This is a genomic window from Streptomyces sp. 8N114, assembly GCF_052245835.1.
Classification (GTDB): Bacteria; Actinomycetota; Actinomycetes; order Streptomycetales; family Streptomycetaceae; genus Streptomyces.
Window position 1 is genome coordinate 1 of record NZ_JBQQBT010000031.1, and the last position, 57,671, is coordinate 57,671.

Sequence of the window (57,671 nt, forward strand, 5' to 3'; positions counted from 1 at the left end):
CAACCCCCCGCTATGTGGGCTTCGCCCCCCTAGCACCCCCCTGCCCCCTTGAGAGGGCCGTCCTTCCTTACGAGCACACTCCGCCAGCCCGTTAAGGTCCTTGGACCCGCCGGTGACGACCCTGCGGATCTCGTCTGTGGTGCGACTCCTCCCGCAAGGGCGCCACCGGCAGTGCATCTCGGCCCCCGCCGCATGGGGGACAGGGCTTACGTCAATGGCTCCGGGAATTGCGGAAGGGGGGTTCTAGGGGGGCGAAGCCCACCTGGCGGGGGGGCCGTTGGGGGGCGGAGCCCCCCGACACGACCTGTCGGCGGCAGCCGAAAACGAAAGGAGGCGTGCGTCCACAAGCAGCGGGGCCCACTCGACGCGATGACGGCAGCAAGGCATACCCGAGACCGTGACAGAAATCGATTTCACGGTCAAGAGACGGGACAACAGCTAGGCAACCCGCCCAACTAGTCGCCGACGAGACGAAACTCCTGACACCCCTGAGAGCCCTCTCCACACTTACGTGAAATGGATTTCACAGCTGACACACCGACACCCCGCAAGCAGCACCCCGGCAAACGAAAGCGGTGCCGCACCTGTCATCCCAACCGGTGCGGCACCGCTTTAGCCGTCCGCGGCATACCTACCTAGGCGAAGTCGACCAACCCGCACCCCGCCAACCGTCCGACCCGACCCGCCCCGACCCGACAACCGTCACAGAATCTCGGCGAGGCGCTCAACCTGCGCCGGGTCGACCCCGTAGCAGTAGAGCATCACCTCATCGGCGCCGAGTTCGTCGAACTCGGCAATCGCCCCACGGATCTCGGCCGGCGTGGTGAGCATGCCGGCAACCATCCGGTCGGCCATCCCGGTAAACGCGTAGTACGCGTGCATGTTGGCCCGCGCGTCGTCGATCACGTCCTGCGGGCCGAGCGCGACGTTGACCTGCGCGACAATACGGGGTTCACCGTCGCGGCCGTATTCCTTCCAGAACCCGCGGACGGTGTCGAACAGGCCGCCTGCCCAGGAGGGCGCTGCGGCGGCGAGAAAGCCGTCCCCCCAGCGCGCGACGCGTTCGAGCGCGAGGGGTTTGAAGCCACCGAAGAGCACTTCGGGACCACCGGGCCGGGCGGGCGCGGGGCCGATCGGGCCGACACCGTCGCCGTACGGCTCGCCGGACCACAGACGCCGCATCACCGCCATCTGCTCATCGAGGCGTCGGCCTCGCGCGCGCATGTCCACACCCGCGACCTGGTGGTCGTCGTCCCGGCCACCGATGCCGAGACCGAGGACCAGGCGACCACCGGTCATTCGGTCCAGGGTGGCGGCCTGCTTGGCGAGGAGGGCATCGTCGCGCAGCGGGGCCAGCAGCACCTCGGTCTGGACCCGGATGCGGGAGGTCGCGCCGGCGAGAACGGCAAGCGCGACCATGGGTTCCGGGTTGTGGTAGACGAGCCGGTCGAGCAGGCCGAGCGTGCTGAAGGGCCCGGCGTCTGCGTGTTGGGCCCAGGTGAGCAAGGTGGCCGGGTCGCCGATGGGCAGACCGATACCGACGTTCATGAAGGAGACCTCCGAGAGGAAGGGTCGACAAAGACTGCTGCCGCCCCTCCGGCACCTCGGCGAGGTGGGACGCTCCCGTTCTGCGGCGTACTCCTGGGGAACATCTCTTCGAAGTGATCTCACCCTAGAGCGAGCCGCCGTGGCGGGACAAGTCGATTTCGGGGCCTGCCCCTTGTGGTGGATTGCGCGCTCAGCAAGGGCTGGAGCGCTCAGCGAGGGCTGGACGAGACGAGTGCGGCCAGTGCTCGGCGCATGGTCCGGTCGAACAACTCGCGTGGATCCTGGGCCGGTTCCGTTCCGACGTGCTCCGCCATGGCGGCCGCGACGTGCGGGTGGTCTCCTTGGGCGGCGGCCTGGCCGAGATAGGCGGCCTGCGCCGTCTGCCGGTCGGTGGCCGTCCGCCCGCGCTGGAGTTCCACCCGGGCGAACTGCGCGATCAGCGCGTTCATCAGGGCGACGACTTCCATCTTGGTCCCGCCCGGCAGCCGGGCGGGCGCCAGTGCCCGCAACGCGTACTCCAGGTAGTCCAGCCCCCGGGGGCCCAGTCGCAGAGGTTCGGGCGGGATGTCGGGCAGCCAGGGGTGTTTCAGGTGGACGGCCTTGGTCCGCGCTGCCAGCGCTGCCAGGTCCTCGACCGGGTCACCGCCGAGCGGGACGTCGAGGTCGATCTCCCCGGTCACCATGTCCGTCATCAGGTCGAGCAGATCATCACGACCGGAGATGTAGCGGTAGAGGGACGCCTGACCGGTGCCCAACTCTTTGGCCACCTGACGCATCGATGCCGCTGGCAGCCCCTTGTCGTCCGCGAGCTCGACGGCGACAGCGGTCAGCTCCGCGCGGCTGTGCAGCGCTGCGGGGCCGCGGGCGCCGCGTTCGGGCCGCGTCCAGACGATCAGGGGTTCCGGGGCCATTCGTCCATCCGCCTTCTACGTTCCACGGGGCATCGCCTATCCTAAAACCGCGAACGCTGCTCGCAGTTACCGGGAGGTCCTGTGTCCTCGTCATCACCGCACCTGTGGAGCCCCGTCCGCTGGGCGGAGAACGGCTCCGTACGGCTTGCTTTCGACCAGCTGACCGAACAGCGGGACGGTGAGCCGCTCCTGCTGGCCACGGGCCTGGGCGTCAACCGGCTGTGGGTTCCGGACGGGCTCTGCCGGATGCTGGCCGCGCAGGGTTTCGCGGTGGCCCGGTACGACCAGCGCGACGGCGGGGAGTCGACCCACCTGCCACCCACGACCACCCGCAATCCGATCACCGCGCTGTTCGCCAAGCGCGGCGAGGCGTACACGGCCGAAGACATGGCGGACGACGCCGCCGCGGTCATGGACGCTCTGGAGTGGCACTCGGCGCATCTGCTGGGCATCTCGCTCGGTGGCGCCGTCGCCCAGCGGGTGGCGCTACGGCACCCGGACCGCGTGCGGACCCTCACCTCCATGGCCGCCGTCCCGGGAGACGCAACCGGGCTGCGCACCATGCGGTACATCCGGCTGCGTACCCTGGCGAAGTTCGCCCGGCTGAAGTTTCCCGACACCCCAGAGGGGGCCGTCGCGGCCGGTATCGCCGCCTCCCGTCTCCTGGCCTCGCCCAACCGCCCCCTCGACGAGCAGGCCGTACGAGAAGCAGCCGAACGCAACGTCGACAGCGGCGTTCATGACCAGCAGGCCCAGAGCCGCCAGATCGGCGCCCAATGGCACGGCCCGCCGATCAGCGCCATCGCCCGGCCCACCCTCGTACTTCACGGGGAAGACGATCCCCTCATCAAACCCGGCGCGGGAAAGGCGATCGCTTCTCGCGTCCGCGGCGCCCGGCTGGTCCTCCTGCCCGGAGTCGGACACGAACTCCCCGAACGCGCATGGCACGCCGTCACCACCGAAATACGCGAGCACGCCACCAGCGCTCACCACCCGCCCGCCCCACCCGCCAGATGAAGCACCGCGGACAGGAAACGTGCGAGGGCGGCGCGAAGGAGTCATGGGAGGCCGGGTGGGACCTGTCGTCGGGAGAGGGTCAACCTGCGTTGCTCTTGGTCGATTTCGGTGACGACGACGGTGACCGCGTCGCCGACCTGGACTGCGTCCTCGGGAACCTCGACGGGTGTCCGGGTGAGCTCCCGAAGGCGGACCAGGCCCTCTATTCCGTCGACGACCTGGACGAAGGCACCGAACGGGACCAGCTTGGTGACCTGTCCGTGCAGTGTGCGGCCCACCGCGGTGCGGTCGGCGAACGCCGGGAAGGGGTCCGGCTGTGTGGCTCGCAGGGACAGCCTGGCCTCTCCGTTCCATGTGTCGAACTGCAGGAATTCGCACGAAACGCGCTGACCGATCCGGACGACGTCCGCAACCGCTTCGATGCGCCGCCAGGACAGTTCGGGGATCGTGATGAACCCGACGCCGGGGAAGACGGGGTGCGCGGGGCCGTCGTCCAGCGCGACGAACACACCGAACCGTTCGATCGCCGTGACGGTCCCGGAAAGGAGCTCACCGCAGCGCAGTGCGCTCAGGAACGCCCACAGTTCCGGGTTCTCGGACGGCTCGACCATGCCGGCCAGCCTTTCACCTCAGCGCCGCCGGTGCCGCCCCCGGCCAGGGCACCGACGGCGCGGAAGGCTTCACTGTCAGTCGATGTGGTAGCTGTCGCCGTAGACCTTCCAGTCGAGCGGCGGGTCGAGGTCGAGGTTCCCGTCGCGCAGGAAGACACGATGATGCCCGCGGCGCACCCGCTCCCGTTCCCTCCCTGCCAAGGGCCGGGGGAGGACGCGCCCCGAAGGGCGGGGCAAGATCCGCAGCCCCGCCCGGCCGCCGGTGCCGAATCCACGCGGGGCATAATGTCGCCATGCGGATCTCGGCCAGAGCGGACTACGCGGTGCGCGCAGCACTTCAGCTTGCGGCGGCCGACGCGGACGAACCGCTGAAGGCGGAGGCCATCGCCGAGGCGCAGGAGATCCCGCACAAGTTCCTCGAGAGCATCCTCAACGACATGCGCCGCGGAGGGCTCGTCACCAGTCAGCGGGGCATCAACGGCGGCTACCGCCTGGCGAAGCCGGCGGAGGACATCAGCGTCGCCGACATCATCCGGGTCGTCGACGGCCCGCTGGTCTCGGTGCGCGGCGTGCGTCCCCCGGAGCTGTCGTACAGCGGCCCGGCCGAGTCGCTGCTGCCGCTGTGGATCGCGCTGCGGGTCAACGTCCGGCGAATCCTCGACGACGTTTCGCTCGCGGACGTGGTCTCGGGCCGGCTTCCCGGCGAGGTGTCACTGTTGACCGAGGCCCCGTCGGCCTGGACCAACCCATAACCGTTCCCGCCTGAATCCCCTCCCGCGCGCCCGCTTCGCGTGTCCCCTCTTTCCCGAGTACACGCTTCCCTCGTACGCGCTTCCCCGAGTACACGCTTCCCTCGTACGCGCCGACAGGCCGCTTCCCCACCGACCGCTGGGATGCTCAAGTCCGCATGGTGGACGGGCTCTTGTGGCGCCCCGCTCCCTCCGGCCCAGCATTCCTATGACTCCGGTAGGAAAACTAGGAATCTGTGAGGTGGCTGTGCGCACGCTGATCCTGCTGGCCTTGGCCGGGCTCGGTGCCCAACTCGTGGACGGCAGCCTGGGTATGGCCTACGGCGTCACCTCCACCACCCTTCTGCTGGCCATCGGCACCAATCCGGCCGCGACCTCCGCCACCGTGCACCTGGCCGAGATCGGCACCACACTGGCCTCGGGCGCCGCCCACTGGCGCTTCGGCAACGTCGACTGGCGCGTGGTCGCCAAGATCGGGGTCCCAGGCGCCGTCGGGGCGTTCGCGGGCGCCACGTTTCTGTCCAAGCTGTCCACCGAGATGGCCGAACCCTTGATGTCCCTCCTGCTGCTGGCCCTCGGTCTGTACGTGTTGGTCCGCTTCACCGTCCAGGGGCTGCCCACCGGCCACCTGGGCAAGCCGCTGCGCAAGCGGTTCCTGACCCCGCTGGGCCTGGTGGCCGGATTCCTGGATGCCACCGGCGGGGGCGGCTGGGGGCCGGTCGGTACCCCGGCGATTCTCGCCAGCGGCCGGATGGAGCCGCGTAAGGTCATCGGCTCGATCGACACCAGCGAGTTCCTGGTCGCGGTCGCCGCCAGCCTCGGATTCCTCTACGGACTCGGCTCGGAGGGCGTCAACGCGGGATGGGCGGCGGCGCTGCTCATCGGCGGGCTCGTCGCCGCACCGCTCGCCGCCTGGCTGGTGCGCCACGTACCACCGCGGGTCCTCGGCTCCGCGGTGGGTGGCGTCATCGTCCTCACCAATGTCCGCACACTGCTGCACAGCGACTGGATCTCCGCCGGGGACGCCGCCCGGTGGACCGCCTACGGGATCATCTACGCGGCGTGGGCAGCGGCGCTGGTCCACTCCGTCCGGGAGCACCGCCGCAAGCCGGACCCGCAGGCCGAGCCGGCACCCGAGGCCGCACAGCCGGCGTCCGCCTGAGCCCAACCCGCAGCCCACAGCCCGCAGCCGGGTCGGCGACCGCGATTCCCGTCGGTCGCCGCCCGGCACGCCCGTCAAGGGATCGACCCGCCCGCGCTTGAACATCCCACCAGGTGGAAGGGGCCTGCCGACGGCGGCGTCCCGTGGCGGGTCAGCAGGGAACGGTGAACGACGGGTGCGCGCCGTTGAGGAAGTAGTCCCCGACCTCGTGCAGCCTGCGTGCGGTCGGCTCGCGCAGCAGATGCGTTCGGACGTCGCGCCAGAAGCGGTCGAATCCATGCCGCGAAGAGGCTGCATCAGCACCGATGACGTCCAGCGCGCGCGTGGTGATCTCCTGTGCGGCCTGGGACGCGGCGGCCTCGGCCGCGCTCGCGAGTACGGCGATCTCCGCGCACTCCTCGTCGTCGAGATCCTCGCCGCGTGCGAGTCCTTGCGTCAGGGCCGCAACCGCCCGGTCGGCGAGGGCGGATGCGGCGTGTGCGGCGACCATGAGTTCGCCGTAGACCGTCACCACATACGGATCCTGCGGCGGGCCGCCCGGCCAGGGAAGGGGTGAGGACGGCTGCCGGCGGGCCTTCAGTAGTCTTCCGTGCTCACGGACTTCGGCAAGCAGCCCCTCGGCGACGCCGAGACAGAACTGGGCACAGACCAGACGTGCGGTCGGCGCGGCCAGGCAGGCGGAGGGCGACAGGACCTCCTCGTCCGGCGAGAGGGAGCCCAGCACGTTCTCGGCCGCCACCGGCACCGAGTCGAACTCCACACCGCCGCCGGCCGCCAGCCGCTGCCCGAAGGTGTCTCCGCCGTCGCCGCTCACAAATCCCGCGTAGGCGGGGTCGACGAGGACGATCAGGGACTCGCCGGTGCCACGCCTGACCGCACGGACCACCAACCGGTCGGCGACGCCGGCCCCGGTGCCGTACCTCTGATAGCCGTCCAGCAGATAGCCGTTCGCCTTGGGCGTCAGGATGAGCGGCGATTCTTGTAGGGCGATACCGCCTCCCCAGTACCACTGCCCTGCCGCGAACTCCCGCTCGATGCGGGCGGCGTGTGCCGGATCGGCGAAGAACCTCGCGGTGCGGGACAGGAAATAGTGGCTGCCCAGCAGATAGCCGATGGCACCATCGGCCGCGGCGATGGTACGGACGACCGCGTAGCCGGTGCGCCAGTCCGCGCCCCCTCCGCCGTGTTCGGCCGGTATCAGCAGCGTCAGCAGCCCCGATTCACGTAGCCGGGTGACCTCGTCGAGCGGTGGTTTGCCGGCCTGCTCGCGCTGGACCGCGTCCGTCGCCAGGTCGTCGGCCAACTCACGGGCTATGTGCAGCCAGTCGGCCGGTCCGGCGCCGACGCCGGTGATCTCGTCCACCGATGTCATGCCTGCGCCCGGACGTTGGGAGGGCAAGACCGTGTCCGGCGAACCTTGCCGGGCCCCTCCTTTGTGCCGGTGAGGGGGTGCCGCCTCTGGCCGAAGTGCGCCGCGTGCGGGCACGTCGTGGTCTGTCGGGCAGTCCCCCGCGCCCCTTCGGGGCACAGCGCCCGTGCCGGGTAGGCGAGATCCGCCGGGCAAGGCGCCGGGGCGGTCGGTGCCGGTGGTGCAGTGGTCATGGCGGGGCTCCTTCAGGAACCGGGGGAACACGGCGCCGGGTTGGGCGTGGAGACCGGCGGATGGTCCGTACGCCGGTCACCTCATCTTCACTCGCCTCCGTGACCAGGGTCAATATTTCCCTAGTAATTCGGTAGGAAAAATAGGGAACACCAGGTCTGTCGTCCGATTCCCGCTTCCGGAAGGCGAGTTCTTCACGAGCACGGTCGCCGCACTCATCCGGCCGCCGCCACCAGCGTCGTACGGCCGCCCAGGGCAGCGGAGAACTGATCCGTGACCTGGCCCAGGGCCTCGGCCGAGCCCGGTGCGACGGTCAGCGTGCCGTCGTCGCCCACCGTTATGTCCTTGTCCAGCACGAACCAGCCCGGCGTGATGTGCGCGGGCCCCATCGAGCTGAGCACGGGGCGCAGCGCGTAGTCGATGGCCAGGACATGCGCGGTGGTGCCGCCGGTGGCGAGCGGGAGGACCGTCTTCCCCGTCAGGGCGTACTGCGGAAGCAGGTCGAGCAGCGACTTGAGCAGTCCCGAGTACGCGGCCTTGTAGACGGGGGTGCCGATGACGACTCCGTCGGCCCGGGTGAAGAGTGATATCGCCTCGACGATCGCCGGATGGCTGAAGTCCGCATGTAGCAGAGCGTCGGCCGGGAGGGTACGCGCATCGAGCGGGACCACGTCGTGGCCCTGTGCGGTGAGCCGGGCGTCGAGGTCGCGCAGGAGGCGGGCCGTGCGGGAGGTGGGGGAAGGACTGCCGGATACGGACAGAACGGTGGCCATGCGGAGGGAGACCTTTCAGGAGTAACAGGTGGGGTCGGTAAATTGGCCGACTAGGGCACGAGGGCCGGTCCGTCCGGCTGGAGCTACGGCTGCTCAGGGACAGGCGTGACGACGTAGGTGCGTCGGGACGGTCGTACGGAGAAAGAACTCGGCCCGCAACGGGGTCACCGGGGGAGGGAAGGGCCGGTCAGACAGCCCGCTGCCGAGTCAGCCGCAACACGCGGCGGACCACACTCGACCGAAGTCGATGTGATCCCGCGAGACCAAGCGCTGCTGGGCATTCATACGAGTAATTGAGCAGAGCGTCGCGCAGCTCGTCAAGCAGCGCCCGGATGCCGGACGACCTGGACCGGGTGTTCCGCAGAGCGCCGACCGGTTCTCAGGAGGTGAGCCGCGCGGGCCGTGTGGCTCGTTTTCTCTCCCTTTGGTTCCCGAACGGCTGCTAAGGTCCCAGCGCATATTCGGTAGGCGTTCGAGGATGCGTACGAGAATGAGGGAGACCGGAACGGTGAATAAGGAAAACCGCGTCGCGCTGGTCACTGGCTCCTCCTCCGGCATCGGCGCCGGAACCGTCCGCTTGCTGGCGGAACATGGCATGCGCGTCGTCGTCAATTCGAGCCGCTCGGCCGAGGCGGGAGAGGCGTTGGCGGCGGAGCTTCCCGACGCCGTTTACATCGGAGCGGACGTGGCCGACGAGAATGCCGCGCGCCGCCTGGTGACGGAGACGGAGCAGGCATTCGGCAGGCTGGATGTCCTGGTGAACTGTGCCGGGATCACCGCACATATTCCGATGGACAATCTGCAGGCCGCCGATCCGGAGGTGTGGCGGCGCCTGTTCGACGTCAACGTCCTCGGAGTGTGGAACATGGTGACCGCTGCCGAAAAGCACCTCCGTCAGGCGAGCGGCGGAGGATGCGTCATCAACATCTCCTCGATTTCCGGCATACTCCCGGGCGGGAGTTCCGTCCCGTACGCCGTGAGCAAAGCGGCGGTCAATCACATGACCCGTATTCTCGCCAAGGCGCTGGCCCCCGAGGTACGCGTCAACGCCGTCGCTCCCGGCATGACGGACACACCGTGGTTCGACGGCTTCGAGGACAAGCAGGAGCGGATCGACCGGGCCTCGGAGGTGATTCCGCTGCGGCGCGTCGGGCAGCCGGAGGACGTGGCGAGGGCCTGCCTGGACCTTGTGAACTCCCCCTACATCACCGGGCAGATCCTCTCTGTCGACGGCGGCACGCAGTTGTTGTAGCCGTCGCTGGGTGGGTTCCCCCTCTCCTGTTTCGGCGAGGGGTGCCCCCTGGCAGGCGCTTGCGGGGTGCGGGCACCGGCCGGAGTCCCCCAGCCTCCGGCCGGGAGGTGCCCCCAGGGGAGCAGTTCCCCGCGCCCCTTCGGGGCGCTAGGTGACCACGCGGGGCTGCTCGTCCTCTCCGTCCGACGCCGCGGTGGGAGCGTCGTCCGTCTGTCGCGCCAGGCGGACGCCACGTACCGACGGCAGGCACAGGATGAAGGCGTTGGCCGCCACCTGCCAGCACACGCCGAAGGACAGCACCGCGGAGATGCTGGTCCGCTCGGCCAGCGGTCCGGCCAGCGCCAGCCCGATCGGGCCGATGGAGTAGGCGCCGAACGAGACGTAGGACATGACGCGGGAGAGGGCTTCGTGCGGCACGTGCTGCTGAATGGTGGTCATCCACAGTGCGTTGAACACCGAGTTGGCCACGCCCGCGGCAAGCGCTCCGGCGCAGACCACGACCAGCGGTGCCTGGCCGGCCAGCGCGGCTGACGGCGCCGCCCACAGCACCGTGACCAGCGTGGTGACCAGCAGCGGGCGCGTGGGACGCCTGCCGAGCAGCAGCAGTGCGCCGACGATGGAGCCGAGGCCGTAGATCGACACGATCGTGCCCCACGAACTGGCCCCGTCGTAGGTCTCCTTGGCCGCGGCCGGTCCGAGCACCAGGTACGGCGCCCACACCACGAAGTTGAACATGGTGAACTGGAGCGTGACCGTCCACAGCCACCGGTGCTTGGTGAACATCCCCCAGCCGTCGCGGAGTTCGCGCAGCACTCCCGGGGCGGCAGCGGCCCGCGTTTCCGGTACGCGCAGGCGCAGCAGGAAGATTCCGCACAGCGCGTAGGTGCCCGCGTCGACCAACAGCAGCGCGGCCGGTGAGACGAAGGTCACCAGCAGGCCGGCGAGCGCCGGTCCGGCGACTCCGGCCACCGAGTTGCCGAGCCCGATCATGGTGTTGGCGTCCGGCAGCCGGGCGGGAGAGACGACATGCGGCACCAGCCCGTCGAAGGAGGGCTTGAAGAACGCCTCGCCGATCCCGCCCAACGCGGCCAGTACGAGGAGTTGCCACAGCCGTGCCGAGTCCGTCATCAGCAGAACCGCCAGCGCGCCCTGGGTCAGCGCCCGCAGCCAGTCGGAGCACAGCATGATCAGGCGGCGTGGCAGCCGGTCCCCCAGGACGCCGCCGCCCAGCAGGAAGACGACGAGCGGCACGATGCGCGCCGCCATGACGAAGCTGAGGTCGGAGAGGGAGCCGGTGGCCTCCAGCACGGCGAAGGAGAGCGCGACCGTCGCCATGGCGGTGCCGAGCATCGAGGTGGTGTAGCCGGCGAAGAAGGTGCGGAAGTTGCGTTCCCGCAGTACAGCCAAATTTTGCAGGGCGCCGCGCAAGGGGTGGTTCGGGCGGCTCACCATGTGTGCGGTCGCTCCTTCGGTGGGGGGTGCCGCGCGAGATGTGTCGGAGAAGTGTGCAGACCGAATGTTCTTATATCACGCGACTCGTGGCCTTCGCGAGAGTGCCGTGGCGACACCTCGACAGGGGCCGGCGATGAAACCTGGACAGCGTCCGACGGTGAAACCTCGGCAGCGTCCGTGACGCATGAGTACGGGGCCCGGGACTGTACCCGGCGGGCCTCGAACCGGACGCGGATATTCCTGGTTTGGGGGCCGTAGGGGTTGGGCACGACTTCCGATCGGGCGCCGGGGCTCGCATATGACAGCGGGAACGACCGCTTGACAGAGCCGCCGAGGTCGCGGTTTTCTGATGCAGTTCCGGTCTAGACCGCAACCGAGGATCCGAGCCGGGGGAGTTCGGCTTTCGAACTTCCCGAATTCCACGTCATTTCAGCCGTGTATTCCACTTGCTCTACCGCGGGATAGCGGACAGGCATCTCACAAAGATGAAGTCCTCATTCCCACGGCGTCGTGGAGGTATGACATGAATCCCCCGGAAGACGCGCGGCACGACGATGTCTGGCAGGCGGTCGTGAACACCGCCGCAAAGTATCCGGACCGCGTCGCGCTCTGCGACGGGGTCGAGGAGATCAGCTATGCGCGGCTCGTCGCCGAGGCCGAGTGCAGCGCCTCCGCAATGCGCGCACGCGGGCTGGCAGAAGGAGACGTCGTCGCCTTGTGCTCGGGCCGCTCGGTGCAGCAGGTGCTCGCCGTTGCGGGGATCCTCGCAGCCGGGGCCGCGGTCGCGCCGTTCCCCGCCCAACAGGCCGTCGGCACCACCCGGGAGGCGATAGCGCGGTTGGCACCCCGGCTGGTGCTCGGGGACAAGGACGCCTGCTCCTTCCTTCCCGAAGCGTTACCCCTGGCCCCGCCGGGCACCCCGCCGCTCAACGAGTCGGGACCGGCAGGTCACACTGCCGGGCAGCCCCGCAGCACCGGGACGCCGACCGCCGACCGCCTCGCGTACGTGCTGCACACCTCGGGCTCCTCCGGCCGGCCGAAGGCGGTCCATGTACCGCACTCAGCGGTGCGCAATCGTTTCTCCTGGGGCCAGTCCCTCTACCCCGTCGGGCCCGAGGACACGGTGCTCTACGCCGGGTCGCTCGTGTTCGACTGCCAGATGTGGGTCGTCCTCGCGCCGCTGTGTTACGGCGCGACCCTGCTGGTGGCCCCCGAGGGCGCGGAGTCCGAACCGCAACGCCTGGCCGAGCTGGCCCGGGCGCACGGGGTCACGGTGATGCACTTCGTCCCCTCCCTGCTGCGCGAGTTCCTCGCCGCCGGTGCCGGAGCGGGCTTGGCCGGCCTCACCTATCTGCTCGTCGCGGGTGAGCGACTGCCCGGGGAGCTGGCCGCCCAGATCTTCGCCGCGACCCGGGCCCGCGTCATCAACCAGTACGGACCCACCGAGACCTGCATCGACGTCCTCAACCACGAGCTGACACCCCAGGACGCGGCGGCCGAAGCGGTACCCATCGGGCGGCCCATCGCCGGGGTCCGCGCCGTGGTGCACGACGAGCGGGGCCGCCCGGTTCCGAGCGGCGGGACCGGGGAACTCCTCCTCGGCGGCCGGTGCCTGGCCTGGGGCTACGGCGACCCGGCCCAGACCGCGGAGCGGTTCGTACCGGACGACGCCCCGGCGCGGCCGGGCGAGCGCCTCTACCGCACCGGGGACCTGGTCCGCGATCGCGGTGACGGTGTCTACGAGTTCCTCGGCCGGGTGGACCACCAAGTGAAGATCCGCGGGGTGCGGGTGGAGCCCTCGGAGACCGAGCACGCCCTGCTGCGGCATCCGGCGGTGGCGCAGGCCGCGGTGGTGAGCGTGCCCGGAGAGGGAGGCGAAGCGCGGCTGGTGGCCCATGTCGTGGCTGCCGACACCGCACAGGGCCTGCCCACCGAGGCCGAGTTACGCGGCTTCCTGCTGGACCGGCTGCCGCCGGCGGCCCTGCCGAGCAGCTGGCACCAGCACCGCGTCCTGCCCCGGCTGCAGAGCGGCAAGGTCGACCGGCTCGCCCTAGCCGACCGCCGATACGCCCCCGCGTCCCCGGAGCCGTCCGCACCCGGAGCGCCGGTTACGGACCCGCCGCGGACCGCCACCGAGCGGACCGTCGCCGAGCTGTGGCAGGAACTGCTGGGAACCGGGCCGCTCGACCGGGCCGCCGACTACTTCGAGCTGGGCGGCCAGTCGCTGCTCACCATGCGGATGATCGCGCGCGTCCGGCGCCGGTTCGGGGTGCGTCTCCCGGCCAGAACGGTGTTCTCGGCACCCACGGTCGCGCTGTTCGCCGCGGCGATCGACGAGGCGGTCGACCGGGCCCCGCAGCGGGCCGGAACCACGCCGGAGCCGGTGACCGCGGACAATGTTCCCCGTGCGGGAACCGCCGGGGGCGGTAGCGATGCCGGGCGGTGACCGGGGCGCCACGTCGCGGCTGGTCGTTCCGAGCCGGTACAACGGGCCTGCCCACTCCGCGCAGGGCGGTCTGGTGTGCGGTCTGCTCGCGGGCCTGGCCGAGCCACGGCTGGGGCCGGACATGGTGGTGACGCTCCACGCACCGCCGCCACTTGAGACCGCGTTGGAGCTGCGCCCGGCCGGTCGCCGGTACGCGCTCTACGAGCGGGAGCGGCTGGTCGCCGTTGTGGCCGCGGCCCGGCGGCCACCACCGCCCCCGCCGGCCTGGGTGCCGTACGCCCGGGCCCAGGAAGCGGCGGAGCACTTCGAGGGGGTGCGGGGGCATCCGTTCCCGGACTGCTTCGTGTGCGGTCCCGACCGGCCCGACGGTCTCGGCCTGCGGCCCGGGCACGTTCCGGGAGAGACCGGCACGGTCGCCTCTCCCTGGCATCCCCGGCCCGAACCGGCCGCGGGGCCGGGGCAGCCCGTGCCTGCCGAACTCGTCTGGGCGGCGCTCGACTGCCCTGGTGGCTGGGCCGACGACCCGGTGGGCCGGCCGATGGTGCTGCACCGGATGGCCGCCCGTATCGAGGCACGGCCCAGGGCCGGGGACGCCTGCGTGCTGGTCGGACGCGTCACCCGGCGCCAAGAGCGTACGAGCGAGAACGTCACCGCCCTCTACGACGCCTCCGGCGCCCTCCTGGCCCGGGCCGCCGCCACCTGGGTCGCGGTCGGAACCGGAGCAGGAACCGGGACGGAGACGAGGGCCGGGAGGGAGACGGATACGAGGACCGGGACGGGGAGTACATCCGGCGTCGGAGCCAGGACCGCAACCGCTCGCCATCAATTGGGGAAGCACCAGACCGCTGTGGAAGGGACGCCATCGTGACCGAGCACCAGCACGTGCACCAAGGCGCCGGTGAGGGCACGGAATCGGTGCACAGCCTCTTCGCGCGGCAGGCGGCGGCCACCCCCGCAGCGCCGGCGGTCGGTACCCGTGACGCCTCCCTCACCTACCAGGAGCTGGACCGGGCCTCCGGCCGGCTCGCCCACCAGCTGCGTGACCGCGGCGTACGGCCCGGCGACGCGGTGGCCGTCACGATGCCCCGCGGCACCGCGCTGATCACCGCGCTGCTCGCCGTCCTAAAGTGCGGTGCCCAGTACGTCGCGATCGAGCAGGGCGAGCCCGCCGAGCGGGCCACGGCGATGCTCGGGGCGGCCGGCGCGCGGCTGGTGCTGGCCGGGCCCGAGGAGCAGCGGCACTTCCCCGGCGCTGAGGTCGCAGTGATCGACCCCGCCGGGGAGAGCTACGCCGGGCTGCCGGTCGCCGATCCGCGGCCCGTGCCGGCCCAGGCGCCCGCCTACACCGCGTTCACCTCGGGTTCCACCGGGTCCCCCAAGGGCGTGACCGTGCCGCACGCCGCGGTGGTGCGGATCGCCCGCGCCAACGGCTTCCTCCCGCTGAGCGGTGAGGACACCGTCCTCCAGCTCGCACCCGTCGCCTTCGACGCCTCGACGCTGGAGATCTGGGCGCCGCTGCTCAACGGGGCCCGCCTGGTGCCGTATCCGGATCCGCGTCCCGAGCCGGAGCGCGTCGTCGAGTTCGTCAGGGCGCAGGGCGTGACGGCGATGTGGCTCACTGCCGGTCTCTTCCACCAGGTCGCCGAGCGCCGGCCGGGTGACCTGCGCGGGCTGCGTCACCTCCTGGCGGGCGGGGACGTGCTCTCCCCCACGCATGTCAACGGCGTTCTGGCCGCGCTTCCCGGGCTGCGTCTGGTCAACGGCTACGGTCCGACCGAGAACACCACCTTCACCTGCTGCCATGTGATGACGGCACCCGTCGAGGGCACCCGCGTCCCCATCGGCAGCCCGGTACGGGGCACTCAGGTGCACCTGCTGGACGCCGCGCTCGCGCCCGTGCCGGACGGCCAGCCGGGAGAGGTGTACGCCGGAGGGCTCGGTCTCGCACACGGTTACGCCCAGGACCCCGCGCTCACCGCGGAGCGGTTCGTGCCCGACCCGTTCTCGGACGTCCCCGGCGCGCGCCTGTACCGCACCGGGGACCTGGCCAGGAAACTCCCCGGCGGGGAGCTGGAGTTCCTCGGGCGGTCCGACGCACAAGTCAAGATCCGCGGCTTCCGGGTGGAACCCGGCGAGGTGGAGACGGTGCTGCGCCGCAACGAGGAGGTCGCCGACTGCGCCGTCGTGGTGCAAGGCGACAGCGGCGCCACCAGACGGCTGGCGGCCTTCATGGTCGGCGAGGAACGCATCCGGGTGCCCCGGCTGCGCAGATGGCTCGCCGAACGGCTGCCCGGCTATCTCGTACCGGCCGTCCTCCAGCAGGTGGAGGCCCTGCCGTTGACCGGAACCGGCAAGGTCGACCGGGGCACCCTCGCCAAGCGGCGCAGCCCCCGCAGGCCGGAGTGCGACGCCGACTTCCGCGCGCCGGGCACCGGGCTGGAGCACTGGCTGACCCGGGTGTGGGCCGACACCCTCCAGTACGAGGAGATAGGCGTGGACGACGACTTCTTCGAGCTGGGCGGCCACTCCCTGATGGCCACCCAGATCACGGCGGAGATTGCCGATACCCACGACGTGCTGGTCACGGCGCGTGCCTTCTACGAGCACCCCACCGTCGCCGAACTGGCCGGCTATCTGGAGGACCGCCTCCCCGCCGAGCAACTCGCCGCCGTACAGCACGCCGCCGACGGGCGCGAGGGAGCCGGCCGATGAGGATCACCCGGCCCCAGGCCGCCCCCGACCTCGATCCGGCGGCCGTCGATCTGGCCGACCCCCAGCTGTACGCGACCGGTGATCCGCACGCGGTATGGCTCGCCCTCCGCGAACGGCACCCGGTATGGCGGCAGACGCTTCCGGACGGCCGCTCGTTCTGGTCGGTCACCCGCTACCACGACGTCAACGATGTACTGCGGGACCACACCCGCTTCACCTCCGAACGCGGCACTCTGCTGTCCACCCTGGCCGTCGACGACCCGGCGGGCGGCAAGATGATGGCCGCCAGTGACCCGCCGACCCACACGGCGATGCGGGAGCCGTTGTCCAAAGTGCTGTCGGCGCGCGCCCTGCGCCGCTGGGAGCCGCGTATCCGGCAGATGGTGTGCCGGCTCATCGCCCCACTGGCCGACGGCGATGCGTGGGACATCGCCGAGGCGGCTGCCGACTTCCCCATGGCGTTCACCGGCACGCTGATGGGCCTGCCCGAGCGGGACTGGCCCCGGCTCACCAGGCTGACGACGATGGCGATCGCACCCGAGGACGGCGAGTTCAGCGAGGGGCGCGGCACCCTCGTCGCCGCGCACCACGAACTGTTCGAGTACTTCGCCGACCATCTGCACGCGACCCGGGATGCGGCCGACGACTCCCTCGTCGGTTTTCTGCGCGGTATGACGGTCGACGGCGGACGGCGACTGCGTCAGGACGAGATCGTCTACAACTGCTACAGCCTGCTGCTGGGCGCCAACGTCACAACCCCGCATGCGGTGGCCGGCACCGTGCTGGCGTTCATCGAGGAGCCCGCACAGTACGCGCGGCTCACCCTCGATCCCGGCGTGGTCTCCCGCGCCGTCGAGGAGGGGTTGCGCTGGTCCTCACCGGCCAACCACTTCATGCGGTACACCAGGCGGGAGACGGAGCTGAGCGGGGTGCGCCTCGGCGCCGGGGAGGCCGTGGTCGCCTGGCTGGGATCGGCCAACCGCGACCTGCGGGTCTTCGCCGACCCGTTCACCTTCGACGTAGCCCGCTCGCCGAACCGGCATGTGGCCTTCGGCTTCGGACCGCACTACTGCGTGGGCGCACCTCTCGCCCGTATCGCACTGCGCATCCTCTTCGAGGAAATCGTCCGGCACGTGGACGGGTTCGAGCAGGCCGGACCCGTCGAGCACCTCGCCTCCAACTTCGTCGCCGGCATCAAGCACCTGCCGGTCACGGCACGGCTGCGGCCGGGCGCTGCCGAACGGCTCGCCGCCGCAAAGGCCGCCGAGCCCCACCGGGAGGCCGTGCCGTGACCGTTCTTCGTGATTCTCCACGCCCGACCCACTCGGAGGTGTGCGATGGCTGAGGTGAAAGGCGCCGGCCGCTGGCTGCTGCGCCGGCCCGGCAGCGAGGCCGGGGCGCGGCTGTTCCTGCTGCCCTACTCCGGGGTCGGTGCCTCCATGTACAACCGGTGGCCCCAGCAGATCGGCCCGGCCGAGGTGTGCCGTATCCAGCTCCCCGGCCGGGAGAACCGGATACGCGAGCCGCACTACGGCAGTTACCCGGAACTGGCCGAGCGGCTCGCCGAGGCGCTGCTGCCGTATCTGGACCGGCCGTTCGGTTTCTTCGGGCACTGCGGCGGTGCCCTGCCCGGCTTCGCCACGGCTCTGTTCCTGGCCGAGCACGGACTGCCCACGCCGGCGTGGCTGTTCGTCTCCTCCCAGGTCGCCCCGCATCTGGGACCGTACGGACGGTTTCTGGACCTGCCGCCGGACCGGTTACGCGAGGAGCTGCGGGAGATGGCGGTCGCGATGGGCGGCCGTCCGCAGCCCGACATGATCGAGCTGGGCATGCGGGTGCTGGAAGCCGATCTGGCCGCCAACCGTGCCTACCGGTTGCCCCGGCCGGTACGACTGCCCTGCACCGTGCACGCCCTCTCCTGGGAGGACGACCACGAGATCCGGCCCGGGCAGATGACCGGCTGGGACGCGTACGCGGAACCGGGCCGCTACCGCGAAAGCCTGTTGCCCGGTGGGCACTTCGCGTTCCTGGAAGCGCCGGAGCCGTTGTGCGCGGCGCTCTCCGGGACCATGTCGGCCGCCGACTCGCCGGTGCCCTCGCCGGTGACCGAGATCGAGGAGCACGCATGACCGAGGCCGGCACCAGCGACTACGTATCGGGTGCGCTCAAGGAGGGCGGCGACCCCGATCCGTACGCCAACTACGCCTGGCTGCGGGAGAACGCCCCTGTCAGCGAGGTCTACACCCCGCACCGCAAGGGCCGTACCTGGCTGGTCACCTCCTACGCGCTGGTCAGAGCCGGGCTTGCGGATCCGCGGCTGAGCAACGACGACCGCAACTCCGCCGCGCCTCCCGCGCCGTTCGGCAGCGGCGAGTGGGACCCGGCCCGCGGTCTGCTCGACCTCGACCGGCCTGAGCACACCCGGCTGCGCAGGCTGGTGGCCGGCGCGTTCAGCGCCGGAGCGGTGGACGGCATGCGGCCGATGATGGCGCGGATCACCGACGCGGCCATCGACGCGTTCGCCGACGCGGGCCGCTGCGATCTGGTGGAGTCGTTCTCGCTGCCGGTGCCCGTCGCGATCATCCACGAAGTGCTGGGCATACCCGAGGAACAGCGCGAACCCCCGGCGCGGTGCATGGAGATGTTCTACAAGGCGGGCCTGACCGATCCCCTGGACCTGGATTCCCTGCACGGGCTGCTGGAGTACACCCGGCGACTGGCCGCCTACAAGCGCGCCAACCCGGGCAACGATGTCGCCGCCGCCCTGCTGAAGGGCTTCGAGACGGGCCAGTTGCGCGACGAGAACGAACTGGCCGCCATGATCCTCTCCGTGCTCGGCGCGGGCCATGTGACAACCGTGCAGTTCCTGGGCGCGGCGGTCCACCGGCTGCTGCAGCACCCCGACCAGCTGCGGGCCGTGCTGTCGGGCGAGGTCGGCTGGGCGAACGTCGTCAACGAGATCCTGCGCTACGACTCCCCCGTCCAGGCATCGGTCTACCGGTACGCCACCGAGGATCTGACCCTCGGCGACGTTCACATCAGCAAGGGCGACGCGGTGCTGCTGTGCGTGGCCGCCGCCAACCGGGACCCCGACTACGTGTCCGACCCCGAGGAGTTCCGGGTGGACCGTTCACTGCGCGGCAACCTGGCCTTCGGCCACGGCGCCCATCTGTGCCTGGGCGCCCATCTGGCCCGCCTGGAGGGGGAGATCGCACTGGACGCGCTGTTCACCCGGCTTCAGGACCTCGCCCTCGCCGTCCCCGCCGACCGCGTCGTATGGACCTACGGCCCGATGCTGCGCGGCCCCCGTGCGCTGCCGGTCACCTTCCGGCCGGTCCGGGCACGGTGACCGGTTGTCCCCCGTCGCACTCCCCTGTCCCTCCCCCTCATTCGCCCCGTACGGCCTTCGCGGAGACCACTCATGACACCAGCGCATGACACAGCAGTCGCCCCGTCCCGCCCGGCGGCCTCCCCGCTCGACGGCTTCGCCGAGTGGGTCGCGAGAACCCCCGAAGCCCCCGCGGTCGTCTGCGGACCGCAGAGCCTCAGTTACCGGCGGCTGGATCGCGCGGCCGAGCAGCTCGGCCGCCGGTTGCGGGCAGCCGGTGCCGGGCCGGAAACTCTCGTGGCCGTCGCCCTGCGCCGCTCGGCGGCCCAGTCGGTCGCGGTGCTCGGCGTGCTCAAGGCCGGCGCCGCCTGTCTGCCGGTCGACCCCGACCAGCCGCCGGACCGTACGCGGGCGCAGCTTGCCGACGCCGGGGTCCGGCTGGTGGTGACCGAGAAGTCCGTCGAGGACACCCGCGCCGAGGGCGGCTGGGGGCCGCAGGTCGTCTCCCTGCCCGTCGAGACCGACCTGACGGACGACGGCCCCGGCGACGGCGAGCAGCCGCTGACCGGAAGCGGTCCCGAGAACCTGATGTACGTGCTGTACACCTCGGGTTCCACCGGCAGGCCCAAGGGCATCGCCATGCACGCGGCCCCGCAGATCACCCTGCTGGACTGGTGCCGTCGCCGGTACGCGGAACGGCCCGTGGCGCTCCAGTTCTTCCCCCTCACCTCCGATGTCGGCTTCCTCGAGCTGCTGTCCACCTGGTGGCTGGGCGGCTGCGTCGTCGTGGCGACCGAGCACGAGCGCCACGACATCGCCGCTCTGGCCGACGTCATCGACCGGCACCGGGTCACCAAGGTGCTGCTGCCGGTGCTGGCACTGGACCGGCTCGCGGCCCACGCGGCCGACGACCCGGACCGCTGCGGCTCCCTGCGCGAGCTGATCACCACCGGGGAGCAGCTGGTGATCTCCCCCGCCGTCCGGCAGTTGTGCGACCGCCTGCCGGACGTGCTGCTGGACAACCACTACGGCTCGACGGAACTCAACGTCGTCACGGCGCCTCGGCTGACGGCGCCCGCCGACGCCTGGCCGGAGCGCCCCACGGTGGGCCGGCCCATCGTGGACTCCCGTATCTATGTGCTCGACGCCGATCTGCGGCCGGTCCCGCCCGGTGTGCCCGGCGAGATCTACGTCGGCGGCGGTCCGCCCGCCCGCGGGTACCTCGGCAACCCCGTGCAGACCGCTGTGGCCTTCCTGCCCGACCCCTACAGCAAGAGCCCGGGCAGCCGTATGTACCGCACCGGGGACCGGGGACGCTGGCGGTCCGACGGAGTGCTGGAGTATCTGGGACGCGCCGACTTCCAGATCAAGCTGCACGGCTACCGCATCGAGCCGGGGGAGATCGAGACGCAGCTGCGGGACCATCCGGCCGTCTCCCAAGCCGTGGTGATCAAAACAGGTGAGGGCGAGGACGCCCTGCTCGCGGCGTACACCAGCAGCGAGGGCCCTCCCCCGCACGCCGATGAGCTGCGCGACCATCTGGCCCGTCTGCTGCCCTCGTACATGGTGCCCCAGGCGTACATCTCCTTGCCGGCGCTGCCGCTGACCGGCACGGGGAAGGTGGACCGCAACCGGCTGCCCGCGGTGGACACCGCCCGTCCGTCGTTCGTCGCGCCCCGGGACGAGGACGAGGCAGCCATCGCCCGGATCTTCTCCGACATTCTCGGCAAGGAGCAGGTCAGCGTCGAGGAGAGCTTCTTCCGCCTCGGCGGCCACTCCCTGTTGATCACTCAGCTCGTGCACCGGGTCAGCAAAGCCTGCGGCGTCGAACTGCCGCTGCGCGCCGTCTTCGAGCGGGCCACCCCGGCCCAACTGGCCCGCGACGTACGGCGGCTGCGCTCCGGGGAGGGGGCGGTACAGGCGGCGGAGGAGGGGGCGGGGCCCGGCACCTCGGCCGCCCCGGCGGACTCCGGGCGGGCCAGGCCGTGACCGGGCGGCGACTCGGACAGCCGCTGTCGTTCGGCCAGGAGCGGCTGTGGTTCCTCGACCAGCTGCTGCCCGGCCAGGTCAGTTACCTCACTCCGCTCACCTACCGCATAGCGGGCCGGCTGGATGGGGCGGCGCTGGAGGGCGCGCTGCGCGATGTGGCGGCGCGGCACCCGGTTCTCCGGTGCCGCTTCATCGCCGACGGCGGAGAGCCCCGCGCGGTGGTGGAACCGGTCACCGTGCTGCACATCGAACAGCGCGACCTGTCCGCCGACGCCGCGCCCGTGCACGCGGCGGAGCAGCTCGTACGGCAGCGGCTGTCGAACCCGCTCGACCTGCGGTCGGGTCCGCCGCTGCGGGCCGTGCTGCTGCGCCTCGCGGACGACAACTGGCTCTTCCACGTCCATGTCCATCACATCGCGTTCGACGGTCTCTCCCGCCCCGTCTTCGAGCGCGAGTTGTCCACGGCGTACGCGGCCCGAACGTGCGCGGGGGCCCCGGCCCTTTCCGCCGAGCCGCCGTTCGACTACTTCGCCCACGCGCGTGCACAGCGCCGCGCCCTCGACGGGGCGGAGCGTGAGCGGCTGCTGGGCTACTGGCGGGCGCGGCTGGCCGAGGCCCCCACGGTGCTGGACCTGCCCGCCGACCGGCCGCGGCCGGCGCAGCCGACCGGCCGTGGTGCGCAGCTCGACTTCACCCTGCCCGCGGACAGCACCGAGGCGCTACGCCGTGTGGCCCGGGAGCACCATGCCTCGCTGTTCGCCGTGTCCCTCGCGGCGTACCAGGAGCTGCTGGGGCGGTACGCCGACGCCCGGCAGGTGCTGTGCGGCGTACCGTTCGCGGGGCGCGGCGAGCCGGAAGCCGAGGAAGCCATCGGTTTCTTCACCCATACCGTGGCCCTCTGCGGCGATCTGCGCGGCACGCCCTCGCTCGGCACCCTCACCGAGCGGGTGCGGGACAGCGTCTGGGACGCGATGGACCACCAGGAGCTTCCCTTCGACATGCTCGTCGACGGCCTGGGAGCGGCCCGCGGTCCGGAGCGCAACCCTCTGGTTCAGCACTGGTTCGACGTCACCGACGAGATGCTCGTCCGGCACCTGCTGGAGCTGCCGGGTGCGCGGACCAGAAGGGTGGAGTACCCGGAGACGGTCACCCGGTTCGACACCGAACTGCATCTGAGCCCTGCCGGCTCCGAACTGCGCGGGCGGCTGCTGTACTCCACCGACCTGTTCGACGCGTCCCGGATGCGTGTCTTTGCCGACCACTACCGGGAGTTGCTTCGCGCCGCCGCCGTGCGCCCGGAACTCCCGCTGTCCTGCCTGCCGTTGCTCTCCCCTCGGGAGCAGGCCGCCGTGGTGGCCCGTGGCACCGGCCCCGCACAGGAGGCGGGTCCAGGCGAGGCTGGGCAGACCGTAGCGGCGCAGTTCGCACGCCGGGCGGCGGAGCACCCCGCGGCCGTCGCCGTCGCGGACGGAACCTTCACCTGGGACTACGCGACGCTGTACGCGCGGGCCACAGCGCTGGCGGCTCGGGTGACCGCGCACGGATGCGGTCCCGAGGACGTGGTGGCGGTCTGTCTGCCACGCGGCGCTGCGCTGGTCTGCGCGGCGCTGGGCGCCATGCTGGCCGGCTGCGGGTATCTGCTGGTCGACCCGGACCAGCCGGCGGAGCGCATCGGCTACCTGCTCGGCGACTCGGGTGCCCGTCTGGTGCTGACGGACGCCGCCACCAGCGGACGGCTTCCGGCGGGCGGCGAGCGCACGGCCTGGCCCGCGCGGGCGGCGGATGAGGGTACGAGCCGCACGGCCTTGGGTGCGTGGACGGCGGATGAGGGTGTGAGCCGCCCGGCCGGCGCACCGCGTGTGCTCGATGTGACCGGGATGCCGTCCCCGGCTCCCGGCGGTCGGCCTCGCGCGGACCCGCCCGCCTCTGGACCGGCACCGCACCATCTGGCCTATCTCGTCTACACCTCCGGCTCCACCGGCCGTCCCAAGCCGGTGGCCGTCACGCACGCGGGACTGTCCCACTTGGTGGCCTGGCACCTGGAGCGGTATCCGGTGCGTCCCGGGGTCTCGGTCGTGGCGCAGGTCGCCGGTGTCTCCTTCGACGCCGCCGCCTGGGAGATATGGCCGGCGCTGGCCGGCGGGGCCCGCCTGGAGATCTGTCCGGAGGAGGTGGTGCGCGATCCGGAAGCGCTCGTCCGGCAGCTGTCCGCCACCCGTACCGAGAGCGTCTTCGCGCCCACGCCGCTGGCCGAACAGCTGATCCGGCTTCCGCTCGGTGAGAAGACGGAACTCACCCGGCTGCTGACCGGCGGCGACCTGTTCCGCCCGCGCGAGTGCGACGACCCGGGCCTCCCCGTCCTCAACCACTACGGCCCTACCGAGAACACGGTGGTGGCGACCGCAACCGACGGGCTGCAGGCACCCTGGGCCGACAACTCCATCGGCCGCCCCATCGCGGGGGTCAGGGCCTATGTGCTCGACGAGAACCTGCAGTTGGCGCCGCCGGGCGCGCCGGGCGAGCTGTGCCTGGGCGGTACGGGGCTCGCCCGTGGATATCCGGGCAGGTCCGCGCTCACCGCTGAACGCTTCGTGCCGGACCCGTTCGCGGGCGTACCCGGCGCCCGCATGTACCGCACCGGTGACGTGGTGTGCTGGCGGCCCGACGGGACGCTCGACTTCCTCGGCCGGCGCGACGCTCAGCTGAAGGTGAGCGGCTACCGCATCGAGCCCGGGGAGATCGAGCAGGCGCTGCTGCGGTGTTCCGGGGTCCGCGAGGCCGTGGTCACGGCGACTCCCGGGCCCGCCGGGAACACCCTGCTGGCCGCGTATGTGGTGCCCGAGGCGGAGCCGCCGGACAGCGCCGGACTGCGCGCGCAGTTGCGGGCCTGGCTGCCGCCGTATCTGGTGCCGGAGGTCTGGCTGATGCTCGACGCCCTGCCGCTCACCCCGAGCGGCAAGGTGGACCGGGCACGTCTCCCGGCCCCGCAGGAGGGCACGGCGGAACTCACCGAGCCGCGAAGTCCGCTGGAGGAGGAGGTGCTGCGGCTGTGGCGGGAGGTCTTCCCGCACGCCCGGCTCGGCGTCACCTCGGACTTCTTCCTGGCGGGCGGCACCTCCATGGCGGCCTCCCGGCTCGCTTCCCGGATCCGGGAGTCCTTCGGGCTGGCGTTCCCGGTGCGCTCGGTTTTCGACCACCGGACGGTGGCCGAACAGTGCGCGGTCATCGAGCGGCGCATCGCCGAGGAGATCTCTCAGATGACGGAGGAGGAAATCGAGCGAGAGCTGAACCGGTAGCCGAACGACACCTTTCCCGGAAGCCGAGAGCGGCCCGAAATCGGTAGCCGCGAAATCGCAGCGGTGTGGCGAGCGCATTGAAGAAGGAACTCGCCGGGAATCCCGCCGGAGAACTCCGGCGGGATTCCCGGCATGCTCAATTCCTGTTTCCAGAAAGATCGCGCCGCACGCTCAGCGGTGTTATGTCGGTCCATACGCGCTCGATGTGCGCCAGGCAGGAAGCCTTGTCCCCTTCGACGCCGACACCGCTCCAACCTGCGGGAACGTCGCGCTCCTTGGGCCAGATCGAGTACTGTTCCTCGTCGTTGACCACGACCTGGAAGGACGGTGTTCCCTCGTTTTCCTGCTCTTCCTGAAAAGCCATTCTGTTCACCTCCGAGGTGTGGAGCATAGCCACTCGCGGTTCGGTGGTCGAGCCCCTTGTGATTCCCTCTTGCCCGCGCGTCTGGCAACGTAGTAGCTTTTCACCGAACGTGCCGCACCGAAACATTGACGCGCTCTTTCGGCGCGGTCCCAGGTCCTCTCCCGGAGGTTTTCTGCTGTGGTGGACGGAGCCGGGCAAAACCTGTCCGATGCCGGAAGGGAACTCCTCAGAAAGCGCCTCGCCGCCCGCCCGGCGGCGACCCCGGACTCCTTACCCGAGCCGGCCGACGAGGCGGTTCCGCTGGCCCCGGCCCAGCACCGGCTGTGGTTCATCGACCGGCTCACCAAGGGCAGCCTGGCGTACAACGTCTCGGCCGCCTACCGCCTCCAGGGCCCCCTGGACGTTCCCGCACTGGAGCGGGCCCTGACGTACGTCCTGGACCGGCACGAGGTGCTGCGTACCGAGGTGACCGTCACCGAGGAGGGCGAACCCCGACTGCGGACGGCGTTCCGCGCGGAGGACATCCGGCCGACAGTGCACGAGGTGACGGAGGCCCAGGACCCGGCGGCAGAGGCGCACCGACTCGCCGAGCAGTACTCCGACACGTCGTTCGACCTGGAGCGCGGGCCGCTGCTGCGGCTGTGGCTGGCGAAGCTGGCGGAGGAGGACCATGTGCTGGGCCTCGCCGTCCACCACATCCTCTTCGACCGCGACTCGCTCGACATCCTCAGCCGCGAGGTCTCGGCCGCCTACCGCGCCTTCACGACCGGCGCCGAACCGGGCCTCGCGCCGCCGGCCGCGCAGTACGCGGACTTCGCGCGGGAGCAGGCGCGTACGGCCCGGTCGGCGGACCTGGACCGGCGGGCCGAGGTGTGGCGGGAGCGGCTGCGGGGCGTCCCGCCGGTGCTGGAGCTGCCCGCCGACCACGAACGGCCCGGGCAGCCCAGCTACCGCGCCGGACAGGCGCTGGTGCGGGTGCCCTCCGGCGTCTGCGGAAAACTTCGCGCGCTCAGCAGTGAGCGCGGCACCACGCCCTTCGTCGTCTTCCTCGCCGCGTTCCACGGGCTGCTGGGCCGGCTGGCCGCACAGGAAGCGGTGGTTGTCGGCTGTCCGTTCAACGGCCGCAGCCAGGTCGCACAGGAGGGGCTGATCGGTTTCTTCGTCAACTCCCTGCCCATCCCGGGCGATCTGCGCGACGACCCTCCGTTCACCGATCTCGTCGACCGCGTACGAGAACAGGTCCTGGCCGCCTACGACGACCAGCACGTCCCCTTCGACCGCATCGTCAAGGCCGTCGATCCGCCGCGTGACATGAGCCGCAATCCGCTCGTGCAGGTGTGGTTCGATCTGGCGGACGGCGGCCCCGGTGGCACCGCGCCCCCGCTGGCCCTGCCAGGGGTGACCGTCTCCTACTTCACCGAGGGCCGCGCCCGCACCCGCTTCGACGCCGAACTGCACCTGGGCACGGCACCGGACGGCGCCGTCACCGGGCGGCTGCTGTACGCACGGGACCTTTTCGAGCAGAAGACCGCCGAGTCGTTCTGCGGCTACTACACACACTTCCTTCAAGCCGTCGCGGCGCAGCCCGGCACGCGGGTGTCACAGGTCCCCATCCTGTCGCCGGACCAGTTGAGCGGTCTGCTCGAGAGCTGGGCGGTGGCCGGCGAATGAGGTACACAGAAGAGGAGCGAGCGTGAAACCGACGCACGGCACAGCATCCGCGGTGCACGACCTGGTCGGGGTCGGCTTCGGGCCGGCCAATCTGGCGCTCGCCGTCGCGCTGGAGGAGTACGAGGGGACGAAGCCGACCGCGCTGTTCCTGGAGAAGCGCCCGGGACCGGCCTGGCATCCCGGGATGCTGCTCGAGGACGCCACGATGCAGGTCAGCTTTCTCAAGGACCTGGCGACCATCCGCAACCCCCGCAGCAGCTTCAGCTTCCTGTCGTATCTGCACGACAGGGGGCGGCTGGTCGACTTCGTCAACCACAAGGAGTTCTTCCCCTCCCGGGTCGAGTTCCACGACTACCTGGAGTGGGCAGCCGCCCGGGTGGCCCACCAGGTGCGCTACGGCACCGAGGTGGTGGGGGTCCATCCGGTCACCGAGCACCAGACCGTGACCGCCTTCGACCTCGTCGCCCGCCGCGCCGACGGCACCGAACACACCACGCGCACCCGCAACATCGTCATCGGCACCGGGCTGGTGCCGCGCCTGCCGACGGGTGTGACCTCCTCGGAACGGGTCTGGCACAGCGCGGAGTTGCTGCCCCGGCTGGCGGAGCTCGGGAAGCGGACCGTCGGCACCTTCGCGGTCGTGGGCGCTGGACAGAGCGCCGCCGAGGTCACGGCCCATCTGCACAGCCGCTTCCCGGAAAGCCGCATCCACGCCCTGCTGCCCCGCTACGGGTACAGCCCCTCCGACGATTCGCCCTTCGCCAACCGCGTCTTCGACCCCGTCGCGGTCGACCACTTCTACGACGCCGTGCCCGCCGTGCGAGAGCGTTTCTACGAGCAGCACAGCAACACCAACTACGCCGTCGTCGATCTCGACCTGATCAACGAGCTGTACCGGCGCTCCTACCAGGAGTCGGTACGCGGCGGGCGTCGGCTGCACTTCGAGCCGATGTGCCGCGTGGTGGCCGCCGACTCCGGCCCCGACCAGGTGCGCCTGCACATCGACCGGCTGCTGGAGGACACCAGGGACCAACTGCAGGCCGACATCGCGGTGTTCGCCACCGGCTACCACCCCATGGACCCCGCAGCGGTGCTGGGCCCGGCCGCCGACCTGTGCAAACGCGACAGCGCGGGCCGGCTGCGGGTCAGCCGCGAGTACCGGGTGGAGACCTCGGCCGATGTCACGGCGGGCATCTACCTCCAAGGCGGCGTCGAGCACACCCACGGCATCTCCGCCTCGCTGCTGTCGAACGTCGCCGTCCGTGCCGGCGAGATCCTCACGTCGATCGCCACCGGCCCCCGCGCCGCCCGCTGACCAGGAGCCAGTCACCATGTACGTACCCGCCGACTACCGCCCGACAGACCCCTGCTGGGCCCGCGACGCCGTGCGCAGCCAGGGCCTGGCCCTGCTCGTCACCGACGGCCCGCAGCAGCAGGAGCCGCTGGCAACGCACTGTCCCGTCATTCCCTGGGGGGACACCCTGCGGACCGGCACCGGCGAGACCGGGCTGGTCGGCGCGGTCCTGGCCGGGCATCTCAACCGCCGCAATCCGCACTGGGCGGCGCTGCGCGAAGGACAGCGGGCGCTGCTGGTCTTCTTCGGCCCCAACTCCTACATCAGCCCCACCCACTACGGCGTCAGCCCGGCGGCGCCCACCTGGAACTTCGTCTCCGTCCATGTGCACGGCACCATCCATCCGCTGGAGCGCGGGGAACCGACCCTGGAGGTGATCCGCACCACGGTCCGGACGTACGAGGAACACCTGGGCACCGGCTGGGACATGACCGAATCCCTCCCGTACTTCGAGCAGATCGTGCCCGCAGTCGGCGCCTTCACCTTCCACGTCACCCAGGCGGAGGGCATGTTCAAGCTGAGCCAGGAGAAGCCGGACCCGATCCGGGAGCGGGTCGGCTCGGCACTCGCCGACAGCACGGAGGCGGGCGCCCGGCAGGTGGCGGCCACGATGCGCAGGTACGGCTGAACCCGTGGCCCAGGCTCCCGGATTTCTGCCGTACTGGACCGGCCGGCAGCACAGCGCCGAGTCGACCGTCTTCTGCTTGCCGCATGCCGGTGGGGGTGCCTCCGCCTACCACCACTGGGTGGGCGCCGACCCCGCGCTGGACGTGCAGCCCGTTCAGCTCCCGGGCCGTGAGGACCTGATCGGGACGGCGCCCGTACCCGATGCCGCCCGCCTCGTGTCGCTGCTCGGACCGCAGATCGCCGACGTCTCGTCCGGGCGCACCGTGCTGTTCGGCCACAGCATGGGTGCGGTCCTCGCCGCGGAGCTGACCGCCTGGCTCCATCGCCAGGGCGCGCACGTGCCCGCGCTCCTTGTCGTCTCCTCGCGGCGCGGCGGACCCTGTCACCGGCCGACGGCGGAACAGCTCACCGCGACCAGCAGCGACGAGGAGATCGTCGCCGGCCTGCTGCGGATGGGCGGCACTCTCCGGGAAGTCCTCGACGATCCGCAACTCCGCGCCCTGCTCCTCCCGACGGTGCGCAACGACCTGCTGCTCCTCGACCGCTACCGGCGCGGATACGGCGACCGGGAGCTGCCCGTTCCACTGCTGGTCTGCGCCGGGCGGGAGGACACCGTCACGGCCGACGAACTCGGCGACTGGTCCACGCACACCGCGCGGGAGTGCCAGGTGCGTACGTTCCCGGGCGGCCACTTCTACCTCCGCCACCAGCGGCGTGCCCTCTTCCGGGCCGTCCGTGAGGCGCTCGGAACAACCGGCCTGCCGTCCTCTGCCCCACCCCGAAAGGAGCACCATGCCGCAGACGCCGCAGACGCCGCCCCGTGACGGCGCTTCGCGCGACGCGGAGGAGACCTGCCGCATCCTCCTCACGCTCATGCGGGAGGAGTTGGACGACGAGTCCGTCACGGAGGACGACGATTTCTACGCCGTCGGCGGCGACTCGCTCATCGCCGTACGGATCGTCGCGCGGGCCAACGAACGCGGCGTCGGCATCCGGCTGCTGGACCTGCTCATGCACCCCTCGGCGCGGGAACTGGCCGCCAACGCGGGCGAGTCGGCAGCTGATGAGCCGGCCGGTGCCGCCGAGCCGTCCCCCTCCGGGCTGCCCGGCCACGGCGACTCCCCGGAAGCTCCGGGGACTCCCGCCCGGCGCCCGGCCTCGGCCCTCCAGATCGGACTGGTCTACCAGTGCGAGATGAGCGAGGACCCCGGCCTGTACAACGACCTCATCGGCGTACGCGTACGCGGTCCCTTCGACGAGGCCCGCTTCCGTACGGCGCTGACCGCGCTGCTGGCCCGGCACCCGGCGCTTCGCAGCTCCTTCGACCTGGCGGCCGATCCCGAACCGGTGCAGCTGGTGCATCCGGACCCGGCTCTGCCGCTGGAGGTCGAGTATCCCACTCCCCCACAGACCGGCACCGGCGCGGCGGACGCCGCCTGCGCCGCCGCGGCCGAAGCCTGGCGGGCCCGGCAGCTCGGCACGGCCTTCGACTGGGAGACCCCTCCGCTGTTCCGCTGTCACGTCGCAGCCGCTGCCTCGGCGGCCGAGGGGTTCCGGCTCACCGTCGCCATGCACCACGCCCTGATGGACGGCTGGAGCTTCGCGACCGTCGTCACCGACCTGATCCGGCTCTACGACGCCGCCGTCACCGGCACCGACCCCGCACTGCCGATGCCGCCTCCGGGCGCGCACGAGCTGTTCGTCGCGGCGGAACGGGAAGCTGCCTCCTCGGCCGAAGCGGCGCGCTTTTGGCAGCAGCACGCCGAAGGCCCTCAGGTGCTGCCGGACCGGGCCCGGGACACGCCGCCGGGCGATTCCTCGGCCCGCCTGAGCCTGCCGTTCGACGACGCCCTGAGCGCCGGGCTGCGGAGCGCGGCCGCGCAGGCGGCCACGCCGCTCAAGAGCCTGCTGCTGGCCGTCCACTGCTGGGCACTGGCCCACTGGTCAGGGCACCCGGACGGCATGGTCACCGGTGTGGTGCTCAACGGCCGCCCCGAGCAGCAGGGTGCCGAGCTGTCGGTCGGGCTGTTCCTCAACACGGTGCCGCTCCGGCTGCCGACCGCCGCCGGGACCTGGACGGAACGCGCCCGGGCCGCACGGGACGCGGAGATCGCGGCGACCGGCTACCGCCACTACCCGCTGGCCCGGATCGAGGAGCAGGTGGGCCGCCCGCCCTTCGACGTCGCGTTCAACTTCACCGACTTCCGCGTCTACCAGCAGCTGGAAGGGCTGGGTTCGCTGCAGGTGGACGAGTGGTACCACGCCGACAAGGCGAGCCACCCCGTCTCCTTGGACTACACCCTCGACTTCCCCGGCTTCGGCACCGGCCTGCTCGCCTCCTACGACCAGCAGGCGGTGCCCGAGCACCGGCTCCGCGAACTCGTCGGCCTGGTGGCTGAGGGCCTGCGCTCCGCCGCGGCAGAGCCGTCCGGCCGGCCACCCGCCCGGGAGACGACCCGGGCAGCGACGACGGCGAGCAGCTCCCGGTGAGTGGCTCTGCCGCTCCCCTGGCCGTCGTCTACGACCACGGCTCCGCCTCCGCCGGTGAACTGGCGGTAGGACTCTCCCCGCTGGCCCCACTCGTCTTCCTGGTGCGCCCCTCCCCGCACAGCGCCCGCACCGAAGGCGTCCTCGCCCAGTGCGGACGGACGCTGCGGATGACGGGAGACCCACAGTCCGACGCCCGGGCCCTGGCGGCGGAACGCCCCAGGGCGATCCTCACCTTCGCGGAGAGCGAGCTGCGCACCACCGCTGACCTCGCCGCGCGGCTCGGGCTGCCGTTCCACTCCAGGACGACGGCGGCGGCACTCACCGACAAGGCGGAACAGCGCGCGCTGCTGCGCCGCGCCGGGCTGGGCCAGGCACGCAGCCACCAGGTGTTCGACGAGGCCGCATGGTTCGCGGCGCTGGACGACCTGGGGCTGCCCGCGGTCGTCAAACCGGCCCGGGGCCAGGGCAGTGCGGCGGTGCGCACGGTGACAGACCGCGCGGAGGCGGCGCAGCTGGCGGCGGCGCTGCTCCCCTCCGCTCCGCACGGCTGGGTCGTCGAGGAGTACCTGGCGGGCCGGCCCAGCCTGCCGCACGGCGACTACGTCTCGGTGGAGACCGCCACGACGGCTGCGGGGACGGTGCCGCTGGCCGTGACCGGCAAGCACCCGCTGGTCCACCCGTTCCGCGAGACGGGCCAGTTCTGGCCCGCCGCGCTGTCGGAGGGAGAGCGCAGCGCGGCGTGCGAGCTGGCTGTCGCCGCCGTCACAGCGCTCGGCGTCACCACCGGGATCTGTCACACCGAGATCAAGCTCACCCCGGCCGGGCCGCGGGTGATCGAGGTCAACGGCCGGCTCGGCGGCCACCTCAACGAACTCTCGCGCCGGGCCTGCGGCGTGGATCTCGTCGGCTGGGCGGGCCGGATCGCCCTCGGCCAGGAACTGCCGGGGCCCCTGCCGACAACAGCCGAGGTGCACTTCCAGTACAACTCTCTCGCCCCAGTCGAGCCGTGCACCCTCCGCGCCCTGCACGGTGCCAAGGAGGCCCGCGCAGTGCCCGGCGTCCACGGCCACCGCCCCTACGTACGACCCGGCGGCAGGCTGCCGGGCGGTATCGGTACCACCCATCTCGATCTGCTGTGGGGCGCCGCCGCCGACCACGACGCCATGGTGCGCACTGTCCACGCCGCGCTCTCCTGCCTCTCCCACGAGTTCGGCTTCGACAACGGCAGCGTCCACACCATCCACCCCCGTCTCACCCCTCCCCACCCGGCCCCTCTGCGCGGACCGGCCCGGCCCGGCTGACCGCTACCTCGGAGCTTCCGGCACCGGTACGGCCGCCCCCACACGGTCACGGCCCCACACACGGCCGGGCTCCACACGTTCAGGGCGCATTGTTCTCACACGGTGTTCACCTGAACACGGAGCGCAATACACGACCCCGCTCGGTTTGCGCCACATCCTGTCAGGCGCTTCTGGGCTGAAGGGGGCCTCGCTTGATGGGTGTTGATCGTTTCTGGTTATGCTGCTTCAGCCTCGGCATGACGGAGTCTCACTGAGTTCCCCCGGCAACGTCTTGTCCTGCTGCGGGGTCCCGGACCGGTTGGGGTGAGCCCGCACGGAGGGCCGGAGGAGGACTTGTTGCTCCCCACATCGCCTCTTTGCTCAGTCTGTCGAACGATTTGAGGACGCTGATGATGCGCACGGGATCATCTCCCGGAGGTCAACGGTCCGCCCCGCCGTGGGGGTGGTGGCTCCCCGCACTTGCCATGGCCGTCGTCACGGTTGTCGCGGCCGTCCAGGTCCCCGCGGATGCGCGCGCTGCGGTCATCGGGTGCGGAGTCCTCGGCACGGTCGCCGTAGCTCTCACCGTGGCCGAACTGCTGCGGCGGGGACGCGCGTTGGCGACGTTGCAGGCCGAGTACGCGGAGCACCAGGAGACACTCCAGCGTCACCTGCGCCAGCAGGAGGCCGCCACCGTGCAGTTGGCCAAAGAGCGGCTGCCCGAGGCGGTGGAGCGGCTGCGCCGGGGCGAGTTCGCCGAGGACGTGGTGCGCTCCCTGGCATCCGACGGCCCGGAGCCCGGGCTCGGGACCGAGTTCGAGGCGGCCCACCACGAGCTGCTGCGCTCCGTGGTGGAGGCGGTGCGGGCCGAGGAGTCCCTCCGCGATTCCGCGCAGCGCGGTGTCGTCAACATCGCCCGCCGCGTCCAGGCCGTGGTGCACCGCCAGGCCACCGACCTGCGGGAGATGGAGGAACGGCACGGCGGGAGCGGGGAGTTCTTCGCCGATCTGCTGCGGCTGGACCACAGCAACGCCCTGATCAGCCGACTCGCCGACACCATCGCTGTGCTCGGCGGGGCCCGGCCCGGCCGGCAGTGGAGCCAGCCCGTCCCGCTCTACAGCGTGCTCCGCGGCGCCATGTCACGGATCGCCGACTATCAGCGGGTCTCGCTGCACTCGGTCGCGGAGGTCGCCGTGGTCGGCCGTGCCGTGGAGCCGCTGATCCACGCGCTCGCGGAACTGCTGGACAACGCCACCTCCTACTCGCCGCCGCAGACCCGGGTCCACCTGACCGCGAGCGAAGTGCACGCGGGCATCGCCATCGAGATCGAGGACGGCGGCTTCGGGCTGAGCGAGGAGGCGCGGGCGCGGGCCGAGCACATGCTCAAGACCGCTCGTGAGGGCATCGACCTCAACGACCTCGGCGAAGCGCCGCGCCTCGGCCTGACCGTGGTGGGGCGCCTGTCGCAGGAGTACGACTTCCAGGTGTCGCTGGCGCCTTCCTCGTACGGGGGCGTGCGCGCGGTCCTCGTGGTCCCCCACGAACTGATCAGCACCGCGCCCGCGAGCGGGCGCGCCCACGGAATCGGCGCCGCGTCCGGGCAGCGTCCATCGGACCGGCCCACCCCGTCCGCGCCGTCGGCCAGGAAGCTCGCACCGTCGACCTCCAGCCTCGGGGAGCAGGAGCGGATGGATGAGGAGACTCCGGAGGTCGCCGAGCGTACGGCCAGCGGCCTGCCGCAACGCCGTAGCCGCCGCGGCCGGTCCGGCACCCGCCCGGTGGGCAGCACTCCCGCGCCGGAGCAGGCCGAACGGGAAACGGCGGAACCGGAGAGCCCCGCGCCCGGGATGTGGATGGGTGCGTTTCAGGAAGGTCTGTCCGGCAAGCGCTCGGCAACGGCTGCCGCCCAGGAACACAGCGACACGTCGTCGAATGAAGGTGAGTAAGCGATGGTTCGGCAGCCCGACATGGACTGGATGCTCAAGGACTTGGCGGACAGCGTCCCGCAGACTCGCCATGTCGTTCTTCTGTCGTCGGACGGTCTGTGCATGGCCCAGTGTCCGCCGGACAGGGACACGTCCGACCGGTTGGCGGCGATCGGAGCAGGTCTCCAGAGCCTGGCGGGGGCGGCGGCCAAGGAGTTCCCCCACAGCAGCGGACGTATGCGGATGGTCGTCATCGAACTCGACGGCGGCTTCCTGCACTTGATGGCCGCGGGGGAGGGAGCTCACCTGATCGTGCTGGTCGACGAGGGGGTCGACATGGGCCTGGTGGGGCAGCAGATGCGGGACCTCGTCGTCCGGATCGGCGCCCACCTCACCAGCCCGCCACGTGGCGACCGGCTGGCGCGATGACGCCCGACGCGGAGTGGGACGAGGGCAGCCCGGAGCGGCTGTACGTCCTTACAGGCGGCCGCAGCGGGGCGGAGGAGACCGGTCTGGACCTGGTCACGTTAATCGTGGCCCGCACCGCGCCACGGATCGGTATGCAGCCGGAGCACGAGTCCATCCTGCGGGTGTGCGAGTCCCCGCTGTCCGTTGTGGAGATCTCGGCACATCTGCAACTCCCGGTGAGCATCGTCACCGTACTGCTCGCGGATCTCCTGGCCGAGGAGCGCGTGGAAGCCAGAGCACCGGCGACCCCGTCTCTTCCCGACATCGACATCATTAAGGCAGTGATCCATGGTCTCCAGAACCTTTGAGACGGTGGCGGGACCTCGGAGCGAGGACGCGCTGCCGTCGTCGGCCATGTCCGCGGTCAAGATCGTCATCGTGGGCGGATTCGGCGTCGGAAAGACGACCCTCGTCCGCTCGGTGAGCGAGATCCGGCCGCTGACGACCGAGGAGACGATGACGCAGGCCAGTGTCAGCGTCGACGATCTGGCAGGCGTCGAACGCAAGACGATGACGACCGTGGCCATGGACTTCGGCCGCATCAGCCTCAACGACGAGCTGGTCCTCTACGTCTTCGGCACGCCCGGCCAGCAGCGCTTCTGGTTCCTGTGGAACGGCCTGTTCGAGGGCGCGCTGGGCGCGGTGGTACTCGTCGACACCCGGCGGCTGGAGGCGAGCTTCGACGTGCTGGGCCGGCTGGAGGAATCACAGACGCCCTTCGTGGTGGCCGTCAACGCGTTCGACGAGGCGCCGTCCTACTCCGACGAGGAGCTGCGCGAGGCGCTGGACCTGCCCGACGAGGTGCCGCTCCTGGTGTGCGACGCCCGGAGCCGGGAGTCCAGCAAGGACGTCCTGCTGTCGCTGATGCGGTATCTGTATTCCCTCGCCATGACTTCGGAGGCGACGTGACCCCGCAACCGCCCACCCCCTCCCACGAGCCATGGGAGCCGCAGGCACCCTCCTCGCGGCCGGAGCCCGGCGGGATGCCGGGCGCCTCTGCCGCCCCGCCGCCCGGCTGTCCCGCGCACGCCGGCGGTCTCGACAGCGGCATCGCCGGAATGCGTCGTCTCTTCGGCCCCGAAGCCGACGCGGACCCCATGGCCCTGTACGAGAAGCTGCGTGCCGAGCACGGCCCGGTGGCCCCGGTGCAGCTGCCGGGTGACGTATGGGCCTGGCTGGTGCTCGGCCACCGGGAGAACCTCGAAGTGTTGCGCACGCCTTCGCTGTTCTCCCGGGACTCGCGCTACTGGCACGCCATGCGGGAGGGCCGGATCGGGCCGGATCATCCGCTGGCACCGGTGACCATGTGGCAGCCGCTGTGCGTGTTCGCGGACGGTATGGAGCACCGGCGGCTGCGCCAGGCGCTCACCGACAGCCTGTCCAGCTTCGAGTCGCGCGGCATCCGCCGCTACGTCATCCGCTTCACGCACCAGCTCATCGACGAGTTCCAGGACGCCGGACAGGCCGATCTGGTCGAGCAGTTCGCCGACCAGCTTCCGATGCGCGTCATCACGAAGCTGTTCGGCATGGAGGAGGAGTACGGGCCCAAGCTGGTCGAGGCGGCCAAGGACTTGATCCAGGGCACCGAGACCGCGGTCGAGAGCAACAACTTCATCACCGAGACCCTGCAGCGGCTGGTGGACCGCAAGCGGGCCTCCCCGGCACACGACGTGGGCTCCAAACTGATCGAGCATCCGGCCCGGCTGACCGACGACGAGGTGCGGGAGCATTTGCGGCTGACAATGGTCGCGGCCAACGAGACGACGGTCAATCTGATCTCCAACACGCTGCGGATGCTGCTCACCGACCGCCGGTTCCGGGCGACCCTGGCCGGTGGCCACACGACCCTGCCCGACGCGCTGGAACAGGTGCTGTGGGACGAGCCGCCGCAGACGACGACGATTGGCCGCTGGGCCACCGGGGACACCCAGCTCGCCGGACGGCAGATCAAGGCCGGCGACTTGTTGGTCCTCGGGCTGGCCGCGGGGAATGTCGACCCGGCCGTCCGGCCCGATCTGTCGGTCCCCTTGCACGGCAATCGCTCTCATCTGGCCTTCGCCGCCGGCCCGCACGAGTGTCCGGGCCGGGATCTGGGCCGGGCCATCGCGGACACCGGCCTCGACACGCTGCTCTCCCGGCTGCCGGACCTCCGACTGGCCGTCCCGGAAGAGGAATTGCGCCGTGACAACGCCTTGATGTCCCGGCGGCTGGTGTCGCTGCCCACGTCGTTCACCCCGCCCCGCCGGGCGGGGCGGCGGAGTACGGGCGAGACCGGCTCGCCGGTCAGGCAGCCGCTGCCGCCACCGGTTCCCGAGCCGTCCCGGGCCATCCCGCCCCAGGGCCGGCCATCGGCGCCGTACGGGGGGACCGGGACGGTTCCGGAGCCCTCTCCGGCGCGGAAGCCGGCCCGCAGATCCAGGTGGGCGGCCGTAAAACGTTGGATTCAGGGCCGCCGGTAGGGATATCCGGATCTTTCTGATTTCCAGGCGAGGTGCCAGCTTTTGTACGCCGGGAGGCCGTGGAGCGGCGATGCGCGACTCGTCCCGGTCTCGTACGGGATCGCCACGGCTTTCGTGTGGATATGCCAAGCGGGCGCCACAGGGAATCTTGTGGCGCGAATAGCCACTTGTTGCGATGGATACATATGAGCCGTAGAGGGTCCAGTGCGTCAACCACTCCCTGCCGGTTATCGACCCGCCCCACCGGGCGGGTCGTGGCATGAGCGCTTGTCGTCCACCCGGCTTCGCACCGTGCACCGGCGCGCCGTCGGCGGACCTTCTCGAGTGTTCTGGCACAAAAGCGGCGTGGCCGCAGGACGACTGAGGTGATCGACAGTGGAGCACGGGGTGCTGGTCCCGCCCGTCTATTCTCCGATTCCCCCCGCGATTCATTCCCGGCACGAACTGATCAACCAGCAGACCGCCGACTGGGCGCGGAGCTTCGGCATCGGCTCGCGTGAACTCCGCGAGAAATTGATCGGTCACGAAATCGGCACCTTCGCTGCTCGCATCCTGCCGGACGGTGACGAGGAAGTCGTCTCGCTCCTCGCCGACTTCATCCTGTGGCTCTTCGGGGTCGACGACGGCCACTGCGAAGAGGGAAAGCTTGGCACCGATCCCAAGGAACTCGTCCCCGAACTCTCCCGGTTGCTGCGTATAGCGCAGAACCCGGAAGTGGCCATGCTCACCGAAGACTCCCTGGCCGCCGGCCTGAGGGATCTGCGTCACCGGATGGACCAGCATGCGACACCGGGGCAATTGGCCCGCTGGGTGGATGCGCTGCGGGAGTATTTCCTGTCGGTGGTGTGGGAGGCGTCGCACCGCAGCAAGGGCACCGTCCCCGACCTCAACGACTACACCTTGATGCGGCTGTACGACGGCGCCACGTCCGTCGTCATGCCACTGCTGGAAATGGGCTACGGCTACGAACTCCAGCCGAATGAGCGGGACAGCACCTCCGTACGGGCCGCCGCTGAGATGGCCTACTTCATCATCACCTGGGACAACGACCTCTTCTCCCACCACAAGGAATCCCGTGGGCACCAGTACTACCTCAACGTACTACGCGTCCTGGAACACCATCACGGGCTGAGTCCGGCCGACGCCCTCGACACCGCGGTCGCCCAACGCGACCGTGTCATGTGCTTGTTCCTCCGGCTTCGTGCCCATCTCACCGCCTCCGGCAGCCCTCAATTGCGGCAGTATCTGGAAAGCCTCACCTGCTTCATCCGGGGCGCGCAGGACTGGGGCATCTCCTCGCACCGGTACACCACTCCGGAGGACCCCGCCGATCTGCCCACCACCTTCCGGGACACCCCCACAGACGACAGCACCGAGCCACTCGACATCCCGGCCGTCGCCTGGTGGTGGGATGTCGTACCCGAGAATTCGGCTCCCGTCCTCCCGCAGCGCGGACAGAACCGGGCCGGTGACACGGCGCTCGGGGTTCCTCACCTCCCTACCACGAACCGCGTGGCGGCGGCCGGACGCCGACGCCGTACGTGTGCCTGAGCAACGGCAGTCATGAGGGTCATGAAGAGGAGCTTCCTGTGAGCACAGCGTTGCACGCGATACCCCGGGCCCCCGGCAGACTGCCGCTGGTCGGCCATGTCATCCCCCTCCTGCGCCGACCGCTCGACTTCGTGCAGTCCGTGCGGTCGGCCGGTGATCTGGTCCGGGTGGATTTCGGCACCCTCCCGGTCTACTTCGTCAACAGCGCCGACCTCACCCACGAGCTTCTCGTCACCAAGGCCCGGCACATGGAGAAGGGCAGGTTCTTCACCCGGGCCCGTATCCTCATCGGAGACTCGCTTCCGACCGCCCCCTCGCACATCCACCGGCCGCACCGCCGGCTGATGCAGCCCGCCTTCCACCGCGAACGGATCGCCGAGTACGCCCGGGTGATGGCCGACCGGGCCCGGGCCATGGCCGACGCCTGGACCCCTGGCCAGACCGTCGCCCTCGACGAAGAACTCGCCAGGTTCTCGGTCAGCACCCTGGCCGAAACCGTGTTCTCCACAGACATCAGCCGCCCCGCCGTGGAGGGCGTACTCAGGGATGTTCCGGTCCTGCTGAAGACCGCGATGTTCCGTACTGTGACGCCGAGGCTGCTGGACCGGCTGCCGATCCCGGCCAACCGGAAGTTCGACAAGGCGGCCGTCCGACTGCGCAAGGTCATCGACGATGTCATCGCCGCATACCGGGAGCACGACGACCCCGAGGTCAACGACCTGCTGTCCACCCTGCTCGCCGCCCGCGACAGCGACACGGGCGAGGCCCTCAGCGACCGCGAGGTGCGCGACGAACTGGTCGCCATCCTGTTCGCCGGCACAGAGACCACCGCCTCGACCCTCGCCTGGGCCTTCCACGAACTTGCCGCCCACCCCGAGGTCGAGGACCGCCTTCTCGACGAGTTCCGGTCCGTCGTCGGTGACCGTCCCGTCACCTCCCAGGACGTGCCCAAGCTGGAGTACACCGACCGCGTGGTGCGGGAGGTCTCCCGTTTGCATGCGGTCCCGCTGCTGATGCGCCGGGTCGCCACTCCGGTGCAACTCGGCGGCACCGACCTGCCGGTCGGTACGGAGATCGCCTTCAGCCTCTACGCCCTGCACCGCGACCCCCGGCTCTACGAGAGCCCGGAGCGGTTCGACCCGGACCGCTGGCTGCCGGAGCGCAGCCAGGACCGGCCGCGGGAAAGCTACATCCCGTTCGGTTCGGGCAACCGCAAGTGCATCGGGGACGGCTTCGCCTGGATGGAGATCGTCATCGCGCTGGCCACCGTCCTGTCCCGGTGGCGGCTGGAGCCTGTCCCGGGCCACTCAGTGCGGGAGGTGGCCTCGGCGGTGGCACACCCGGACCGACTCCCGATGCGGGCAGTGCCACGGACGGCAGCGGGCTGACCCGCTGCCTCCGGCGCCCGCGGCACCGCTGCGGGACGGCGCGCCCGGGCCGCCCCGCGCCCCGGGCGCTGTTTCCCACGCTCGGGAGGGAAGTGCTGCCCACGCGGAGTCGCTAGCCGAAGTACCGGTCGAAGTTCTTTGAGAACTCCCAGTTGTTGAAGCGGTCCCAGTTGATCGACCACGTCATCAGGCCGCGCAGGGCGGGTCGGGTGCCGTGGGGCTGGTACGAGCCGCAGTTGGTGCCCTTGGTCAGGCAGTCCAGGGCCTTGTTGACCTCGCTGGACGGGACGTGTCCGTTGCCCGCCTGCGTGGTGGCGGGCATGCCGACGGCAACCTTCTCCGGGGGCAGGGCCGGGAAGACGTTGCCGGTGTCGCCCTGGACGGGGAAGCCGGTGAGCAGCATGTCGGTCATGGCGATGTGGAAGTCGGCGCTGCCCATCTGGTGGTACTGGTCGTCGAGACCCATGATCGGTCCCGAGTTGTAGTCCTGGACGTGGAGCAGCGTCAGGTCGTCGCGCAGGGCGTGGATGACCGGCAGATACGCGCCCGCGCGCGGATCGCCGCCCGACTGGCCCGGTCCGTAACGCTGGTAGCCGAGCTGCACGAAGAACGTCTCCGGGGCCATGGTGAGGGTGAAGTCCTGGCCGTACTTCGCCTTGAGGGACTTGACGGCGGAGATCAGGTTGACGACGACCGGCGTCGTGGGGTTCTTGAAGTCGGTGTCGCCCGCGTCCAGGGAAAGCGAGTGCCCCTCGAAGTCGATGTCGAGGCCGTCGAGACCGTACTCGTCGATGATGGCCGAGACGGAGGAGACGAACCTGTCGCGGGCCTCGGCGGTTGTCAGTCGCACCTGGCCGTTCTGGCCGCCGATGGAGAGCAGCACCTTCTTGCCCTGCGCCTGCTTGGCCTTGACGGCGGCCTTGAACTCGTCTTTGGTCTCGACGTTCGGGCACTCCGTCTTCGGGCAGAGCTCGAAGCGGATGTCGCCGGACGTCGCCGAGGTCGGCTCGCCGAAGGCGAGATCGATGATGTCCCAGCTGTCCGGGACGTCCGCGAGGCGCGTATAGCCGGAGCCGTTGGCGAAGCTGGAGTGCAGATAGCCGACCAGGGCGTGCTCCGGCAGGGCGGCCTCGGGTGTGGATTCGGTGGCGGACTCGGTGGACGTGTGAGCGGCGGGGGGCGCGCCGGACGCGGCGGCCGGCACCGCGAGCAGACCCGACGCCGCGAGAGCGAGCACCGTGATCGCAGTGCGCGGACGCGGTCTGCGCCGGCCGGAACGGGAGCGGGAGCGTGCCACAACTGCCTCCAGGGTGGGGGGCGATGGAGAGCGGGACACACTCAAGTTGGTCCAGACCAATAAGACTGTCAAGCCCCACTCCGCCTGAAACCGCGTTCCGCAAGGGCGACTTCATCTCCACGGGAGCGAAGCGGAAGACCTCCGCCTTCCGCAGCCGCTGCGGCCGACGGCTGCCCACGCCCGCCCCCACCCCGCGCCGGTAAGCGTCCGGCCACAGGTGTGCTCGCCGCATCTGAACGGCGAGCGCACTCCCGTGCGGTCGCGGACTTCGGCGTCACGCCTCCCGCACGCTGACGGCGCAGCGGTGATGGCGGGGCTCCGTCGTCTCGTCGACCAGCGCGATCGCCAAGTCCGCATACGTGATACGGCTGGTCCAGTCCCCGTGCTCGGCGAACCGGTAGCGGCCGACGCGTGGGCCGTCATGGTCGAAGTCACCGGCCGGGGCCACGTACACCCAGTCCAGGTCACTCGTGCGCAGCCCCTCAAGACCCGCCGCGTGGCCGAGAGAGAAGGGGCGGTACTCGTCCGGGAAGCCGGGTTCGTCCATCATCGGGGTGCCGGACGCCCCAGGCAGGACTGACGCGATGCCGACCGCGACCAGGCGGCCCACGCCCGCCTTCGCCAGGCCGGTGGTCAGCGCCTGGGCCGACGCCGTGAAGAACTCGTGCGGGGGCACGGACAGGTCTACGGCGGCACTGATGGCGGCTTCGTGCCCGGCAGCCGCACTCTCGACGCTCGCCGTGTCCGTGACGTCGCCCGCCACGACGCGCACGTCGCTCAGCTCTCTGTGGCGCGCAGGATCACGCACGACGGCGGTGACCTGGTGGCCACGCCCGTGCGCCTCGGCGACAGCCCGCCGCCCTGCCCGACCGCCCGCACCGAAGACCACGATGTTCATGACGCATCACCTCTCACCAGGGCCGGAGCCGTCCGCCCGGCCAGTGCCCGGACGCTATCGAGGGCCCCGGTTACCAGTGGGATACCGGCTATCGTGAGGTCATGAGGGATCCCCTGCCCGCCGATATGTTCGACGAGTTGTGCCCGTCGTCGCTCAACCCGATCCGGTTCGGCGACAAATGGGCGGCGCTGATCATCCGCTGCCTCGAAGACGGACCGCGTCGGTTCTCCGAACTGCGCGTGCCGCTGAGCCGCGTGACTCCCAAGGTCCTCACCCAGTCACTGCGGTCCCTCGAACGGGGCGGGCTGGTCGAACGCACCGTCTACGCCGAGACCGCCCCGCATGTCGAGTACGAACTGACTCCGCTGGGCCGCAGCATGCTCGAACCCATCGCGGTCGCATGCGCGTGGGCGGCGGAGCATTGGGACGAGCTGCTCGACGCCCGCGAGTCGTACGACAACACCACCCGCCTCGACCACGCCGGGTAACCTCGCGGGCCTGCGGTCCGTACTCGCACAGGTGCGCACCGTAGCGGCCAGGCCACTGTCCGTGCGGGCAAGCCGGATACACCACGTATCCGTTCCACTTTCCACCGTTATCCAGTCGCCGTAGCGGCCGTGAAGATTCTCTCTCCTGGCGCCGATCCCGCCCCCGCCGATTCCGGAAAGGCGGTGCTCCGCGTAGGCTCGCGACCTGGTGCCGAGGGAGCGCGCAGTGAAGCCCGCACCCGGTTTGCGTACCCGCATGGGAGCTGCACTTGCCAGCCCTGCGCCCTGGGGGCACCCCCTGCTCGAAGAGCTTGGGGAGGACCCGCAGCCCGCAGGTGTCCTACAGGGGCACCCCCTTTCCGGAACGACGGAGGGGCAGGCAGCAACATTGCCGCCCGCAGAAGCCGCACCGCCGCGGCCCAGCACCGAACGGGGAGACCCGCATGAGGAAGAGCAGGGGACTGACGGACGCCCACCCGAGCCAGGGCTCCGGCGACGCCGAGCCCGGCATACCGAACGCCGCGTCCCGGCCGAGCGGTCGCTTCCGGCAGCGTCGTAAGCGGCATGCCCTCGGTCTGGTGGCCGCCGTTCTGGCCGGTGGCACGACCGTCGGGACGCTGGTGGCAGCCAATGGTGCCGCTGCCACCACCACTGCCCACGCCCGCGTCGGCGCCTCGAAGGTGGTGTGCAAGTCCGACGACAGCGGCCTGGCGGATCGGCTGTCCCGTAAGGTGGCCCACGCGCTGCGCCAGCATCACAGCACGGCGGCGGTCGCCCTCTACGACCGTTCGTCCGACACCTCATGCACATACCGTGCGGGTACCGCGTACGACTCGGCGAGCGTGGTGAAGGCCACTCTTCTCGGTGCGCTGCTGCGGCAGGCCCAGGAGGACCACCGCAAGCTCACCCCGCGGGAGAAGAAGCTCGCCACCGCCATGATCACCAAGTCGGACAACGCCGCCACCAGCACCCTCTGGCGCGAGGTCGGACGCAGCGACGTGCAGCACTTCCTCGATCTGGCGGGCATGAAGCACACCGAGCCGGGCCGGCAGGGCTACTGGGGCCTCACCCAGGTCACAGCCAGTGACCAGGTGAAGTTGCTCAAGCTGCTCACCTCCCACAACCGGGTGCTGAACGCCAAGTCCCGCGGATACCAGCTCGGGCTGATGAACAAGGTCGTCCCCGACCAGCGCTGGGGGACCCCGGCCGGCGCCCCGAAGGATGCCGCAGTGCACATGAAGAACGGCTGGCTGTCGCGCGCTGCGCACGGCTGGCGCATCAACAGCATCGGCGCCTTCACCGGACACGGCCACGACTACGGAATCGCGGTGCTCTCCCAGGACAACAAGACGATGCGCGACGGCGTCGCCACGGTCGAGGCCGCCTCCCGCGCGATCCACCGCCAGCTGACCCGGTGATCCGGACCGGCCGCATCCGGCGGTCGCGTTATTCGGCCAAAGACCGCGCTCCCCGGCTAGCCTGCCCTTCCCCCCGTCGGTAGCGTCCTGGGACACCAGGCGTCAAGTGCCGTGCAAAGCAGTGGAGTTCCCCAGGGGTGGGAATCCGCACAGGGCGGTCGCGGCCATGCCCTGGGGCTGTCACGTGGCTGGGGCTCGGGGGATTCCAGCGCCGTGCGGCGAGGCCCCGAGTCGACACTTCGGCTCGGGGCCCTGCTTGTACCTGTCCCCCACTCCGTGCCCGTACCGCACGGCACAGCCCCGCGACCGCAAGGAGGATCAGTGCCCTACGCGACTGTCAACCGGATCGAGTTGTTCTACGAGGAGCACGGCGCCGGACAGCCACTGATCCTGCTGCACGGCTGGGGTACGTGCGGTCAGGTATGGAGTGCGCAGCGGGAGGAGTTCGCCCGTGACCACAGGGTCGTCGTCCCTGACTGGCGCGGGTGCGGCCGCTCCGGGCGGCCGACGGGCAGCAACACGATCGCGGACCACGCTGAGGACGTCCTGGCGCTGGCAGCCGCGCTCGAACTGGAGGACCCGGTGCTCGTCGGGTGCTCGGCCGGGGCCGCGATCGTGCTCGAAGCGGCCGGCCGGGCGCCCTCGTCCGTACGTGCGGTGGTCGCAGTGGACGGCCCCGGCTACTGGCCGGCGGAGCAGAAGGCGGAACGGCTCGTCGAGCTGCGGCAGGCACTGCGAACCGACCGGGCGGAGACGGTCAGGCAGTGGGTCGTGGACTGGTACGGCCCGCTGGCCGACCCGTCGCTGCTGGAGTGGACGACGCAGCAGATCCTGGACTCCTCGGAGTCCATCGATGAGATCCTCACCGATGCGGTGCGCCACAATCCGCGGGACACCGTCGGAAGGCTTGCCATGCCTGCGGTGTTCATCCACGGCAAGCTCGACGCGGAGATACCCGTCGAGGTGTCCGAGACTCTGGCGGAGCTCGCTCCGCACGGTGAGGCGCACGTCATGGAGGAGTCGGGCCACATGCCGCACGTGGAGCAGCCCGCGGAGTTCAACGCGCTGCTGCGGTCCGTCCTCGGACGCGTCGCGGCACCAGGGGCGGTCTCCCCCGCCGAGCCGGACTGACCGCCTGGACGCGATACGCACAACACACCAGCAGGGCCCCGAACCGGAAACTCCGGCTCGGGGCCCTGCCGTACAGCGCTGGGGTCCCCCGACCCCCAGGCGCGGTACGTCTCCAGGAGGTGGCCGATACTGACCCGTGTGAACTCCGCGGTGTCGTATGGCATTTGACTCCTGGGATTCAGAACGTTACTCACTGCGGAATGAGCAGGCTAGCCGCGGAACGCGGTCCCTGGCCGAATAACGCGACGGTGAGTGAGGAAGCTCTGATGAACGCGTCCGCTGCCGACGACAGCCGGATGCGGACGCTGGTCCGCAGCGACGATCTGGACGAGACGCGCGAGTTGATCAGTACCGCCTACAGCCCGTACGAGCTGCGCGTCCTGAACCGACCGGGGGACTTCTCCGCGTGGTACGCGGAGGGCGGCTTCCCCGGAGTCACCCTGTCCGCGCTGAGCTACGGCACGGAGACGCTGGTGGCGCCCGAACCGCTGTCCACGTATCTGCTGGTGTGCCAGGTCCACAGGGGCAGGGTCCGGGTGGAGTCGCCGGGGCGTGAGGAACAGTTCGTCGACACAGGGGACACCTATGTGCTCGATCCGCACCGGAGGTTCAAGGTCTTCTGGGGAGCCGGTGCCCGCATGACGACGATCCGGCTGTCCCGGGAGGTGGTGGACCGGGCGGCGGGCGAGGCGTTAGGCCGAGAGGGGCCGGTACGGGCACGGTTCGCCTTGGGCGGTCCGCTGTCCCCGGCGGCGGCGGAGAGCTGGTCTGGGATCTCCGCGGCAGTACACCGCGAAGTGATGGCCGGAGGAGTCGCCCACACCAATCCGCTGGTCGCGGCACAGCTCACCCAGGCGGCAGCCGCGGCTTTGATGGCGACCCATCGTCTGCTGCCGGCCTCGGAGCCGGTGCGGCGCACCGGGAACGTGGCACATCCGGCCGTCCGCAGGGCAATCCAGCTCATCGAGGAGCGCAGCGACCAACCGCTCACCCTCTCCGACCTCGCTGTGGCTGCCAAGCTCAGCCCGCGGGCTCTTCAGGAGGCGTTCCAACGGTACGTCGGCCGCACGCCGTTGGCGTATCTCCGCGAGGTCCGGCTGGACCGGGCCCACCGCGATCTGGTCGCGGCCGATGCCGACGGGCCGGTCACCGTGGCAGAAATCGCCTTCCGCTGGGGCTTTTCCAACCTGGGCCGGTTCGCGAACTGGTACCGCCGCCGCTACGGGCACGCCCCTTCCGTCACCCTGCGCACGTGACCTGCACGAGGGTGGCAGGCGGCGCCGGTGCTGCCCGGCTCGATGACGGTCAACTATTTGCGTAACTCTTGCTGTTGCTCAACCTGCGCTATAGGTTCCAGTGTCACACTGAACGAAGGCCCCATCGATTCCCCCGTGTCGATGGGGCCGCTGCTGTGGGACGCCTCCGAAGCACACCAAGACCGAAGGGATCCGGTTGTGGGTAGTGATTCGTACTCTGATCTCCCGCCCGGCACAATCGTCGCCGAGGGATTTGCCCGGTGGAGCCCCGAACTGCGGAAGGAGTTCGACAGCAACGCCCACAACGGTCGCATCGGCCAGTCGCTATTGAAGGAGACCGACGCACTGCGCGTGTGGGAGACCACTCTTCAACCGGGGGAGCGCATCCCCGTTCACCGGAATGTACTTGACTACTTCTGGATATCCCTCACGAGCGGACGTGCCCGCCAGCACACGAGCGACGGCACCACTCGAGAGATCTCTTACACCCGCGGGCAGAGCCACCATTTTCGTTTCAGCGAGGGCCGATACCACCTCTATGACGTGAAGAATATCGGTGATGATGTGCTGTCGTTCTTGATCATCGAGATGAAGGACGGGGAAAACGCGCCCATCGAACTCGGACAGAATCTCGGACCGAATCTCTGAGGACGGCGGGCGGGGAGGCACCGAACAGAGCTCGGTGCCTCCCCGGTGGCTTTACAGGGCAGTGGAGAGTACGTCGAGCAGGGTGTTGTTCGCGCGGCGGTCGCCGATGGAGATGCGGCAGGTGGCGGGGACGAGATGCCCGGTGTCGGCGACGAGAATCCCCGCACCGCGGAGCTGGTCCATGACGCGCTCGTGCTTGTGAAGCCGGACCAGCAGGAAGTTGGCCTCCGAGGGGAACACCCGGTCAACTGCCGGGTGATCGGCCAGCGCCGCGGCCATGCGGTCGCGCTCGGTACGGATGCGCCGGATGCCGGCGCGCACTCGCCGGGAGTTCGTCAGCCGATCGCGTACGGCATGCTGGGACGCGTTGGTGAACCCGAAAGGCACTTGCACCCGCCGCAGTGCGTCGATGAGGCCGGGCTGTGCCAGGGCGATACCGCAGCGCGCGCTTGCCAGGCCCCATGCCTTCGAAAGGGTCCTGAGCACGATGAGGTTGTCGTGCTGTGCGATCAGCTCGGCGTACGAGGGGTTCTCGCTGAACTCGACGTAGGCTTCGTCGATCACCACCAGCCCGCGGCTGCGGGCCACCAGGTCCTTCACCTGCGTCGGATCGAGCCTGGTCCCGAGGGGGTTGTTCGGATCGCACAGAAGGGTCACCCTCGGATCGGCGGCCAGGATCCGCTCAGTGTCGAGCCCGGTCAGGTCGTCGCCGCTCAGCGGTACCTCGACGACGGGCAGGCGCAGGACACGGGCGAAGTGGGCGTAGAGCTCGAAGGTGGGCGGCGTGACGCAGACGCTTTCACAGGGCGAGGTCAACGCCGCCAGGAGCAGCATCACTCCATCCACCGCCCCGCTGGTGAACAACAGGTGATCCGCACTCAGCGCGCCGACGCCCTCGCTACCGGGCAACTTCGAGAGCGTGGCCAGATACGTCCTGGCGAGCTCTGCCGTGTCGAGCTCGGGATAGCGGCTTTCGGCGCCCAGGAACGGATTGGTGTTGCTCGACAGATCGATCAGGTCGAACCGTGGCCGATGGCGGAAGCGGGCCGGCCCCGGGATCGGCACCGTCGTGACGGGGGGAGCCGCGAAATCCGACAGCGCCTGCTCTTCTTCCTCGTCCCCCGAGGGTGCAAGGCCGGGGGCGCGTAGCCAGTGGTCGAGCGGGACGAACAGATCGGCTCCGAGGCGGCGCTTGCGGTCGGCAGCTCCCCGGCCCAGATGGACCCAGTCCAGGCCGGAACGCCGGGCGTGGAGATACAGCTGGTACAAGGACGCCACGTAGAGGTTGCGCCGCGCGACGGGATCGTCGTGATCGATGGCCTGTGTGAGGTAGTAGAGCCCCCGGCCGCTGTGGGACTTCGTGATGAGTCCGGCCTGGACAACGGAGTTCTGCCTGCGGCTCACGAGCATTTCGGTGCGATCCGCCAGCACGCCGTGCGCCAGTGCGTCGAGCGCTTCGGCGTTGTACGGGTTGTGGTGGCCGCCGTGCCGCTCCACATGGCGTTGGTGGAGTTCCACGAAGGCGTCTCGTGCCCAGGGGCTCTCGTCGAGCTCGCTCAGCTGGATCCGCTCCCATGAGGCTTCGCGGGAAACCGCGTGGTGGCGGCGGCGGAGGTCGCGGAGCTGGTCGGCACCGACGCGGGTCCGCAGGAGTTCGTCCACCTCCCCGGTCAGCCGGAGGACGCACTCGGTGTCGGCGGCGACGGGTACGAAGCCGGCGGCCCGCAGCGCGCGGGTGTCGTCACTGCGGCGTACGTTCGGCACGAGGATCTGGGGCACGTCCAGCGCCTCCGCGCTGCGGACCAGCGCATCCAGGGCCTGAGGGCTGGGTGCCGGGGTGGTGGGGAGGTACGGGGCCCCGCCGCCGAGCAGCGTGGGGCTTTCGAGTGCTGCCGGGTCCAGGGCGCCGAACGCCTCTGCGCCCTGGCCCAGTTCGGCTATGGAGCACACAGGAACGCGGGACCCGAGGGCAGCACACAGCACGTGCTGAAGCGCGTCGACATCTGCGGATCTGCGCATGCTCGTTCTCCACTCCTCTGTATCACTTGGTTGTTCCGGCTCCGTGCGCAGCGACGTACGCTTCGATGCGGTCGCGGTATTCCTCGAACAGATCGGCCAGGGTGCGGGCTATCCCGGCCTTCCAGTCGACGGAGCAGTCGCCGATGAGGCTGCGGCGGGTGTCGTGGTCGAAGATCGCTGTTTCCCGGCTGTAATCGCCGCGGTCCAGCTGGATGGGTACTCCGGTGAGCGCGGACATGTGTTCCAGCAGATCGGTCATGCCGACCTCTTCGTCACCGCCCCAGTTCACCACCCGCGCGGGTGCCTGCGCTGCCGCCCACAACAGTGGTACCTGGCGGACGACATCGTCGGTGTGGAGCAGGTTGCAGTAGTTCTGCCCTTCGCGAGGCACCGCGCACGGCTGGCCCCTTCGCATCTGGTCGAACAAGATCATCGGCACGCCGCCATGGCCGTACGGGCCGTAGGCGATGTTGAGCCGGGCTATCAGCGCCGGCAACGACAGGGCTTCGGCCAGGCCCCGCACCACACCTTCGGCTGAGAGCTTGGCGACGGGGTACGTCGGCAGCCACGGTGCCGCCCCGCCCAGCGGGTCGTCCTCCCGGTACCGGTGCGTATGATCGGCGCGGTTGTAGACCACCCCGGACGAGACGTACAAGAACGCCTCGGCCGCGGAGCAGTGCGTCATCAGCCGCGCGGTGCCGACGGCGTTGACGCGTGCGGCTTCCTCGAAGTCCTTGCCGTCTCCCCGGTGCACCGCCGAGTGCAGCACGTGGGTGAAATCGCGTGGGAGGCCCTCCAGTTCATCGGTGGCCATGTCCCAGGTGACGGTGCGGGCACCGAGTTCTTCCAGCGCCTTGCGCGCTGTCAGGTCACCGAACCGGCCCAGGCACCACACCTCGTTGTCCGTGGCGAGCGATTCGGCGACGGGTCTCGCGACCTGCCCGGTTCCACCGGTGACGAGAATCTTCTTGCCTTGCATGTTCAGCGGCTCCTGGTCGTCTCAGCGGTTGCCTCTGCCGTTCTCAGCCGAGCGCGCGGGCCAGTTCCTGCCGCAATGTCGCCTGGAACGTCTGCACGTGCTGGGGGCTCATCAGGGTGTAGTGCTCGCCGTCGACTTCGATGTATGCGTTTCGGTCCCGAGTGAAGCCGTCCCAGTCCCGCAGCTGGTTGTCCAGCCATTCCTGTTTGGTGCCGCGCAGCGGAGTGCAGTAGAAGACGCGTACCTGGCCGACCGACCCTGATGGTTCGTACGTGCGGCCCAGGTGCACCATGTTCTGGGCCAGCTGCACCCAATTGGCGAACCGCTCGGTGGTGAGGTCCAGTTCGGTCAGGCGTCGCTTCGGCGCGTGATCGACGAGATAGGATAGCTGGTCGGCCTCGGGCAGGTCGCGCAGCGTGGCGGTCAGTTCTTCGATGTCGGCGGCGTTGATCAGTTCGAGGAACAGCGCCAGGTTGATCGCGCCGTCGGTGAAGGTGATCTCGTTCATACGGTCGGCAATGCGCGGCGGCAGGTTGAAGACCCCCACGAAATCGACCTTGTCGCCGTCGGCCTCCAACCGTTTGGCGATCTCGAACGCGACTGCTCCGCCGTAGGAGTATCCCGCGACTGCGTACGGCCCGCTCGGCTGCGCCCGCCGGATCGCCGTCACATAGGTGGTGACCATTTCGGCGAACGAGCCGAAATGAGTCTCGCCCTCCCCGAACCCTCGTGCCCGCAAGGCGTAGAAGGGCCGCTCGCCGGTGAAGTACTTGGCGAGATTGACGAATACCAGTACTTCACCCAGGCCGGGATGAACGCAGAACAACGGCGTTCCGTCCCCGGTGACCTGCAGCGGTACCAGCGGGTCGTACGCGCAGTCGCCGCCTGCGCTCCGCCCAGCGGCCAGGCGTCCGGCCAGTGCTCGCACGGTCGGGGCTTGCAGGAGTGTGGACATCGGCACGTCGTCGATGCCGAACTCGGCCTGGATCTCCGACTTGAGCCGCAGTACATCCAGCGAGGTTCCGCCCAGATCGAAGAAGCTGGCGGTCGCCGACACCGTCCCGCTGTTCAGTACGCGGGCGTAAATGTCGGCTAGCGCAGTCTCGGCGTCTCCATCCGGCGCCACATAGGCGCCGAGGAACCTGGTGCTCACCTCCTCCGCGCGGCGGGCCGCATCGTCCAGGCTCCCGGCCTCGACGGCTGCGCGCAGCCGGGACCGCTGGATCTTGCCGAGGTTGCCACGAGGCAGCTCGGCCGGGGCGACCGGGAGGATCAGCTGGGGGCGGAACCCCCAGTGCATCACCGTGGAGCTGCGGATGGCCACGATTGCCCGGTAGAGGGCCGCGTCGTCGGCGGGATCTCCTGCCGGAGCGAACGCGATGGCGAGCTGTTCGGAATCGGCCCCCTCGGGCCTGACCGGGAAGGCCGCGACCTGTCCTCGCTGCACCTCCTCCAGCCCGTTGAGGGCTGCTTCCAGGTCGTGGCTGTAGTAGTTGACGCCGTTGACGATGATGGAGTCCTTGGTCCGGCCGACCAGCGTCAACCGCCCCTCGGCATCGAGGTGTCCCAGGTCGCCGGTGCGGAACCAGCCGTCCGGGGTGAACGCCTGGGCGGTGGCATCGTCATTGCCGTAGTACCCCTCGGTGACCATCGTGCCGCACAACTGCACCTCGCCCGGCTCGGCCGTCGTGGGGCGGTCGGTGGAAGAGAGCACCTTGCCGTTGCCGTCAGCGACACGTATGTGCAGACCCCGCACCGGGCGGCCCAGCGGAGGGAATTCCGTGTCCAGATCACGGGCGGCGAAATCGCGGTTGAACACGCTGCCGGCGCACGTCTCGGTCATCCCGAAAGCGGGCACGACCACGTCGGTGCGCAGCCCGCAGGGAGAAAGAGCGTCCAGAAATGCCCGCACGGTGGCGGTCACGGTGGCCTCACCGCCGGAGATGATGTAGCGCACCTGCGACAGGTCCACCTCCTGCCGTGAGACAGGCCGCTGTGCGAGTGCCTGATTGATCTGCCCGAAGAGGAAGTTGGGCGTGAACGTCACTCTCACCTGATGGGCCGTGAGCAGCCTGAGGAATTCCACTGGGTCCGCCAACACCGTCGCCGGAGTTGCCATGACCTGATCGGCGCCGTTCAGCATCGGCAGCAGATGTGCCTCGACGGCGGCGATGTGATCGGCTGAGATCCAGTTCATCGTTGTGTCGTCAGGGCCCAGTTCCAGCGCCCCCGCCTTGCCGGCCTGCGCCGCCAGCAGGTTGGCGTGGGTGAGCCTGACCGCTTTGCTCGAACCGGTGGACCCGGAAGTGAGCATCAGTAATGCGAGGTCCTCGGGGCCAGCCGTGTACTGCTCGTACTGGTCGACCGCGGACGAAGCCTGGCTCAACTCCTCCACTGTCACGGTCTGCAATCCGACCTCGGGCAGCTCGCCGGAGGCCGCTTTGGGAACGACCACCAATGGATCGCCCAACAGCGTGCGCAGTTGCCCCAGTTGAGCACGCGATCGGGAAGGGTCGGCCGGTGGCACGATCGGGCACGGCACGGCACCGCCGAACACGCACCCCCAGAAGGCGCGGACGAAACTCTCCGGATCATCGGCGGCGATCAGCACCCGGTCGCCGGGAGCAGTTCCGTTAGTACGCAGTCCTTGCGAGAACCGACGGGCGCACTCCGCGAGATCCGCGTACGACAAGAACGAGCCGCCGATGAATGTGATGCCTCGGGATCCGGCATGCGCCGCGTTCTCCAGCAGCTGAGGGAGCGTCGAAGCAGAACTTTGATCCAGCACAGGAACGAAGACCTCCGATCGGAAGCGACGGAAAACATGGGCGAACAGACGCCTGGGCGGAGGCGTGTCGGAGGAAAGCAGCAGGTCGGCCGGACACCGAAGGCCGGGGGCGGCGCCGAGCATGCTCCGGAATCCCGGGCGTCCGGACCGCAGGGGGCTCGGCCGGGGCTGTGCCGGGGCTCTCGAGGCCGGAGTCGGCGTAGGCGTGCGGGGTCGTCATGACCGTCGGCTGATCCGGGGGTACCGCGGGCAGGGGGCCGTTCTGCGAAAGCAGGCCAACCCGATTGCACAGCCTGACGACTTCACGGGGCCTTGACGGCAACTCACAGGCTCAGGGCGGGCGTTGTCCGTGGACCAACTCCGGGAAAACCGCGTTTCGTTGCTGCTCCCTCGCCGCGTCTCTCGGCACCAGGGCGTGCGGAGATCTCTCACGGAAACCGTTCCGGTTCCACGCAGGTTCATGCCTTCTGTTCATCGCCGAACCTCAGCCAACCTCGTTGAACCGGACGACTTCCTCGACCTTTTTCTGAAGTTGCAGCTCGTCCTGATCGGACACCATTGCATGGCCCACGCTGCCGTACGGTCCGGGCGGCGCATCAGGTGATGAAGAATATTTGATGTCATCCAGCAGGAAGCTGCGTTCGAAGTCCTTTTGGGTCAGCGTCCCGCTGCCGGAGCGCCGCAGAAGGACGTATCCGTACAGACGGTCCGGCGGGCTGTCGCCCGGGGTAGCGGGCGGCGCTTCTCCCAGGGCGAGGCTGATTTCAGCATCGAAGAGGTCCACCCCGAAGGTCAATTTGTTGGCCTGCGGGGACAGCCCTCCTGGGAGGCGGATGGCGCACTCCCCGAAGGTCAGCCCTGTCTCTTCCGCGAACGCTTCCAGGTGGAAGACACAATCAGGTGCGCCTAGACCTCCGAGTACTTGCCCGACGAGCGTCCTTGCTTGCTGGAACAGCGCTGGATGCCGTCTTTTGTCCAACAGGTGGCAAGCAAGGATCCCGCCCTGTGCGGCGCTGACCGGTGAGGAGTGATAGCGGGACACGGAATACCATTGAAGATCACCGTTGCTCCAGATGCCGTCGGCGAAAATTTCCGGGGCATCGATGAAGGATTCGGCGACGACCTCCACATCCGACTGGTCCGGGAGCACCTTCAAGGCTTCTGAATACTCTTGGGGGGAACGGACAATGCTTGTCCGAAGGGAGCCGGCTCCGGTTGCCGGCTTGACCACGAAGGCATCCCCCAGTTCGTCGGCGAGCTCGGCGAAAGAGGTGTCCTTCGCCACATACCGGCAGCGCGCCCGCTTGACCTCGGGCGACAGGTTGCTCTTCTGAAGGTACTTGTCCCGGAAATACAGGACCGTCTTCGAGTCCGTGTTGCCGGGGAGGCTCAGCTGTTGCCGCAGATAAGCCGCTCCGAATACGCCCATTTCATGGACGGTGAGCACTCCCGACACCTCGCCGATGCCTGCGGAGAGTACTGCCCGGAATATCTCCTGGGCGTTCTCCATGTCGGTGACACACGTGAACTTCCGGCCCTTCAGCGAGCTCACCGGCGTCTGCACGATGTAGTGAGGATCCAACCCTCGACGCCGCACTGCCTGGTCGAGGTCGTCCCGGTAACCGATCACAATCATTGTCGGCATTCTTGTCTCCCCGAATTACGGCTGGCCGAAACTTTCAAGAAGTCATCTCGCCGTGCTGTCACCCGAATTACATACGGGTGACCTGCGGGTCGGACAAGTGATTCCTTGAGAGATTGAGTCTCCGCATGACAGGACCCCCGTTGAATGTCTCGCGATCAGTTACCCCGATCGAGGCCGACACGGTGGCATCTTGGCACACGGGATACCGCGATGTGGATATGCCCGAGCATGATCCTTTACCGCCGAGAATGTGATATAGATCACAAGCTGAATTGCAGTAAGCAGGCATGGAATCGCGCACGACGTTTCTATCCAGCGGTTTTCTCCCAGCTGGTCAGAGCCCATAACTCCTCGTACACTGAGCGGTACGAATAGTCACGGACGCAAGCGCTCCAGATTTAGCGTGTACATGGAAACAACCCCATATGACGCTACATATGGAAACGAGCCCCGCAGGGAAGGGCGCCGCAAACACAGCGTCGAGCGGGGCATCCAGCGCCAACAGCAGCCACAGACGGCCTAACTCGCCTGCCCGTGAGCGGGCTTGACGGAGGGTCAGCGTCGCCTGTGCGGGCTTCAGACGCGGCTTGACGGGGGACATCAGCCGCGCGTAAGTGCACATCAGCAGGGCTTGAGCGGGGCGCTTCAGCAAGGAGGGCCCGCACGGCCGGGTGCCCTCTTCAGGCGACCGGCTCGCCGATGCCCAGCATGTTCCCCTCGCTGTCGCGGAACCAGGCGCCGCGTTCGCCCTGTCCGCCCTTGCTCGGGTAGTTCCCTTCGATCTCGGCGATCCCGTCCCTCGTTCGAAGCCCAGGTACGTCGACCTCTTCGAACACCACGCCGCGCCGTTTGAGCTCCGACACGACCGTCTCGATGTCGTCGACCTCCCACCCCATCTGGGTGAAAGCGCCGGGAGAGGCTCCCGTCGAGCGGAACAGTGCGAACTCCACGCCTCCGCACCGGTAGAGCAGCCCACCGGGCCGCTCCTCGACGGGCTCCAGGCCGAGCTGCTCGGAGTAGAAGCGCCGCGCCCGTTCCAGGTCCTGCGCGGGAAGCCTGGTCGCCACGCGGCTCCCGGCCAGACCTGTCGTGTCATCCGCGTTCATGCGCCTGAGTATGCCGTGCGCAGCGGCGGGACAAGCGGAGGCACAGCGCAGACCACGGTCGTTCGGCGCCGACCGGTGTGCAACCCAAGGGTTGCGCACAAAGGGGGCTACGTGCAACTCTGAGGTTGCACTCAAAGGCGACGGTAAGGAGTCCCTCATGAGCGAGGACCGGATCGAACGCGAGACCCTGATCGCGGCACCCCTGGCGCGAGTATGGTCGCTGGTGACCCGACCCGGGTTCTGGTTGGGCGACCAGGCGAGCCTGCGCGACACTGCGGCCGAAGAAGGCGAGTCGATGGTGGTGACACATGCCGAGCACGGCGAATTCCCCGTGCGGGTGGAGAAGGTCGAGCCGCGCACCTACGTGGCGTACCGCTGGACCAGCGCGTTCCCCGGCGAAGAGCTGCGCGAGAACAACAGCACCCTCGTGGAGTTCACGTTGACGCAGGAAGGCGATCAGACGCGGCTCCGTGTCGTCGAGAGCGGATTCGCGACGCTGGCCGGGTCCGAGGAACTGCGCAGCCAGAACCTGAAGGACCACGCCGCCGGCTGGCCCCAGTGCTTCGACGCGCTCAAGACGCGCGCCGAACAGTCGGAAGCGTCGTCCGTGTGACCCACGAACGTCACGGCGCCGCCGAGGCGGCCGACAGCGTTCTTGTCGCACTGGCCGACCCGACCCGGCGTCAACTGCTCGACCTAATGGCCGCAGAGGGCGAGGCCACCGCGACGACGCTCGCCGAACAACTTCCCGTATCGCGGCAGGCCGTCGTCAAACACCTCGCCGTCCTGGATGCCGCTGGGCTGGTTTCCGGCCGCCGGGCCGGACGCGAGGTGCGGTACGCGGTGCAGCCCGGGGCGCTGGACGCGACAGCCCGCTGGATGGCCGCGCTCGCGGCCGACTGGGACCGCCGATTGGCGAACATCAAGCGCATCGCCGAGGAAGCGGAGCGGGATTCGGGCTAGCACTCCAGGTTGCGACTTTCCGTGTGCCCTGGTCGCGGTGGGGACCGCGAGCTACGGCCCGTTCCCCGCGGTTCGTACACGTACGGCGCGCTCCAGGGCCTCTGCGTCATTGCCGTCTTCGTGGCGGGCACATCGGTCGTCACGCCGCAGCGCATGGGCCGGCCGATCGCCGTGGTGCTCTCCGATGTTGCGGTATCGGCCGCGCTGGGCGTGTGGCTGGGGACGCCGGTCGGTCAGGCGATCGGCCGGTGCCGCTCGTCACCCTGATCGGCGCGACTATCGGCGCCGAGGGCCGCGGTCGGTCTGCCGGCGCTTTACCCCGTCGGCCCGACCGCGTTCCGCGTGGCGCACAACCGCGTTCCTCGTAGTCCCGGTACTGCCCACCCGGGGCTTGTTCAGCTTCGGCACGGCGTGGATTTCCCCCAGGAGGCCGGTAGTTCGGGGAGAGAGGACCACATTCTGCTCGTGCATCACGCCTACCCCGCATGTATGCGTGCCGAGTAGCCTGTTCGTTCGCCGCTGCTGTCGTGCTCGGGAGGCTGAGGGCCAGTGATCGTGCTCGGTTACAACGGATTCACCAGGGGTGCGGAGCTCTTCGGGCGCCTTTTCGGG

Annotated in this window: 48 protein-coding genes (1 of these 48 running past the window's edge); 34 read left to right on the top strand and 14 right to left on the bottom strand. The window is 69.9% G+C overall.

The window, feature by feature from the left end; translation table 11 throughout:
• Positions 1 to 702 precede the first annotated feature (702 nt).
• Both ACTWQF_RS33405 and ACTWQF_RS33410 read right to left on the bottom strand, forming a co-directional pair.
• On the bottom strand, positions 703 to 1,548 hold the full coding sequence (locus ACTWQF_RS33405; protein ID WP_443283500.1) for an LLM class flavin-dependent oxidoreductase: 846 nt from the start codon (positions 1,546 to 1,548) through the stop codon (positions 703 to 705).
• Positions 1,549 to 1,757: 209 nt separating this feature from the next.
• On the bottom strand, positions 1,758 to 2,459 hold the full coding sequence (locus ACTWQF_RS33410) for a TetR/AcrR family transcriptional regulator (protein ID WP_443283501.1): 702 nt from the start codon (positions 2,457 to 2,459) through the stop codon (positions 1,758 to 1,760).
• Positions 2,460 to 2,540: 81 nt separating this feature from the next.
• Here ACTWQF_RS33410 and ACTWQF_RS33415 point away from each other — a divergent pair, with 81 nt between their 5' ends.
• Positions 2,541 to 3,476: an alpha/beta fold hydrolase gene (locus ACTWQF_RS33415; protein WP_443283502.1), complete on the top strand. Its 936-nt coding sequence runs from the start codon at positions 2,541 to 2,543 to the stop codon at positions 3,474 to 3,476.
• A gap of 41 nt (positions 3,477 to 3,517) precedes the next feature.
• Here the strand turns inward: ACTWQF_RS33415 and ACTWQF_RS33420 are convergent, their stop codons facing one another.
• Positions 3,518 to 4,087, bottom strand: coding sequence for a S1 RNA-binding domain-containing protein (locus ACTWQF_RS33420; RefSeq protein WP_443283503.1), 570 nt, complete (start codon positions 4,085 to 4,087; stop codon positions 3,518 to 3,520).
• 293 nt (positions 4,088 to 4,380) lie between these two features.
• Between ACTWQF_RS33420 and ACTWQF_RS33425 the strand changes: the two genes are divergently transcribed.
• Positions 4,381 to 4,839, top strand: coding sequence for an RrF2 family transcriptional regulator (locus ACTWQF_RS33425; RefSeq protein ID WP_443283504.1), 459 nt, complete (start codon positions 4,381 to 4,383; stop codon positions 4,837 to 4,839).
• Positions 4,840 to 5,077: 238 nt separating this feature from the next.
• Entirely contained in the window at positions 5,078 to 5,998 is a 921-nt protein-coding gene (locus ACTWQF_RS33430; RefSeq protein WP_443283505.1) for a sulfite exporter TauE/SafE family protein, read from the top strand.
• A 151-nt stretch (positions 5,999 to 6,149) separates the two neighbouring features.
• Here ACTWQF_RS33430 and ACTWQF_RS33435 read toward each other — a convergent pair whose 3' ends face one another.
• Both ACTWQF_RS33435 and ssuE read right to left on the bottom strand, forming a co-directional pair.
• Complete coding sequence (locus ACTWQF_RS33435) at positions 6,150 to 7,370, bottom strand: acyl-CoA dehydrogenase family protein (RefSeq protein ID WP_443283506.1); 1,221 nt, start codon at positions 7,368 to 7,370, stop codon at positions 6,150 to 6,152.
• Positions 7,371 to 7,813: 443 nt separating this feature from the next.
• Positions 7,814 to 8,371, bottom strand: a complete 558-nt coding sequence (gene ssuE / locus ACTWQF_RS33440) for an NADPH-dependent FMN reductase (protein ID WP_443283507.1) — start codon at positions 8,369 to 8,371, stop codon at positions 7,814 to 7,816.
• A gap of 508 nt (positions 8,372 to 8,879) precedes the next feature.
• On the opposite strand from ssuE, the gene ACTWQF_RS33445 reads away from it, so the two are divergent.
• Positions 8,880 to 9,623, top strand: coding sequence for an SDR family NAD(P)-dependent oxidoreductase (locus ACTWQF_RS33445; protein WP_443283508.1), 744 nt, complete (start codon positions 8,880 to 8,882; stop codon positions 9,621 to 9,623).
• A gap of 147 nt (positions 9,624 to 9,770) precedes the next feature.
• Here ACTWQF_RS33445 and ACTWQF_RS33450 read toward each other — a convergent pair whose 3' ends face one another.
• Positions 9,771 to 11,075, bottom strand: coding sequence for an MFS transporter (locus ACTWQF_RS33450; RefSeq protein WP_443283509.1), 1,305 nt, complete (start codon positions 11,073 to 11,075; stop codon positions 9,771 to 9,773).
• 523 nt (positions 11,076 to 11,598) lie between these two features.
• Here ACTWQF_RS33450 and ACTWQF_RS33455 point away from each other — a divergent pair.
• From ACTWQF_RS33455 to ACTWQF_RS33490, 8 genes are all read left to right on the top strand, one after another.
• Positions 11,599 to 13,521, top strand: a complete 1,923-nt coding sequence (locus ACTWQF_RS33455) for a non-ribosomal peptide synthetase (protein ID WP_443283510.1) — start codon at positions 11,599 to 11,601, stop codon at positions 13,519 to 13,521.
• Positions 13,472 to 14,389, top strand: coding sequence for a hypothetical protein (locus ACTWQF_RS33460; RefSeq protein WP_443283511.1), 918 nt, complete (start codon positions 13,472 to 13,474; stop codon positions 14,387 to 14,389). The genes ACTWQF_RS33455 and ACTWQF_RS33460 overlap by 50 nt, the downstream gene beginning before the upstream one ends.
• On the top strand, positions 14,386 to 16,233 hold the full coding sequence (locus ACTWQF_RS33465) for an amino acid adenylation domain-containing protein (RefSeq protein ID WP_443283512.1): 1,848 nt from the start codon (positions 14,386 to 14,388) through the stop codon (positions 16,231 to 16,233). Before ACTWQF_RS33460 ends, ACTWQF_RS33465 begins: the two co-directional genes overlap by 4 nt.
• Complete coding sequence (locus tag ACTWQF_RS33470; protein WP_443283513.1) at positions 16,230 to 17,525, top strand: cytochrome P450; 1,296 nt, start codon at positions 16,230 to 16,232, stop codon at positions 17,523 to 17,525. Before ACTWQF_RS33465 ends, ACTWQF_RS33470 begins: the two co-directional genes overlap by 4 nt.
• Positions 17,526 to 17,570: 45 nt before the next feature.
• Entirely contained in the window at positions 17,571 to 18,362 is a 792-nt protein-coding gene (locus tag ACTWQF_RS33475) for a thioesterase II family protein (RefSeq protein ID WP_443283514.1), read from the top strand.
• Positions 18,359 to 19,582, top strand: a complete 1,224-nt coding sequence (locus tag ACTWQF_RS33480) for a cytochrome P450 family protein (RefSeq protein WP_443283515.1) — start codon at positions 18,359 to 18,361, stop codon at positions 19,580 to 19,582. The genes ACTWQF_RS33475 and ACTWQF_RS33480 overlap by 4 nt, the downstream gene beginning before the upstream one ends.
• 72 nt (positions 19,583 to 19,654) lie before the next feature.
• Positions 19,655 to 21,550, top strand: coding sequence for a non-ribosomal peptide synthetase (locus ACTWQF_RS33485; RefSeq protein WP_443283516.1), 1,896 nt, complete (start codon positions 19,655 to 19,657; stop codon positions 21,548 to 21,550).
• Complete coding sequence (locus tag ACTWQF_RS33490; RefSeq protein WP_443283517.1) at positions 21,547 to 24,846, top strand: non-ribosomal peptide synthetase; 3,300 nt, start codon at positions 21,547 to 21,549, stop codon at positions 24,844 to 24,846. Before ACTWQF_RS33485 ends, ACTWQF_RS33490 begins: the two co-directional genes overlap by 4 nt.
• Positions 24,847 to 24,982: 136 nt before the next feature.
• On the opposite strand, the gene ACTWQF_RS33495 is transcribed toward ACTWQF_RS33490, so the two are convergent.
• Complete coding sequence (locus tag ACTWQF_RS33495) at positions 24,983 to 25,210, bottom strand: MbtH family protein (RefSeq protein ID WP_443283518.1); 228 nt, start codon at positions 25,208 to 25,210, stop codon at positions 24,983 to 24,985.
• Between the two features lie 177 nt (positions 25,211 to 25,387).
• On the opposite strand from ACTWQF_RS33495, the gene ACTWQF_RS33500 reads away from it, so the two are divergent.
• The 13 genes from ACTWQF_RS33500 (at position 25,388) to ACTWQF_RS33560 (ending at position 40,423) form a co-directional block, all read left to right on the top strand.
• Positions 25,388 to 26,881, top strand: coding sequence for a condensation domain-containing protein (locus ACTWQF_RS33500; protein ID WP_443283519.1), 1,494 nt, complete (start codon positions 25,388 to 25,390; stop codon positions 26,879 to 26,881).
• Between the two features lie 22 nt (positions 26,882 to 26,903).
• Positions 26,904 to 28,196 carry a lysine N(6)-hydroxylase/L-ornithine N(5)-oxygenase family protein gene (locus tag ACTWQF_RS33505; protein ID WP_443283520.1) on the top strand — a complete coding sequence of 431 codons (1,293 nt, stop codon included), beginning with the start codon at positions 26,904 to 26,906 and terminating at the stop codon, positions 28,194 to 28,196.
• Between the two features lie 16 nt (positions 28,197 to 28,212).
• On the top strand, positions 28,213 to 28,863 hold the full coding sequence (locus tag ACTWQF_RS33510; protein WP_443283521.1) for an FMN-binding negative transcriptional regulator: 651 nt from the start codon (positions 28,213 to 28,215) through the stop codon (positions 28,861 to 28,863).
• 4 nt (positions 28,864 to 28,867) lie between these two features.
• Positions 28,868 to 29,686, top strand: coding sequence for a thioesterase II family protein (locus tag ACTWQF_RS33515; protein ID WP_443283522.1), 819 nt, complete (start codon positions 28,868 to 28,870; stop codon positions 29,684 to 29,686).
• A complete protein-coding gene (locus tag ACTWQF_RS33520) occupies positions 29,655 to 31,352 on the top strand; it encodes a condensation domain-containing protein (RefSeq protein WP_443283523.1) in 1,698 nt (565 codons plus the stop codon). Before ACTWQF_RS33515 ends, ACTWQF_RS33520 begins: the two co-directional genes overlap by 32 nt.
• On the top strand, positions 31,349 to 32,653 hold the full coding sequence (locus ACTWQF_RS33525; protein WP_443283524.1) for an ATP-grasp domain-containing protein: 1,305 nt from the start codon (positions 31,349 to 31,351) through the stop codon (positions 32,651 to 32,653). The genes ACTWQF_RS33520 and ACTWQF_RS33525 overlap by 4 nt, the downstream gene beginning before the upstream one ends.
• A gap of 389 nt (positions 32,654 to 33,042) precedes the next feature.
• On the top strand, positions 33,043 to 34,578 hold the full coding sequence (locus tag ACTWQF_RS33530) for an ATP-binding protein (protein ID WP_443283525.1): 1,536 nt from the start codon (positions 33,043 to 33,045) through the stop codon (positions 34,576 to 34,578).
• Positions 34,579 to 34,581: 3 nt separating this feature from the next.
• Positions 34,582 to 34,986 carry a roadblock/LC7 domain-containing protein gene (locus ACTWQF_RS33535; protein ID WP_443283526.1) on the top strand — a complete coding sequence of 135 codons (405 nt, stop codon included), beginning with the start codon at positions 34,582 to 34,584 and terminating at the stop codon, positions 34,984 to 34,986.
• Complete coding sequence (locus tag ACTWQF_RS33540) at positions 34,983 to 35,333, top strand: DUF742 domain-containing protein (RefSeq protein ID WP_443283527.1); 351 nt, start codon at positions 34,983 to 34,985, stop codon at positions 35,331 to 35,333. The genes ACTWQF_RS33535 and ACTWQF_RS33540 overlap by 4 nt, the downstream gene beginning before the upstream one ends.
• Positions 35,314 to 35,934: a GTP-binding protein gene (locus ACTWQF_RS33545; protein ID WP_443283528.1), complete on the top strand. Its 621-nt coding sequence runs from the start codon at positions 35,314 to 35,316 to the stop codon at positions 35,932 to 35,934. Before ACTWQF_RS33540 ends, ACTWQF_RS33545 begins: the two co-directional genes overlap by 20 nt.
• Positions 35,935 to 36,008: 74 nt before the next feature.
• Positions 36,009 to 37,484, top strand: coding sequence for a cytochrome P450 (locus tag ACTWQF_RS33550; protein ID WP_443283552.1), 1,476 nt, complete (start codon positions 36,009 to 36,011; stop codon positions 37,482 to 37,484).
• Positions 37,485 to 37,859: 375 nt separating this feature from the next.
• Positions 37,860 to 39,035, top strand: coding sequence for a selina-4(15),7(11)-diene synthase (locus ACTWQF_RS33555; protein ID WP_443283529.1), 1,176 nt, complete (start codon positions 37,860 to 37,862; stop codon positions 39,033 to 39,035).
• A 38-nt stretch (positions 39,036 to 39,073) separates the two neighbouring features.
• A complete protein-coding gene (locus tag ACTWQF_RS33560; protein WP_443283530.1) occupies positions 39,074 to 40,423 on the top strand; it encodes a cytochrome P450 in 1,350 nt (449 codons plus the stop codon).
• Between the two features lie 112 nt (positions 40,424 to 40,535).
• Here ACTWQF_RS33560 and ACTWQF_RS33565 read toward each other — a convergent pair whose 3' ends face one another.
• Together ACTWQF_RS33565 and ACTWQF_RS33570 are read right to left on the bottom strand one after the other, a co-directional pair.
• Positions 40,536 to 41,720 carry a chitinase gene (locus tag ACTWQF_RS33565; protein ID WP_443283531.1) on the bottom strand — a complete coding sequence of 395 codons (1,185 nt, stop codon included), beginning with the start codon at positions 41,718 to 41,720 and terminating at the stop codon, positions 40,536 to 40,538.
• A gap of 274 nt (positions 41,721 to 41,994) precedes the next feature.
• On the bottom strand, positions 41,995 to 42,618 hold the full coding sequence (locus ACTWQF_RS33570; RefSeq protein WP_443283532.1) for an NAD(P)-dependent oxidoreductase: 624 nt from the start codon (positions 42,616 to 42,618) through the stop codon (positions 41,995 to 41,997).
• 101 nt (positions 42,619 to 42,719) lie between these two features.
• On the opposite strand from ACTWQF_RS33570, the gene ACTWQF_RS33575 reads away from it, so the two are divergent.
• The 5 genes from ACTWQF_RS33575 (at position 42,720) to ACTWQF_RS33595 (ending at position 47,559) form a co-directional block, all read left to right on the top strand.
• Entirely contained in the window at positions 42,720 to 43,106 is a 387-nt protein-coding gene (locus ACTWQF_RS33575) for a winged helix-turn-helix transcriptional regulator (RefSeq protein ID WP_443283534.1), read from the top strand.
• A gap of 443 nt (positions 43,107 to 43,549) precedes the next feature.
• Positions 43,550 to 44,524 (top strand): serine hydrolase, encoded by a 975-nt coding sequence (locus ACTWQF_RS33580; protein ID WP_443283535.1) that lies wholly within the window; start codon positions 43,550 to 43,552, stop codon positions 44,522 to 44,524.
• 321 nt (positions 44,525 to 44,845) lie between these two features.
• Complete coding sequence (locus ACTWQF_RS33585) at positions 44,846 to 45,655, top strand: alpha/beta fold hydrolase (RefSeq protein WP_443283537.1); 810 nt, start codon at positions 44,846 to 44,848, stop codon at positions 45,653 to 45,655.
• 266 nt (positions 45,656 to 45,921) lie between these two features.
• Complete coding sequence (locus ACTWQF_RS33590; RefSeq protein ID WP_443283538.1) at positions 45,922 to 46,911, top strand: AraC family transcriptional regulator; 990 nt, start codon at positions 45,922 to 45,924, stop codon at positions 46,909 to 46,911.
• 141 nt (positions 46,912 to 47,052) lie between these two features.
• A complete protein-coding gene (locus ACTWQF_RS33595; RefSeq protein WP_443283553.1) occupies positions 47,053 to 47,559 on the top strand; it encodes a hypothetical protein in 507 nt (168 codons plus the stop codon).
• Positions 47,560 to 47,610: 51 nt separating this feature from the next.
• Here ACTWQF_RS33595 and ACTWQF_RS33600 read toward each other — a convergent pair whose 3' ends face one another.
• The 5 genes from ACTWQF_RS33600 to ACTWQF_RS33620 form a co-directional block, all read right to left on the bottom strand.
• Positions 47,611 to 49,578 carry an aminotransferase class I/II-fold pyridoxal phosphate-dependent enzyme gene (locus tag ACTWQF_RS33600; protein WP_443283539.1) on the bottom strand — a complete coding sequence of 656 codons (1,968 nt, stop codon included), beginning with the start codon at positions 49,576 to 49,578 and terminating at the stop codon, positions 47,611 to 47,613.
• A 22-nt stretch (positions 49,579 to 49,600) separates the two neighbouring features.
• Positions 49,601 to 50,557, bottom strand: a complete 957-nt coding sequence (locus ACTWQF_RS33605) for an NAD-dependent epimerase/dehydratase family protein (protein ID WP_443283540.1) — start codon at positions 50,555 to 50,557, stop codon at positions 49,601 to 49,603.
• A gap of 43 nt (positions 50,558 to 50,600) precedes the next feature.
• A complete protein-coding gene (locus tag ACTWQF_RS33610; RefSeq protein WP_443283541.1) occupies positions 50,601 to 53,345 on the bottom strand; it encodes an alpha/beta fold hydrolase in 2,745 nt (914 codons plus the stop codon).
• A gap of 484 nt (positions 53,346 to 53,829) precedes the next feature.
• Positions 53,830 to 54,990 carry an ATP-grasp domain-containing protein gene (locus ACTWQF_RS33615; RefSeq protein ID WP_443283542.1) on the bottom strand — a complete coding sequence of 387 codons (1,161 nt, stop codon included), beginning with the start codon at positions 54,988 to 54,990 and terminating at the stop codon, positions 53,830 to 53,832.
• Between the two features lie 680 nt (positions 54,991 to 55,670).
• Positions 55,671 to 56,096 (bottom strand): VOC family protein, encoded by a 426-nt coding sequence (locus ACTWQF_RS33620; RefSeq protein WP_443283543.1) that lies wholly within the window; start codon positions 56,094 to 56,096, stop codon positions 55,671 to 55,673.
• A 157-nt stretch (positions 56,097 to 56,253) separates the two neighbouring features.
• Between ACTWQF_RS33620 and ACTWQF_RS33625 the strand changes: the two genes are divergently transcribed.
• The 4 genes from ACTWQF_RS33625 to ACTWQF_RS33640 all read left to right on the top strand — a co-directional run.
• Positions 56,254 to 56,709 carry an SRPBCC domain-containing protein gene (locus ACTWQF_RS33625; RefSeq protein WP_443283544.1) on the top strand — a complete coding sequence of 152 codons (456 nt, stop codon included), beginning with the start codon at positions 56,254 to 56,256 and terminating at the stop codon, positions 56,707 to 56,709.
• Entirely contained in the window at positions 56,706 to 57,059 is a 354-nt protein-coding gene (locus ACTWQF_RS33630; protein WP_443283545.1) for an ArsR/SmtB family transcription factor, read from the top strand. Before ACTWQF_RS33625 ends, ACTWQF_RS33630 begins: the two co-directional genes overlap by 4 nt.
• A gap of 9 nt (positions 57,060 to 57,068) precedes the next feature.
• The gene (locus ACTWQF_RS33635; RefSeq protein WP_443283546.1) at positions 57,069 to 57,326 is read left to right on the top strand and encodes a hypothetical protein; all 258 of its coding nucleotides are present in this window, start codon (positions 57,069 to 57,071) and stop codon (positions 57,324 to 57,326) included.
• Positions 57,327 to 57,608: 282 nt separating this feature from the next.
• On the top strand, positions 57,609 to 57,671 hold the beginning of the coding sequence (locus ACTWQF_RS33640) for a carbamoyltransferase family protein (protein WP_443283547.1). It continues 1,719 nt past the right edge of the window; the window shows 63 of its 1,782 coding nt (coding positions 1–63); it begins with the start codon at positions 57,609 to 57,611; the stop codon falls past the right edge of the window.

What these genes read in the sequence shown, in the direction of transcription:
- ACTWQF_RS33450 (WP_443283509.1), bottom strand. Translation starts at nt 11,075, where the DNA reads ATGGTGAGCCGCCCGAACCACCCCTTGCGCGGCGCCCTGCAAAATTTG.
- ACTWQF_RS33535 (WP_443283526.1), top strand. Translation starts at nt 34,582, where the DNA reads ATGGTTCGGCAGCCCGACATGGACTGGATGCTCAAGGACTTGGCGGAC.
- ACTWQF_RS33460 (WP_443283511.1), top strand. Translation starts at nt 13,472, where the DNA reads ATGTTCCCCGTGCGGGAACCGCCGGGGGCGGTAGCGATGCCGGGCGGT.
- ACTWQF_RS33575 (WP_443283534.1), top strand. Translation starts at nt 42,720, where the DNA reads ATGAGGGATCCCCTGCCCGCCGATATGTTCGACGAGTTGTGCCCGTCG.
- ACTWQF_RS33605 (WP_443283540.1), bottom strand. Translation starts at nt 50,557, where the DNA reads ATGCAAGGCAAGAAGATTCTCGTCACCGGTGGAACCGGGCAGGTCGCG.
- ACTWQF_RS33520 (WP_443283523.1), top strand. Translation starts at nt 29,655, where the DNA reads ATGCCGCAGACGCCGCAGACGCCGCCCCGTGACGGCGCTTCGCGCGAC.
- ACTWQF_RS33410 (WP_443283501.1), bottom strand. Translation starts at nt 2,459, where the DNA reads ATGGCCCCGGAACCCCTGATCGTCTGGACGCGGCCCGAACGCGGCGCC.
- ACTWQF_RS33550 (WP_443283552.1), top strand. Translation starts at nt 36,009, where the DNA reads ATGCCGGGCGCCTCTGCCGCCCCGCCGCCCGGCTGTCCCGCGCACGCC.
- ACTWQF_RS33570 (WP_443283532.1), bottom strand. Translation starts at nt 42,618, where the DNA reads ATGAACATCGTGGTCTTCGGTGCGGGCGGTCGGGCAGGGCGGCGGGCT.
- ACTWQF_RS33455 (WP_443283510.1), top strand. Translation starts at nt 11,599, where the DNA reads ATGAATCCCCCGGAAGACGCGCGGCACGACGATGTCTGGCAGGCGGTC.
- ACTWQF_RS33620 (WP_443283543.1), bottom strand. Translation starts at nt 56,096, where the DNA reads ATGAACGCGGATGACACGACAGGTCTGGCCGGGAGCCGCGTGGCGACC.
- ACTWQF_RS33530 (WP_443283525.1), top strand. Translation starts at nt 33,043, where the DNA reads ATGATGCGCACGGGATCATCTCCCGGAGGTCAACGGTCCGCCCCGCCG.
- ACTWQF_RS33420 (WP_443283503.1), bottom strand. Translation starts at nt 4,087, where the DNA reads ATGGTCGAGCCGTCCGAGAACCCGGAACTGTGGGCGTTCCTGAGCGCA.
- ACTWQF_RS33435 (WP_443283506.1), bottom strand. Translation starts at nt 7,370, where the DNA reads ATGACATCGGTGGACGAGATCACCGGCGTCGGCGCCGGACCGGCCGAC.
- ACTWQF_RS33540 (WP_443283527.1), top strand. Translation starts at nt 34,983, where the DNA reads ATGACGCCCGACGCGGAGTGGGACGAGGGCAGCCCGGAGCGGCTGTAC.
- ACTWQF_RS33470 (WP_443283513.1), top strand. Translation starts at nt 16,230, where the DNA reads ATGAGGATCACCCGGCCCCAGGCCGCCCCCGACCTCGATCCGGCGGCC.
- ssuE (WP_443283507.1), bottom strand. Translation starts at nt 8,371, where the DNA reads ATGGCCACCGTTCTGTCCGTATCCGGCAGTCCTTCCCCCACCTCCCGC.
- ACTWQF_RS33495 (WP_443283518.1), bottom strand. Translation starts at nt 25,210, where the DNA reads ATGGCTTTTCAGGAAGAGCAGGAAAACGAGGGAACACCGTCCTTCCAG.
- ACTWQF_RS33615 (WP_443283542.1), bottom strand. Translation starts at nt 54,990, where the DNA reads ATGCCGACAATGATTGTGATCGGTTACCGGGACGACCTCGACCAGGCA.
- ACTWQF_RS33545 (WP_443283528.1), top strand. Translation starts at nt 35,314, where the DNA reads ATGGTCTCCAGAACCTTTGAGACGGTGGCGGGACCTCGGAGCGAGGAC.
- ACTWQF_RS33595 (WP_443283553.1), top strand. Translation starts at nt 47,053, where the DNA reads ATGGGGCCGCTGCTGTGGGACGCCTCCGAAGCACACCAAGACCGAAGG.
- ACTWQF_RS33405 (WP_443283500.1), bottom strand. Translation starts at nt 1,548, where the DNA reads ATGAACGTCGGTATCGGTCTGCCCATCGGCGACCCGGCCACCTTGCTC.
- ACTWQF_RS33510 (WP_443283521.1), top strand. Translation starts at nt 28,213, where the DNA reads ATGTACGTACCCGCCGACTACCGCCCGACAGACCCCTGCTGGGCCCGC.
- ACTWQF_RS33580 (WP_443283535.1), top strand. Translation starts at nt 43,550, where the DNA reads ATGAGGAAGAGCAGGGGACTGACGGACGCCCACCCGAGCCAGGGCTCC.
- ACTWQF_RS33485 (WP_443283516.1), top strand. Translation starts at nt 19,655, where the DNA reads ATGACACCAGCGCATGACACAGCAGTCGCCCCGTCCCGCCCGGCGGCC.
- ACTWQF_RS33480 (WP_443283515.1), top strand. Translation starts at nt 18,359, where the DNA reads ATGACCGAGGCCGGCACCAGCGACTACGTATCGGGTGCGCTCAAGGAG.
- ACTWQF_RS33590 (WP_443283538.1), top strand. Translation starts at nt 45,922, where the DNA reads ATGAACGCGTCCGCTGCCGACGACAGCCGGATGCGGACGCTGGTCCGC.
- ACTWQF_RS33625 (WP_443283544.1), top strand. Translation starts at nt 56,254, where the DNA reads ATGAGCGAGGACCGGATCGAACGCGAGACCCTGATCGCGGCACCCCTG.
- ACTWQF_RS33425 (WP_443283504.1), top strand. Translation starts at nt 4,381, where the DNA reads ATGCGGATCTCGGCCAGAGCGGACTACGCGGTGCGCGCAGCACTTCAG.
- ACTWQF_RS33475 (WP_443283514.1), top strand. Translation starts at nt 17,571, where the DNA reads ATGGCTGAGGTGAAAGGCGCCGGCCGCTGGCTGCTGCGCCGGCCCGGC.
- ACTWQF_RS33600 (WP_443283539.1), bottom strand. Translation starts at nt 49,578, where the DNA reads ATGCGCAGATCCGCAGATGTCGACGCGCTTCAGCACGTGCTGTGTGCT.